At 71.2% G+C, this 57530-nt stretch carries 48 protein-coding genes, 1 tRNA gene and 2 riboswitches (1 of these 51 running past the window's edge); of the genes, 30 read left to right on the plus strand and 19 right to left on the minus strand.

The window, feature by feature from the left end:
- Window positions 1-971 carry the 3' portion of an NtaA/DmoA family FMN-dependent monooxygenase gene (locus ABD143_RS04145; protein WP_343971415.1) on the plus strand. Its footprint begins 418 nt before the window's first position, so the window shows 971 of its 1389 coding nt (coding positions 419-1389); its start codon lies beyond the left edge, outside the window; it ends in the stop codon at window positions 969-971.
- Window positions 972-991: 20 nt separating this feature from the next.
- Here the strand turns inward: ABD143_RS04145 and ABD143_RS04150 are convergent, their stop codons facing one another.
- From ABD143_RS04150 to ABD143_RS04165, 5 genes are all read right to left on the minus strand, one after another.
- Window positions 992-1276: a zinc-binding dehydrogenase gene (locus ABD143_RS04150; RefSeq protein ID WP_343971418.1), complete on the minus strand. Its 285-nt coding sequence runs from the start codon at window positions 1274-1276 to the stop codon at window positions 992-994.
- Window positions 1277-1347: 71 nt separating this feature from the next.
- The gene (locus tag ABD143_RS04155) at window positions 1348-2730 is read right to left on the minus strand and encodes an NtaA/DmoA family FMN-dependent monooxygenase (protein WP_343971420.1); all 1383 of its coding nucleotides are present in this window, start codon (window positions 2728-2730) and stop codon (window positions 1348-1350) included.
- The gene (locus ABD143_RS04160) at window positions 2727-3956 is read right to left on the minus strand and encodes an LLM class flavin-dependent oxidoreductase (RefSeq protein ID WP_343971423.1); all 1230 of its coding nucleotides are present in this window, start codon (window positions 3954-3956) and stop codon (window positions 2727-2729) included. The genes ABD143_RS04155 and ABD143_RS04160 overlap by 4 nt, the downstream gene beginning before the upstream one ends.
- Before the next feature lie 80 nt (window positions 3957-4036).
- A complete protein-coding gene (locus ABD143_RS38105) occupies window positions 4037-4129 on the minus strand; it encodes a putative leader peptide (RefSeq protein WP_379659798.1) in 93 nt (30 codons plus the stop codon).
- A 110-nt stretch (window positions 4130-4239) separates the two neighbouring features.
- A complete protein-coding gene (locus ABD143_RS04165) occupies window positions 4240-5871 on the minus strand; it encodes an ABC transporter substrate-binding protein (protein ID WP_343971426.1) in 1632 nt (543 codons plus the stop codon).
- 531 nt (window positions 5872-6402) lie between these two features.
- Window positions 6403-6496: riboswitch (SAM riboswitch) on the plus strand.
- Between the two features lie 302 nt (window positions 6497-6798).
- On the opposite strand from ABD143_RS04165, the gene ABD143_RS04170 reads away from it, so the two are divergent.
- From ABD143_RS04170 to ABD143_RS04200, 7 genes are all read left to right on the plus strand, one after another.
- On the plus strand, window positions 6799-7974 hold the full coding sequence (locus tag ABD143_RS04170; RefSeq protein ID WP_343971429.1) for an FAD-dependent oxidoreductase: 1176 nt from the start codon (window positions 6799-6801) through the stop codon (window positions 7972-7974).
- 70 nt (window positions 7975-8044) lie between these two features.
- Window positions 8045-8533 carry a GNAT family N-acetyltransferase gene (locus tag ABD143_RS04175; protein WP_343971432.1) on the plus strand — a complete coding sequence of 163 codons (489 nt, stop codon included), beginning with the start codon at window positions 8045-8047 and terminating at the stop codon, window positions 8531-8533.
- Window positions 8530-9504, plus strand: coding sequence for an amino acid ABC transporter permease (locus tag ABD143_RS04180; RefSeq protein ID WP_343971435.1), 975 nt, complete (start codon window positions 8530-8532; stop codon window positions 9502-9504). The genes ABD143_RS04175 and ABD143_RS04180 overlap by 4 nt, the downstream gene beginning before the upstream one ends.
- The gene (locus tag ABD143_RS04185; RefSeq protein WP_343971438.1) at window positions 9501-10292 is read left to right on the plus strand and encodes an amino acid ABC transporter ATP-binding protein; all 792 of its coding nucleotides are present in this window, start codon (window positions 9501-9503) and stop codon (window positions 10290-10292) included. Before ABD143_RS04180 ends, ABD143_RS04185 begins: the two co-directional genes overlap by 4 nt.
- Before the next feature lie 78 nt (window positions 10293-10370).
- Window positions 10371-11357 (plus strand): ABC transporter substrate-binding protein, encoded by a 987-nt coding sequence (locus ABD143_RS04190; protein WP_343971441.1) that lies wholly within the window; start codon window positions 10371-10373, stop codon window positions 11355-11357.
- A gap of 84 nt (window positions 11358-11441) precedes the next feature.
- Window positions 11442-12263: a DUF1684 domain-containing protein gene (locus tag ABD143_RS04195; RefSeq protein ID WP_343971443.1), complete on the plus strand. Its 822-nt coding sequence runs from the start codon at window positions 11442-11444 to the stop codon at window positions 12261-12263.
- Entirely contained in the window at window positions 12260-12802 is a 543-nt protein-coding gene (locus ABD143_RS04200) for a flavin reductase family protein (RefSeq protein WP_343971446.1), read from the plus strand. Before ABD143_RS04195 ends, ABD143_RS04200 begins: the two co-directional genes overlap by 4 nt.
- Window positions 12803-12913: 111 nt before the next feature.
- Here the strand turns inward: ABD143_RS04200 and ABD143_RS04205 are convergent, their stop codons facing one another.
- Both ABD143_RS04205 and glmU read right to left on the minus strand, forming a co-directional pair.
- Window positions 12914-13885: a ribose-phosphate diphosphokinase gene (locus tag ABD143_RS04205; RefSeq protein ID WP_343971449.1), complete on the minus strand. Its 972-nt coding sequence runs from the start codon at window positions 13883-13885 to the stop codon at window positions 12914-12916.
- Window positions 13886-13890: 5 nt separating this feature from the next.
- Window positions 13891-15399: a bifunctional UDP-N-acetylglucosamine diphosphorylase/glucosamine-1-phosphate N-acetyltransferase GlmU gene (glmU, locus tag ABD143_RS04210; protein ID WP_343971452.1), complete on the minus strand. Its 1509-nt coding sequence runs from the start codon at window positions 15397-15399 to the stop codon at window positions 13891-13893.
- Window positions 15400-15838: 439 nt separating this feature from the next.
- On the opposite strand from glmU, the gene ABD143_RS04215 reads away from it, so the two are divergent.
- Window positions 15839-16276, plus strand: a complete 438-nt coding sequence (locus tag ABD143_RS04215) for an OsmC family peroxiredoxin (protein WP_343971455.1) — start codon at window positions 15839-15841, stop codon at window positions 16274-16276.
- Between the two features lie 213 nt (window positions 16277-16489).
- Here the strand turns inward: ABD143_RS04215 and ABD143_RS04220 are convergent, their stop codons facing one another.
- Entirely contained in the window at window positions 16490-17299 is an 810-nt protein-coding gene (locus ABD143_RS04220) for an aminoglycoside 3'-phosphotransferase (RefSeq protein ID WP_343971458.1), read from the minus strand.
- A gap of 63 nt (window positions 17300-17362) precedes the next feature.
- Window positions 17363-17902, minus strand: a complete 540-nt coding sequence (locus ABD143_RS04225) for a DinB family protein (protein ID WP_343971461.1) — start codon at window positions 17900-17902, stop codon at window positions 17363-17365.
- Window positions 17903-18183: 281 nt separating this feature from the next.
- On the opposite strand from ABD143_RS04225, the gene ABD143_RS04230 reads away from it, so the two are divergent.
- Together ABD143_RS04230 and bla are read left to right on the plus strand one after the other, a co-directional pair.
- Window positions 18184-18780, plus strand: a complete 597-nt coding sequence (locus tag ABD143_RS04230) for a D-alanyl-D-alanine carboxypeptidase family protein (RefSeq protein ID WP_343971464.1) — start codon at window positions 18184-18186, stop codon at window positions 18778-18780.
- Window positions 18781-18811: 31 nt separating this feature from the next.
- Window positions 18812-19738 (plus strand): class A beta-lactamase, encoded by a 927-nt coding sequence (bla, locus tag ABD143_RS04235; RefSeq protein WP_379659799.1) that lies wholly within the window; start codon window positions 18812-18814, stop codon window positions 19736-19738.
- Window positions 19739-20633: 895 nt separating this feature from the next.
- Here bla and ABD143_RS04240 read toward each other — a convergent pair.
- Window positions 20634-20704 (minus strand) — tRNA-Gln (locus ABD143_RS04240).
- Between the two features lie 213 nt (window positions 20705-20917).
- Here ABD143_RS04240 and ABD143_RS04245 point away from each other — a divergent pair.
- The 5 genes from ABD143_RS04245 to ABD143_RS04265 all read left to right on the plus strand — a co-directional run bounded on the left by ABD143_RS04245 (window position 20918) and on the right by ABD143_RS04265 (window position 25437).
- The gene (locus tag ABD143_RS04245; protein WP_343971470.1) at window positions 20918-21868 is read left to right on the plus strand and encodes an acyl-CoA desaturase; all 951 of its coding nucleotides are present in this window, start codon (window positions 20918-20920) and stop codon (window positions 21866-21868) included.
- 169 nt (window positions 21869-22037) lie between these two features.
- Complete coding sequence (locus ABD143_RS04250; RefSeq protein WP_343971473.1) at window positions 22038-23315, plus strand: methyltransferase domain-containing protein; 1278 nt, start codon at window positions 22038-22040, stop codon at window positions 23313-23315.
- Between the two features lie 6 nt (window positions 23316-23321).
- Complete coding sequence (locus ABD143_RS04255) at window positions 23322-24002, plus strand: PIG-L deacetylase family protein (protein ID WP_343971476.1); 681 nt, start codon at window positions 23322-23324, stop codon at window positions 24000-24002.
- A gap of 57 nt (window positions 24003-24059) precedes the next feature.
- Complete coding sequence (locus ABD143_RS04260) at window positions 24060-25085, plus strand: NAD-dependent epimerase/dehydratase family protein (RefSeq protein WP_343971479.1); 1026 nt, start codon at window positions 24060-24062, stop codon at window positions 25083-25085.
- 79 nt (window positions 25086-25164) lie between these two features.
- Window positions 25165-25437 (plus strand): DUF2277 domain-containing protein, encoded by a 273-nt coding sequence (locus ABD143_RS04265; RefSeq protein ID WP_343971655.1) that lies wholly within the window; start codon window positions 25165-25167, stop codon window positions 25435-25437.
- Window positions 25438-25651: 214 nt separating this feature from the next.
- Here the strand turns inward: ABD143_RS04265 and ABD143_RS38110 are convergent, their stop codons facing one another.
- Window positions 25652-26407, minus strand: a complete 756-nt coding sequence (locus ABD143_RS38110; protein ID WP_379659800.1) for a helix-turn-helix domain-containing protein — start codon at window positions 26405-26407, stop codon at window positions 25652-25654.
- 239 nt (window positions 26408-26646) lie between these two features.
- Between ABD143_RS38110 and ABD143_RS04280 the strand changes: the two genes are divergently transcribed.
- A complete protein-coding gene (locus tag ABD143_RS04280) occupies window positions 26647-27312 on the plus strand; it encodes a DUF4097 family beta strand repeat-containing protein (RefSeq protein WP_343971482.1) in 666 nt (221 codons plus the stop codon).
- Between the two features lie 72 nt (window positions 27313-27384).
- Window positions 27385-28203 (plus strand): alpha/beta fold hydrolase, encoded by an 819-nt coding sequence (locus tag ABD143_RS04285; protein WP_343971485.1) that lies wholly within the window; start codon window positions 27385-27387, stop codon window positions 28201-28203.
- Window positions 28204-28381: 178 nt separating this feature from the next.
- Here ABD143_RS04285 and ABD143_RS04290 read toward each other — a convergent pair whose 3' ends face one another.
- Both ABD143_RS04290 and ABD143_RS04295 read right to left on the minus strand, forming a co-directional pair.
- Window positions 28382-29056: a GntR family transcriptional regulator gene (locus tag ABD143_RS04290; protein ID WP_343971487.1), complete on the minus strand. Its 675-nt coding sequence runs from the start codon at window positions 29054-29056 to the stop codon at window positions 28382-28384.
- A gap of 36 nt (window positions 29057-29092) precedes the next feature.
- Window positions 29093-30109, minus strand: coding sequence for an asparaginase (locus tag ABD143_RS04295; RefSeq protein ID WP_343971490.1), 1017 nt, complete (start codon window positions 30107-30109; stop codon window positions 29093-29095).
- Between the two features lie 84 nt (window positions 30110-30193).
- Between ABD143_RS04295 and ABD143_RS04300 the strand changes: the two genes are divergently transcribed.
- Genes ABD143_RS04300 through ABD143_RS04325 form a run of 6 tightly spaced genes read left to right on the plus strand, consistent with a single transcriptional unit; the run spans window position 30194 to window position 37237 of the window.
- Window positions 30194-31462 (plus strand): MFS transporter, encoded by a 1269-nt coding sequence (locus tag ABD143_RS04300; protein WP_343971493.1) that lies wholly within the window; start codon window positions 30194-30196, stop codon window positions 31460-31462.
- Window positions 31463-31485: 23 nt separating this feature from the next.
- Entirely contained in the window at window positions 31486-32727 is a 1242-nt protein-coding gene (locus ABD143_RS04305) for an alpha/beta hydrolase family protein (RefSeq protein WP_343971496.1), read from the plus strand.
- The gene (locus ABD143_RS04310) at window positions 32724-33341 is read left to right on the plus strand and encodes a cysteine hydrolase family protein (RefSeq protein WP_343971503.1); all 618 of its coding nucleotides are present in this window, start codon (window positions 32724-32726) and stop codon (window positions 33339-33341) included. Before ABD143_RS04305 ends, ABD143_RS04310 begins: the two co-directional genes overlap by 4 nt.
- A complete protein-coding gene (locus ABD143_RS04315; protein WP_343971506.1) occupies window positions 33338-34360 on the plus strand; it encodes an amidohydrolase family protein in 1023 nt (340 codons plus the stop codon). The genes ABD143_RS04310 and ABD143_RS04315 overlap by 4 nt, the downstream gene beginning before the upstream one ends.
- The gene (locus ABD143_RS04320) at window positions 34357-35853 is read left to right on the plus strand and encodes an aldehyde dehydrogenase family protein (protein ID WP_343971509.1); all 1497 of its coding nucleotides are present in this window, start codon (window positions 34357-34359) and stop codon (window positions 35851-35853) included. Before ABD143_RS04315 ends, ABD143_RS04320 begins: the two co-directional genes overlap by 4 nt.
- 28 nt (window positions 35854-35881) lie before the next feature.
- The gene (locus ABD143_RS04325; protein ID WP_343971512.1) at window positions 35882-37237 is read left to right on the plus strand and encodes a dihydroorotase; all 1356 of its coding nucleotides are present in this window, start codon (window positions 35882-35884) and stop codon (window positions 37235-37237) included.
- A gap of 113 nt (window positions 37238-37350) precedes the next feature.
- On the opposite strand, the gene ABD143_RS04330 is transcribed toward ABD143_RS04325, so the two are convergent.
- Window positions 37351-38610 carry a PQQ-dependent sugar dehydrogenase gene (locus tag ABD143_RS04330; RefSeq protein ID WP_343971515.1) on the minus strand — a complete coding sequence of 420 codons (1260 nt, stop codon included), beginning with the start codon at window positions 38608-38610 and terminating at the stop codon, window positions 37351-37353.
- Between the two features lie 132 nt (window positions 38611-38742).
- Here ABD143_RS04330 and ABD143_RS04335 point away from each other — a divergent pair, with 132 nt between their 5' ends.
- Window positions 38743-42156, plus strand: a complete 3414-nt coding sequence (locus ABD143_RS04335) for a S41 family peptidase (protein ID WP_343971518.1) — start codon at window positions 38743-38745, stop codon at window positions 42154-42156.
- A gap of 401 nt (window positions 42157-42557) precedes the next feature.
- Here ABD143_RS04335 and ABD143_RS04340 read toward each other — a convergent pair whose 3' ends face one another.
- From ABD143_RS04340 to ABD143_RS04350, 3 genes are all read right to left on the minus strand, one after another.
- Window positions 42558-44027, minus strand: coding sequence for a high affinity choline transporter 1 (locus tag ABD143_RS04340; RefSeq protein ID WP_343971521.1), 1470 nt, complete (start codon window positions 44025-44027; stop codon window positions 42558-42560).
- Window positions 44028-44111: 84 nt separating this feature from the next.
- Window positions 44112-45266: an agmatinase family protein gene (locus tag ABD143_RS04345; RefSeq protein ID WP_343971524.1), complete on the minus strand. Its 1155-nt coding sequence runs from the start codon at window positions 45264-45266 to the stop codon at window positions 44112-44114.
- 53 nt (window positions 45267-45319) lie between these two features.
- Window positions 45320-45431: riboswitch (guanidine-I (ykkC/yxkD leader) on the minus strand.
- Window positions 45432-45472: 41 nt separating this feature from the next.
- On the minus strand, window positions 45473-46327 hold the full coding sequence (locus ABD143_RS04350) for an SAM-dependent methyltransferase (protein ID WP_343971527.1): 855 nt from the start codon (window positions 46325-46327) through the stop codon (window positions 45473-45475).
- Window positions 46328-46485: 158 nt separating this feature from the next.
- Between ABD143_RS04350 and mfd the strand changes: the two genes are divergently transcribed.
- From mfd to ABD143_RS04375, 5 genes are all read left to right on the plus strand, one after another.
- Window positions 46486-50070 (plus strand): transcription-repair coupling factor, encoded by a 3585-nt coding sequence (gene mfd / locus ABD143_RS04355; RefSeq protein ID WP_343971530.1) that lies wholly within the window; start codon window positions 46486-46488, stop codon window positions 50068-50070.
- A 70-nt stretch (window positions 50071-50140) separates the two neighbouring features.
- Complete coding sequence (locus tag ABD143_RS04360; RefSeq protein WP_343971533.1) at window positions 50141-51058, plus strand: hypothetical protein; 918 nt, start codon at window positions 50141-50143, stop codon at window positions 51056-51058.
- The gene (locus ABD143_RS04365) at window positions 51055-51993 is read left to right on the plus strand and encodes a nucleoside triphosphate pyrophosphohydrolase (protein ID WP_343971661.1); all 939 of its coding nucleotides are present in this window, start codon (window positions 51055-51057) and stop codon (window positions 51991-51993) included. Before ABD143_RS04360 ends, ABD143_RS04365 begins: the two co-directional genes overlap by 4 nt.
- A gap of 28 nt (window positions 51994-52021) precedes the next feature.
- Window positions 52022-54079 carry a heavy metal translocating P-type ATPase gene (locus ABD143_RS04370; RefSeq protein ID WP_343971536.1) on the plus strand — a complete coding sequence of 686 codons (2058 nt, stop codon included), beginning with the start codon at window positions 52022-52024 and terminating at the stop codon, window positions 54077-54079.
- Between the two features lie 55 nt (window positions 54080-54134).
- The gene (locus tag ABD143_RS04375) at window positions 54135-54908 is read left to right on the plus strand and encodes a lytic murein transglycosylase (protein WP_343971539.1); all 774 of its coding nucleotides are present in this window, start codon (window positions 54135-54137) and stop codon (window positions 54906-54908) included.
- A 246-nt stretch (window positions 54909-55154) separates the two neighbouring features.
- On the opposite strand, the gene efeB is transcribed toward ABD143_RS04375, so the two are convergent.
- Both efeB and efeO read right to left on the minus strand, forming a co-directional pair.
- A complete protein-coding gene (gene efeB, locus ABD143_RS04380; RefSeq protein WP_343971542.1) occupies window positions 55155-56375 on the minus strand; it encodes an iron uptake transporter deferrochelatase/peroxidase subunit in 1221 nt (406 codons plus the stop codon).
- Window positions 56372-57520: an iron uptake system protein EfeO gene (gene efeO / locus ABD143_RS04385; RefSeq protein ID WP_343971545.1), complete on the minus strand. Its 1149-nt coding sequence runs from the start codon at window positions 57518-57520 to the stop codon at window positions 56372-56374. Before efeO ends, efeB begins: the two co-directional genes overlap by 4 nt.
- Window positions 57521-57530 lie beyond the last annotated feature (10 nt).

A 57530-nucleotide genomic window follows, 5' to 3' on the forward strand; every position in this document is an offset into this window, starting at 1 on the left:
ACAACGCGTGGACCGGCGCCAACTTCCGCCACGGCGGTTGGCTGGAGCACGAGCGGCGCTACGAGCGCGCCGGCCAGTTCGTCGAGGCGGCGAAGGCTCTCTGGGGATCGTGGGACGGCGGGATCGACGGGGTCGTCGCCGCGGCAGGTGACGCCAAGAGCTGGGCGCGGCCCGGGTCGATCACCCCGGTCGAGCGACACACCGACCTCGTCGAACTCCGCGCGACCGCAACGCTGCCGGCGAGCAGGCAGGGCCGTCCGGTGCTGTTCCAGGCCGGTGACTCCGACGGCGGCCGCGACCTCGCCGCCCGGCACGCCGACGTGGTGTTCTCGGCCAACACCGAGTACGACAAGGCCCTCGCCTACGCCCAGGATGTGCGCGCCCGGCTGGCCCGCTACGGCCGATCCCCGGATTCGCTGCGGATCCTTCCCGGCGCGGGCGTCGTGCTCGGTGACACCCCGGCCGAGGCGCAGGAGCGGGCGCGGTGGGTGCGGAGCGAGCAGATGTCGGGGCCGCGTGCTGTCGCGTTCTTCGAGCAGTACTGGGGAACGGACCTCTCTGCCTACGACCCGGACGGGCCGCTGCCCGACATCGAGCCGAGCGAGGCCGAGCTCGACCCCTCCAGGGGAACGCTCCGTATCGACCAGCGGAACGGCAAGCTGGCGACCATCGCGCGGTGGCGGGAGCTCGCCGAGCAGCGGAACCTGTCGATGCGCGAGCTCGCGCTGGAGGTGGCTCCGGGGCACCCGCCCTTCGTCGGCACACCGGCGCAGATCGCCGACGAATGGGCGCACTACGTCCGCACCCGCGCCGTGGACGGGTTCAACCTCCTCCCGCACCTGATCCCGTCCTCGCTCGAGGACATCGTCGAGAAGCTGGTGCCGGCGCTGCAGGAACGGGGCGTCTACCGCACCGAGTACACGGGCACCACGCTGCGGGAGCACCTCGCGCTGCCGCCTCTGGACGTCTGATCGCCTACCCGCTGTTCAGGTCAGGAGCACGACCTTTCCGCCTGCGTGCCCTTCCGCGACGCGACGCGACGGAGGCGGACCGCGGCCGCGGCGTCGGTGAGCGGGTAGGTCCGGGCCACGACGACCCGCAACGTGCCCGCTGCCGCCGCCGGGAGGAGCCGGCGCCAGGCGTTGCGGCGGATCTCGGTGCCGGGGTCGGCGCCCGGCGCCCCGCCGATGAGCGTGATCCCGGTGCCGGCCCGCCCGAACGCCGCGATCGAGACGATGCGGTTGCGGTCGGCCACGAGCTCCAGCGAGACATCCACCGCTTCTGAACGGTGACCCGGCGGGCCCGTGGGTCCACCGCCGCCCGTCCCCGTGCGCTCTGCGACCGACGTCAGACCACAGCCCCGGCGCCCTCCGTGCGCCGCTCGCAACGCCGAGGCAGCGGCGGGAGGCCGAGGTTGTCGCGCAGCGTGCTGCCGGTGTAGTCGGCGCGCAGCGAACCGCGCTCCTGCAGCAGGGGCACGACCTGGTCGACGAACTCGTCGAGCCCCCACGGCACCAGGTGGGATCCGATGATGAGCCCGTCGGAGCCGTCGTTCTGCACGAAGTCGTCGATCTTCTCGGCGACCTGGGCCGGCGTACCGACGAAGGGGCCGCGTTCGAACTGGTCGATCACGAGCTCGCGAAGGCTGAGCTTCTTCGCCTCGGCGATCTCGCGCCATCGCGCCACGGTGGCGAAACGGTCCTGGTGGACGAAGGCGCGGCCCTGGATGATCGGCGGTGCGTCGGGATCGGGGTCGACGTCGGGCAGTGGGCCGTCGGGGTCGTAGCCGGACAGGTCGCGGTTCCAGACCTGCTCGAGCAGGATCTGGGCCGTCTGCCCGGTGATCTGCTGCCCGCGCACCTCCTGGTAGCGCTCCTGCGCCTCGGCCTCTGTGTCGCCGAGCACGAAGCTCGCCGACGGGAGGATCTTGAGATCGTCCGGGTTGCGGCCCGCCCGTGCGGCGCGGGCCTTGACGTCCCGGTAGAACTCGGCGGCCGCCGGGAGCTTGCCGTAGGGGGAGAAGATCGCGTCAGCGCTGCGTGCGGCGAAGTCGCGACCCTCGGGCGACACCCCGGCCTGCAGGATCACCGGCCGCCCCTGCGGGCTGCGGGGCACGGTGAACCGTCCGTGGATGTCGAACTGGCCGCCGCGCACGCTGAACGAGCCGGCGTCGGCGCGGCCCAGGTAGCGCCCCGTGGCCTGGTCCACGACCAGGTCGTCGTCGTCCCACGAGTCCCAGAGGGTGCGCAGCGCGTCGATCATCTCGGCGGCCCGCTCGTAGCGCTTCGAGCGGTCGAGGAAGCCACCGCGGCGGAAGTTCTGGCCCGTGAAGGCGTCGAACGAGGTGACGACGTTCCACGCGGTGCGGCCGCCGGAGAGATGGTCGAGGGTCGCGAACTGCCGGGCCAGCTCGTAGGGCTCGTTGAAGGTGGCGTTGATCGTGCCGGCGAGTCCGAGATGAGTGGTGACCGCGGCGAGCGAAGCCAGCACCGGCAGCGTGTCGGGGCGGCCGACGATGTCCTGGTCGAAGACCTGCCCCGCCCGCTCACGCAGGGCGAGGCCCTCGGCGAGGAAGAAGAAGTCGAACTTGCCCCGTTCGGCTGTGCGCGCGGTGTGCTCGAACGTGGAGAAATCGATCTGGCTCCCGGCCTCGGGGTGCCACCACGCGGTGTGGTGGTTCACGCCGCCCAGGTAGGCGCCGAGGATGATCTGCTTACGCGGTGCGTTCATCGTGATCGTCCTTTCAGGCCGGTTGCGCCGACGGCGTAGCGGTTGGGAACGGGGGTCGGTAGACCGAGCAGGCCGCGTAGCGACGTGGCCTCGTACGCCGTGCGGAACAGGCCTCGGCGCTGCAGCTCGGGGACGACGTCGGCGACGATCCGGTCGAGGTCCTCGGGCAGCACCGCGGGCCGCAGCCGTACCCCGCGGTACCCGATGGCCTGCCATGCGGCGACGAGGTCGGCTAGCTCCGCGGCGGAACCGGTGAACACCGTCGTGTCGGACGTGTACGGCACGCCGGCAATGTCGTCGAGCCGACGCAGGCGTGCCGCGCCGGGCTCGGTTGCGGTGTCGAGCACGACCACGAGGTCGGCGTAGACATGCAGGGGCTCACCGGTGCGCCCGACGTCCGCGGCGGCCTGCTCCACGTCGGCGAGCAGGGCGGCCGCGTCCCGCTGCTCTGTGGGGGTGACGAAGACGAGGTCGGCGCCCCGGGCGGCGAGCTCGTACGGTTCCCGCCGGTGCGCGAGCGCGGCCACCACCGGCTGGCCCTGCGGGGGCCGCGGGGTGATCGACGGTCCCCGGACGCTGAAGAACCGGCCCTCGAAGTCGACGTGGTGGACCTTCGCGCGGTCGATGAACCGGCGTGTGACGACGTCGCGGATCTCGGCGTCGTCCTCCCAGCTGTCCCACAGCCGCCGGACCACCTGGACGACGTCGGCCGCCTCGTCGAAGAGCGCGGCGAGCGCCGAGGGCAGCCGCGCCGAGGTGAGCTCCTCGGCCGAGGCGCGGGTGATCTCCCGCCTGCCGACGTGCGCGGCCTCCTCGGCCCGGCCCGAGACCTTCACCTGCCAGCCCGCGCGGCCGTGCGAGTTGTGGTCGAGCGTGGCCACCGCCTTGGAGACGTGGAACGGCTCGGTATGGGTGGTGGTGACGGTCGGGACGAGCCCGACCCGGCTGGTCAGCGGCGCGAGGAAGGATGCGATGAGCAGCGCGTCGAGCCGGCCGCGGACTTCGTCGACGCGGTCGTCGGGTTGAAAGGGGCTGTGCGACTGCAGCCCGAGACTGTCCTCGATCGTCACGAGGTCCAGCAGCCCGGCTTCGGCGGTGCGGGCCAGCTCGGTCCAGTACCGGGGAGTCAGCAGTTCTCGGGGGCGGGAGCCGGGCTCGCGCCAGGCGGCAGGATGCCAGCCCGCGCCATCGAGCGCGACGGCCAGGTGCAGGGGTTCGGATGCCACGGGTGCCTCCGGGGATCAGGTGCCGACGGAAACGGGACCGCGACGTCGATGACGCGCGGCTGGGGCTGGTGGGCTACTGATCAGCGGGAACAGATCGCCGTGCTCGTACGGCACAGGTCGATGTGGTGCCGTCGGACGAGCGGGACGCGACGACGCTCCGGTGCTGCGTCCACGTGATCCCCCTCCTGGATGCCGGTCGTGCACCCGATCGGAATCGAGATCGACGCTATAGAGCCCGGCTCCGGCAATCAACGGGTCGCGCCTCACGCCGACGGGCGATGGGTTACGGGGTCTTCCAGGTGTCGTAGAGCTGGATGCGTGAGGAGGCGTCGAAACGGACGTCGTGGACGTTTGCGGCGATGCCCAGCACGGTGGTGAGTTCGACGACCGGCACGGTGTAGTAGTTCTGCAGGTGCGCCTGCTGGGCTTGGGCGACCAGGCCGGTGCGTTTCGCGGGGTCGGCTTCGGCGGCTTGGGCGGCGAGGAGCTGGTCGAGTGGGCCGGGTGCGAGGCGGTAGAAGTTGTTGCCGGTCGTTGCGTATTGGGAGCGCAGGATGTCGGGGTCGGCGCGGGTGAGGTTGCCCCAGGTCGCGACGAAGTTCCCGCTCTGCTGGATGGGCGTGGCGTCGGTGATCGGGCGTTCGGTGAGCTGAAGGTCGATGCCGACCGTCTTGAGCTGCTGCTGGATGAGTTCCAGCGCGGGCCGGTTGGTGCCGGCGTTGGCGAACCAGGTGAGCGGGATCGTCAGCGGTTGGCCGGCTTTGGTGCGGATGCCGTCGGGGCCGGGGGTCCAGCCGTCGGTGTCGAGGATGGTGGCGGCCTTGGCGGGGTCGAAGCCCAGCAGCGCGGATTGGTCCTGGTAGGAGGGTGTGCTGGAGGCGAGCACGCTGGTGGCCGGTTTGGTCTCGGACGTGTACACGGCGCTGACGAGCTCGGGCCGGTTGATCGCCAGCGAGATCGCCTGACGCACGGCGGGGTCGGAGACGATCGGCTTGCTCAGGTTGAAGCTGATCCCGAAGGGGATGCCGGGGTTGGCCCGGGCGGGTAGCTGGATGCCCGCGGCGGTCAGTGGGGCTTCGTCCTGTTGCCCGATGCTGCCGATGGCGTCGACCTCACCGGACTGCAGGCTTCCGGTTCGCACACCCGACTCGGGGACCACGCGGAACTCGATCCCGTCCAGGTATGCCTCGCCGGTGTGCGTCGACAGCGCCGAGCCCCAGTTGTATCCGGTGCGCTTGGTGAGGACGGTTGACTGGTTGAGGGTGTAGCTCTGGACGACGAAGGGGCCTGACCCGATCACGGCGGCGCAGCGTTCGTCGTCGGTCTTGGCCACGGTGGCGGGGGAGAGGATGCCGAGGCTGTGGGTGGAGCTGCCCTGCAGGAACTGCACGTTCGGCGCGCTGAAGGTCACCGTGAACCTGGTCGGGTTCTCGACGGTGGTGCCCTGGTAGTTCGCCAGGTAGCTCTTCGGGAGGGTGCCGCGGGCGCCGAGCTGGGGCACCTTGTCGAAGTTGGCCTTGACGGCGGTGGCGTCCAGCGGGGTGCCGTCGCTGAAGGTGACGCCGGGCCGCAGGTCGAAGGTGTAGGCGGTGGCGTCGGCGTTGGTCTGCCAGCCGGTGGCGAGCCAGGGCACGATCTCGCCGGTGTCGGGGTTCTGGTCGGTGAGCGAGTCGACGATCTGGCGCAGGGAGTAGATCGAGTCGTTGCTGCCGACCTGCTGCGGATCCAGGCACCCCTGGTCGCTGCCCACCGCGAAGGTGAGCGTGCCGCCGGCTTGCGGCGGCCCCGCATCGGCGTCCGGTGGCGCCGAGGTGCTCCCGGAGCCACAGGCGGCCACGGTCAGGGCCACGACGGTGGCGAGCACGGCGGCCGGCAGCCGCCGTGGCGGTACGGCGGGACGGGGGGTCGAACTCATCGGGATGTCCTTCATGGAGGCCAGGCGTGGTGCGCAGGGGATCACGTGCTGGGGCGAGCAGACCTCGACGGGCACGCCGGAGCGAGGATCAGGGGGAGCAGCTCGGCGCGGTGCGACGGCGCTGTACACACCGGGGGTGCCGGACGTCGGCAGGTCGTTCCGGCAGCGGGGTGGAGGCCCGCAGCGTCAGACGCGACAGCAGGCGCTGGCGATGCGCAGCAGGTCGACGTGCAGCCTGCGACAGCTGCCGGTGCTGCGGTAGAACCAGCGCACGTCAGCCTCCACCGTTCACGATGTGAGCACCGGTTCCGCGCGGGGCTCGCCGCGGCGTCGTCCGCCGCAGCGCTGACCATAGATACTCGAAACCGAACGATCAACACTCAATTGGACCGGCGAGCATGCCCTGCCGTCGCCCCACTCACCCGAGGCCCGTCGGATCCGGCCACGGGCCGCAGGTCGTGACGCGCCCGATACACCGTGTGTTCGTCACATCATTGACAGATCCATCGGGTGGTCGCCTACATTCGATGTCGTCCATCCAGAGCGGCCGAGAGATCTGGCTCGTCGAAGCCGCAGCAACCATGTGCCTCACGGCGCCGGGTGCTAACGCCAGGATCGATGGGAGACATCGTGCGTCGATCGCACGCCCGGCCGGCGGCCACGCGGTCGTCGACGTGGTTGACGTCCACCTGGTCGAAGCGTCGGCACGTCGATCTGTGCCGCACGCAGGCCGCTCTTTGTCGCTGACCCATCTCGGCCTTCTGGCCACCCCGCTTCCCGTGCGCTGACGCGTACGGGTGGGCTCTGACGCGCCTCGGTCAGGTCTCTGTAGGACGGTGATTCCGGCGGTGCCGGAGCCGTCTTTTGTCCACAGTGGATTCGCCCCGTGCCGGGGGTTCCTGCTGTCCGTGTCGTAGGAGGACAGTCATGCCAACGTTCCCGCACATCCCGGCGGCGCGCCGCCCGTCGCGGTCCGCGCGCGCCGGAGTCGTCGACGTCGTGGTCATCGGTGGCGGCGTGGTCGGTGCGGCGGCTGCATGGCAGCTCGCCGGCCGGGGCCGCGAGGTGGTACAGCTCGAGCAGTTCGAGGCCGGGCGTGCGCGCGGTTTCCCGTACGGATCGGCGGAGCTCTACCGGCCGTCCTACTCGGCGGCGCCGTACGTGCGCCTCGCCATGGAAGCTCTGCCGCTGTGGCGCGAGGTGGAGGCCCAGACGGGCGCAGCGCTGTTGCAGATCACCGGGGGCGTCGACCACGGTGATCCGCGCCGAACGAGCGCGCTCGCCGGATCCCTCGGCGAGCACGGCATCGCCCATGAGTGGCTCGATGCCGACGAGGCGTCGCACAGGTGGCCGGGGATGGTGTTCAGCGGCCCGGTGCTGCACCAGCCGGACCGGTCCGGCCGTCTTCACGCCGATCACGCCGTCGCCGCTCTGACCGCGGCCGCCGTGGCGCACGGGGCCGTGGTCCACCGTTCCACGCCGGCGACGGCGATCGCTGTGCGCGGAGACGATCTCGTCGAGGTAGAGACACCACGCGGCCCAGTCCGCGCCTGCCGGGCGGTGGTGGCGGTGGGAGCGCGCACCGCGGATCTGCTCGACGGGCTCGTCGAGCTGCCCAGGCTCCGGGTGACACAGGAGCAGCCCGCGACGTTCCCGCTGCAAGGCGGGGTCGCCCCGTTCTCCCCTCACCACGTCGCATGGCCGACGTTCGTCCACCACACCGGTCCGGAGCACGGCTGGCCCAGCAGCGTCCACGGCACGTCCACTGCGGACGGACGCGTGAAGCTCGGGTTCCACGGCGTGGGGACGCAGACCCACCCGCATCGGCACGCGTTCGCGCCGGAGCCTGTGCAGCTGCGCAGGCTGCAGGAGTACGTGACCGCCTTCCTCCCGGGGCTCGACCACAGGCTGCCCACACCGATCGGTTGTACCCGCACGTCGACCTCCGACGGGAGGTTCCTGCTGGATACGGCGGGTCCTCTGGTCGTGGGAGCGGGGTTCTCGGGTTACGGGCTCGCGTTCGCCCCAGCGCTGGGACGGGTGCTCGCGGACCTCGCGACCGGTGTGATCGACCGCGCGCCCGCGGCGGCGGCCGGGCGATGAGCGAGCTTGCGAGCGAATCAGTGTCACGGCGTCTCCGCGAAGCGCTGACCGAGCGCAGCGAGGGATTGCGATGAGTTCTCCCGCGCTCGAGGTTCGCCAGGTCGCCTACACCGACCCGCTGGTGGTGCCGATGCTCACCGAGCTGGACCACGAGTACACGACCCGCTACGGGCATTCGCTCGGCGACATCGGCGAAGAGATGCGTCGTCGACCTGAGGAGTTCGGCGCCCCGGACGGCGGGCTGATCCTCCTGCTCACCGACGGCGACCCGGTGGCAGGGGGCGCTTTTCGCCGCTTCGACGACCACACCGCAGAGCTCAAGCGCATCTGGACGCACTCCGCGCACCGCCGCCGGGGTCTGGCCCGCCGGGTGCTCACCGAGCTCGAGCGGGAGATCACCGCGCGCGGATACCGCCGGATCTACCTGACCACTGGACCGCGCCAGCCGGAGGCCAAGGGCCTCTACCTGGCCACTGGCTACACGCCGCTCTACGACCCGGAGTTGCCGGCCGAGGAGATCGGCAAGCACCCCTTCGAGAAGGAAGTGAGCTCTCGATGAGCGCAGCTCCCGATACCGCGGCAGTGACCGCGAACAGCCCACCGGCCGCCACCGAGGACGCCGGTGAACGGCTCGTCGTCGTTCCGTCCCGGCACCCGTGGCGGTGGGCGGCGACCGTGGTCGTCGCGGTGCTGCTCGCGATGGCGATCAACGCGCTCGTCACCAACCCGGCGTGGGACTGGCCCACGGTCGGGCAGTTCCTCTTCGCCCCGTCGATCCTGCGGGCGGTCGTGCTGACCCTGCAGCTGACGGTGCTCGGGATCGTCATCGGTTTCGTCCTCGGCACGGTTCTCGCGGTCATGCGGCTCTCGCCGAACCCCCTGCTGCGCTCCGTCAGCTGGACCTACATCTGGATCTTCCGGTCGGTGCCGCTGATCCTGCAGTTGCTGTTCTGGTACAACCTCGCGCTGCTCTACCGCGCGATCAGCTTCGGCATCCCGTTCGGTCCCGGCTTCTTCTCCGTGGGCACGATGGACCTCGTCAGCCCGGTGACGGCCGCGGTACTGGGACTCGCGCTGCACCAGGCCGCCTACGCCGCCGAGGTGGTGCGCTCAGGGTTTCTCTCGGTGGACCAGGGGCAGCTCGAGGCGGCCGCGGCACTGGGGATCCCGAAGCTGCGTCAGTTCCGCCGGATCCAGCTTCCGCAGGCGATGCGCACGATCCTGCCGACCGCGGGTAACGAGCTGATCGGGCTGGTCAAGGGCACGTCAGTGGTCTACATCATGGCGCTGTCGGAGCTCTTCTACCAGGTTCAGGTGATCTACACCCGCAACGGACGGGTCATCCCGCTCCTGCTCGTGGCGGCCATCTGGTACCTGGTGCTCACCACGGTGATGTCGATCGGGCAGTTCTACATCGAGCGTCACTACGCCCGTGGAGCGCTGCGGACCGTGCCGCCGACGCCCATCCAGCGGTTCCGGGCGTCGGTGCGCACCGGGTTCGCGCTCCTGCGCAAGCGGGTGCCGGCATGACGGCCCCGGCCGGCGTCACGGCTGCCCCTCCGATGGTCGATCTGCGCGGGGTGCACAAGAGCTTCGGCGCGCTCGAGGTGCTTCGCGGCATCGACCTGACCGTGCGCGCGGGGGAGGTGACCGTCCTGCTCGGGCCGTCCGGGTCCGGCAAGTCGACCCTGCTGCGGGCGATCAACCACCTGGAGAAGGTCGACCGCGGGTTCGTGCAGGTCGACGGGGAGCTGATGGGCTACCGGCGAGTGGGAAACCGCCTGCACGAGCTCTCGGAGCGCCACATTCTGCGCCAGCGCACCCACATCGGGTTCGTCTTCCAGAGTTTCAACCTCTTCGGCCACCTCACCGTGCTGGAGAACGTCGTCGAGGCGCCGATCTCCGCGCAGGGCCGGCCCCGGGCCGAGGTGGTGGGGGAGGCCGAAGAGTTGCTGGGACGGGTCGGGCTGAGGGACAAGGCGGGGGAGTACCCGCGGCGGTTGTCGGGGGGACAGCAGCAGCGCGTCGCGATCGCCCGCGCGCTCGCGCTGCGCCCCAAGCTCGTGCTGTTCGACGAACCGACGTCCGCGCTCGATCCCGAGCTCGTCGGCGAGGTCCTCGACGTGATGCGCGACCTCGCCCGCAGCGGCACCACCATGGTCGTCGTCACCCACGAGATCGGCTTCGCCCGGGAGGCCGCCGACACCGTCGTCTTCCTCGACGGCGGCCGGATCGTCGAGCAGGGCCCGCCGTCGCAGGTGCTCGACGCCCCGCGCGAGGAGCGCACCCGTGCCTTCCTGAGCAAGGTCCTGCACTGAACACGCTCCCGGCCGCGGAACCACGGCCGGGTCATCATCACGCCGGCTTCCGCCGCGTGCGTATCTGGAGGAACAACCGTGTCGAGGTCCCTGAGACGCCTACGGCTGGCCGCCGTTCTGCTCGCATTGCCGGTGCTGGCCACCATCGCATGTGCGGGCCCCGACCCCGACCAGGCGGCCGGCCCGGCACCGGCGTCCGCGGCAGGTGCCAAGGTCAACACGAGTCCTGAACAGAACCGGGTGCGCGCCGAGAAGGTGGAGGAGATCGCCGCGCAGGTGCCGCAGTCGATCCGCGACCGCGGCACGCTCGTGGTCGGCACGACCGGAAGCGGGAACCCGCCGCTGTCGTTCCGCGCCGACGACGACACCACCGTGATCGGCGTCGAACCGGACATCGCGCAGTTGGTGGCCGACGTGCTGGGACTGCGGCTCGAACTGCAGCCCACGTCGTGGGAGAACCTCTTCCTCGCGGTCGAGTCGGGACAGTACGACGTCGGATTCTCGAACATCACGGTGACCGAGGAGCGCAAGGACAAGTACGACTTCGCGACGTACCGGGTCGACACCGTCGCGTTCGAGGGCCGGGTCGGTGGCAAGGTGCAGAAGATCGAGAAGCCTTCGGACGTCGCCGGGCTGACCATCGGAGTGGGGCCCGGCACCAACCAGGAGCAGATCCTGGTGCGCTGGGACGAGCAGAACCGTGCGGCCGGCTTGCCGCCGGTGAACATCCAGTACTACCAGAACCAGGGTGACTTCTACCTCGCGTTGGAGTCCGGCCGGCTCGATCTCTACCTCGGGCCGAACCCCACAGCGTCCTACCACGTCGCGACCGGCGGGAAGACGACGATCGTCGGCACCGTCAACGGAGGCGGGGACGTGCAGGCCGACATCGCTGCGATGACGAAGAAGAACAACCAGTTCGTCGGTGCGCTGAGCGCCGCCCTCAACGAGGTGATCACGGACGGGAAGTACAAGGAGGTCCTCGACCGCTGGAATCTCGCCGCGGAAGCGGTCCCGACGTCCCAGATCAACCCTCCCGGCCTGCCGCGCCGGCCCGCCGGCTGACGACGCCGGGTCGGTTCGGCTGGCTGCGGTGATCCGACCCGATGACCTCCCTCCGACACGCACATCCGGAAACAAGGAGAGCGCATGAGCATCACCGATTCCCGACCGAGCGATCAGCACCTGCGGGACGAGTGGGCGAGCTGGCATGCCGAGCGTGAGGAGGACCTGCGCGCCCCGCACGGGTGGCTCAGCCTCACCGCCCTGCACTGGCTCGATGCCGAACCCCGGACGTTCGACGGGCTGCCCGGCTGGCGCGCCTCCGGCGACGGCGGCGTCGAGGTGGCCGCCGCCGAGGCCGCCGGGCTGGTGGTCGGTGGCGCTCCGGTGACGTCGACGGTGCGGCTCGAGCCGATCGACGGCCTGCCCGGCGTGCTCGTCGAGGTCGGACCGCGCACGGTGGAGGTTGCGCGCCGCACCGACTCCTACGCGTTGCGTGTGCGTGATCCCGAGGCCACCACCTTGGCGGAGTTCGTGGGTGTTCCCGCCTTCCCCGTCGACGCGCGGTGGGTCGTCGAGGGCACGTTCGAGGCCTACGAGCAGCCGCGGCGGATCACCGTCGGCGCCGTTGTCGACGGCTTGCAGCACTTCCCGACCGCCGTCGGGGTGGTGCGCTTCGCCGTGGACGGCAGCGAGCACGAGCTCGTCGCGTTGCAGGGAAAGGCCGAAGGGCTGGTGCTGCATTTCCGGGACGCCACGTCGGGGGAGAGCACCTACGGCGGTGGCCGCGTGCTGCAAATCCGGGGCGCGGATGATCACGGCACAGTGCGGATCGACTTCAACCGGACCCTCAACCTGCCGTGCGCGTTCACCGCATACGCGACCTGCCCGCTACCTCCCGCGGAGAACCGGCTCGCGGTTGCCGTCGAGGCCGGGGAGCGCAACCCCGCGCGGCCGGACCTCGGATGAGCGCCACGGTGGGGAGCGCAGACACCGTGGATGCCACGGACCCGGTGGTCGACGGGGCCGTGATGCGGGACGTACTCGGGCATTTCGCCTCCGGCGTGGTCGTGGTGACCGCGAACGGCCCGTCGGGCCCGATGGGGTTCACCTGCCAGTCCTTCACGTCACTGTCGCTGGATCCGCCGCTGGTGAGTTTCGCGCCGTCGCGTACGTCGTCGACGTGGCCCCGGATCCGCGATGCCGAAACGTTCTGCGTGAACATCCTGGCTGCCGACCAGGAGCACCACAGCGCCGGTTTCGCCCGGTCCGGTGTGGACAACTTCACCGGTGTGCGGTGGCGCCCAGGGCGCTCCGGCGCGCCGATCTTGGAGGGGGCGTGCGCGTGGGTGCACTGCAGGCTCCACAGCGAGCACGACGGTGGGGACCACACGATCGTCGTGGGCCGCGTGCTCGAGCTCGCCGCCGACCACTCCCGGCGTCCCCTGCTGTACCACCGCGGCAACTACGGGCTCGTACTTCCCCGACCCCGTGAGGAGGTCCGGTGACCCTCGTCGTGCTGCACGACCTGCGGAACGCGGGCCGGCGCGAATCGAGTCGCGACGGACCGGCGGTGGTGGCTGTGCGGAGAGGGTTTCCCCGGCTCGCGGGCGGCTGGGTCAGGCGTTGCCGTCGAAGAGGCTCGTGACCGAACCGTCGTCGAACACCTCGTGGATCGCGCGGGCCAGCAGCGGGGCGATCGACAGCACGGTCATCGTCGGGAACCGCTTCTCGTCCGGGATCGGCAGGGTGTCTGTGAAGATCACCTCGCGGGCGCCGCAGTTGGCGAGCCGCTCGGTGGCCGGGCCGGAGAGCACGCCGTGGGTGGCCGCCACCACCACGTCCTTCGCGCCCTCCTTGAGCAGAACCTCGACGGTCTTCGCGACCGTGCCACCGGTGTCGATCATGTCGTCGATCACGACGCAGAGCCGGCCCTCGACCTCACCGACCACGCGGTTGGCCACCGCCTCGTTGGGTTTGCGCGGGTCGCGGGTCTTGTGGATGAACGCCAGCGGCGTGCCGCCGAGCGTCTCGGCCCAGCGCTCGGCGAGGCGCACGCGTCCGGAGTCGGGGGAGACGACCGCCATCTCGTCCTCGCCATAGGTGCGCTTGATGTGCTCCGCGAGCAGCGGGAGCGCGAAGAGGTGGTCGACCGGGCCGTCGAAGAAGCCCTGGATCTGGGCGGTGTGCAGGTCGACCGTCATGATCCGGTCGGCGCCCGCCACCGTGAACAAGTCGGCGATGAGCCGCGCCGAGATCGGCTCGCGGCCGCGGTGCTTCTTGTCCTGGCGCGCGTAACCCCAGAACGGCATGACCACCGTGATCCGCTTCGCCGAAGCCCGCTTCAGAGCGTCGACCATGATCAGGTGCTCCATGATCTGGTCGTTGATCGGCGCCGAGTGGGACTGCAGCACGAACGCGTCGCAGCCGCGTACCGACTCCTCGAACCGCACGAAGATCTCGCCGTTCGCGAACGAGTAGGCCGACTGCGGGGTGATCGTGACGTCGAGGTGCTTCGCTACCTGCTCGGCCAGCTCGGGATGAGCCCGTCCCGAGAAGAGCATGAGGTTCTTCTTGGGTGTGGCCGACATCGCGCTCACCTTGTTGTGCCTCCGTGGACGTTGTCGGCCGGTTCGGTCGCCCTCGCGGCGGCCTCCGCGGCCGGGGTGTCGGGCCGCTTGCGTGCGACCCATCCTTCGATGGTGCGCTGTGACCCGGCCGACACCGCGAGCGCCCCCGGAGGGACGTCCTCGCGCAGCACCGTGCCCGCACCGGTGTATGCACCGTCGCCGACCTGCACCGGAGCGACGAACGTGTTGTCCGAGCCCGTGCGCACGTGAGATCCGACGACGGTGCGGTGCTTGTGTACGCCGTCGTAATTCACGAAAACCGACGATGCGCCGATATTGCTGTGCTCGCCGATCGTGGCGTCCCCGACGTAGGTGAGGTGGGGCACTTTGCTGCCCGCCCCGATCTCGGCGTTCTTGACCTCGACGAATGTGCCGATCTTGCCGCGCTCGCCGAGCCGCGTGCCGGGCCGCAGGTAGGCGAACGGCCCGACGGACGCTCCGGGCCCGATCAGCGCCCCGGTGCCGTGGGTGCGCACGACGACGGCGCCGGCGCCGATCTCGCAGGCGGTGAGGGTGGTGTCGGGCCCGATCTCGGCGCCGCCCGCGACGGACGTGGCGCCATGCAGCTGGGTGCCGGGATGCAGGACGACGTCGGGCTCCAGCCGGACTTGCACGTCCAGCCAGGTGCTGGCCGGGTCGACGACCGTGACGCCGGCGAGCATCCACTGCTGCAGGAGGCGTCGGTTCAGCTCCGCGTGAGTCTCGGCCAGCTGAACGCGGTCGTTCACCCCGCGCACCTGCCAGCCGTCGGGGCAGGGGACGGCGCGCACGTCGGTGTCGTCGTCGTGGGCGATCTGCACCAGATCGGTGAGGTACAGCTCGCCCTGGCTGTTGGCGCTGCGCAGCCTGCCGAGCGCGGTGGTGAGGAACTCGCCGTCGAACGCGTACACCCCCGAGTTGACCTCGCGCACCGTCCGCTGCTCCGGGGTGGCGTCGGCGTCCTCGACGATCCGCGTGACCGTGCCGTCGGACTCGCGCAGCACGCGCCCGTAACCCGATGGGTCGGGGAGCTCGGTGGTGAGCAGGGTGATGGCCGCGCCGGAGCCGGCATGCTCGCGCAGGAGTTCGGTGAGCGTGGCGGGCTCGAGCATCGGGACGTCCCCGTAGGTGACGAGGATGGGCCCGGTGACGCCGGCGGGCAACGCGTCGATCCCGCAGCGGACGGCGTGGCCGGTGCCGAGGCGCTTCTCCTGCTCGGCGGTGAGCACCGGCCGGGCCAGCTCCGCACTCAGACCCTCGACGGTGTCGCGGACCTGTTCGCGGCCGTGGCCGACGACCACCACGAGGTGCTCGGGTTCGAGTGCGGCTACGGCGTGCACCGCGTGGCCGAGGAGGCTGCGGCCCGCGATCGGGTGCAGGACCTTCGGGACGGAGGACCGCATCCGGGTGCCGTCTCCTGCTGCCAGCACGATCGCGGCGGCCGGGCGGACCGGCGCGACACGACCGGTCGGCGTCGGCCCGGGACTGTCGAGCATGAAGCCCACTCCCTGGTTCCTGCTGCTCACGGCAGCTCGGCGGCTGCCGCCGGTCGGGGACGCGGAAATCCTACGGGTGTCGTCGGGCCCTGTCCGAGCCCGGCTGGGACGCCGTACCGAGACGGGCGAGCCTCGTTGGTGGGTCGAGCACTTTCCGTGCGGGACTGCTCACGCGCGGCACGTATCCCGATGGCAGGCTCGATTCCCACTCCGCCGGATGCGTCCGTCTCGGCCACGAGGACGCCACGACGTTGTTCTACGACTTCCTCGAGGTGGACCCGGTGCAGGTCCGGTGAGCGGCGATCGTCCGGACGTCGACCGCTCGTCGTCGGGCGGCCACCGGTCGGCTCATCGGGGGCATCGAGGCGTTTGGTCCGGGCGTCTTCGGTGTTGTCAGAGAGTTGAAAGGGAAGCAACGCCGACAGCTGGAGGGGCCGGAATGCCCACGCGCACCGCACGAACCGCCTGGAACGGCACGCTGCAGGAGGGCGCCGGTCAGGTCGAGCTGACCAGCAGTGGCGTTGGTACGTACGACGTCAGTTTCCCGAAGCGAGCGGCCGAGAACGCCGACGGCACCACGAGCCCAGAGGAGCTCATCGCGGCGGCGCACTCCACGTGCTACGCGATGCAGCTGTCGGCGCTCATCGGTCAGGCGGGCGGCACTCCGCAGTCGCTGGACGTGACCGCCGACGTGACGCTCGGGCCGGATCCCGCGGGAGGGTTCCGGATCACGGGGATCGCACTCACCGTGCGCGGCGAGGTCGAGGGCCTCGACGCCACCGGTTTCGAGAAGGCCGCGCAGGCGGCCAAGGAGAGTTGTCCGGTCAGCAAGGCGCTGACCGGCACCACGATCACGCTCGACGCGGCGCTCGACTGAGCACATGCGTCGCGGCGGGGGAGAGCAGAGGGAATGGGCATGAGGTGCACGGGTAACGGGCGTCCGCCCGAGCCGCCACCGTCGCCGCCGAACGGCCGCTGAGCCGCACACGCGCGACGGGGGTCGCTGAGGAGCGGGAACCCAGCGGCCTCGACGAACCACCGGGGTGGTCCTGCCAGTCGGCGGGACCACCCCGGTGTTGTGCGCAAGCGCTCAGGCCATGTCCCACAGGAGCCGGTAGTAGGCGATGCGCTCCTGGTCCGGCGCGACCCCGTACGCGTCGTACACGGCACCGTCGTATCCCGGCCCGAAGTTCCACTCCATGCTCCACGCGGCCACGGCGAGGTCGGCCCACCGGTCGGCCACCCCAAGGGATCCGAGGTCGACGTGCGCAGCGAAGGTCCCGCCGTCGTGCAGCAGCGTGTTGGGCGCGCAGGCGTCCCCGTGGCAGACGACCAGGCGGTCGATCGGCGGCGGGTCGCCGATGCGCGCCCTGGCCTCGGCGAGGCTGAGGTCGCGGTGCTCCGGGAACCGGTCGGCGGGGCCCTCGCCGTCCGCGATGCGCTCGTCCGCGCGGCGGAGCCTGCGCTCGACGCTCCAGTCGAACGGGCACCCGTCCACCGGCAGGGCGTCGTGGAGCACGCGTAGCCCATGGCCGATGGCGGCCGCGGCGGTGGCTCCGTCGGCGAGCCACCTGGGGTCCACCGCCGAGCGACCGGGCACCGCCGCCGTGACCAGCCAGGCGCCTTCGGCGTCGCTGCCGTGCCCCACGACCCGTGGGACGGCCGCCCAGCGCCGGGCCCACTTCAGGCGCTCCGCCTCGGCGGGCAGGTCGATCTCCGGGGTGCCGGCCGCAACCCACTTCGCGTACCTCGTGGACTCCCGGCCGTCGAGGCGAAAGGTCAGCCCGCCCAGCTCGTTGCGCCAGACGGGCGTGATGGTGTCGGCGTCGGCGAGCCTCGCGACGGCCGGCGGGACGGGGACGGGGCCGGTCGGGATCTCGGAGACGACAGGGTGAGTCACGGCGGACATGCTGCCCGGGCAGGCCCCAGCCGACGCGTGAATTCGACGCCGGCGCGAGCCCGCCTACTCCCCGGTGCGCCCGTCCACCGACTCCCGGAGGAGGTCGGCGTGGCCGTTGTGCCGCGCGTACTCCTCGACAAGGTGAAATAGGATCCACCGCAGGCTGGGTGTGCGACCGTCGGGCCAGACCCGCTGTGCCGGCCGGTCCAGGCCGCCGTCAACCAGCGCCTCGGCGACGAGGGAGCGGGAGCGGGCCACGGCGTTCTCCCAGAGCGCGAGGAGTTGCTCGGGTGAGTCCGCTGCAGCCGAGTGCCAGTCCCAGTCGGGGTCAGCCGCCCAGTCCACCGTGTCCCACGGCGGCCGCCGGTCTTGGCCGTGCAGCGACCGCGAGCACCACAGGTCCTCGACGAACGCGAGGTGCTTGAGCATCCCGCCGAGCGTCATGGACGAGGCGCCGACGGTGGCCTTCAGGCCCGCGTCATCCAGCCCCGCGCACTTCCAGGCCAGGGTCGCGCGCTGGTAGTCGAGGAAACCCAGGAGGGTGGCGGTCTCGTCGCCGGCGTGGGGAGGTTCCGGACGGCCCTGCTCGTCCACGTGGATCATGGGGTGAGCATAGGAGGGTCCTGGACAACTCCGCCCGTAGCGGGCGTCGCGCAGTAGGTCGGAGTTGTTCAGGGCGCTCCTAGACTAGGTGCTGACCGACCAGGTGGCCCGTTGTCCTCGCCGACATGGGGCCACCGCCAGAACTCGAAATTGCGACCCATCAACGGATTCATGTTCGCCGTGAAATGATTCATCGGTCCGCCGAGGAAAGCGGATCCAGCCGCCTGCGATCAAGATCACAGCATTAGGCGCCCGTGCTGTCGGTGGGTAGTTTCGGACCAGTGCCCACCACGCTCGTCGGCAGAAAGAGTCGCACTGCGATCGGTGTAGTGCTGGCATTGGTGCTCGCCCTGGCTGTCGCGGCGGCGCTTGGCGCAACGGGCCGGCTGGCGCTCGCCTACGACAGGGTGGCCGGGGTGCCGGCGGCGATCCTCGAGGAGATACCGGGGCCGGAGACCGGGCCGGTCTGCTCCCTCGACGAACGGTATGTCGACGAGCAACCGAAGGGCCTGGCACCGGCCGTGCTGGTCGCATGGAATCGGCTGCGCGCCCTGGCAGGGGAGCAAGGGATCCGGCTGTGCGTGCAGGACGGCAAGCGGAGCGTGGGCCAGCAGCAACGGGAGTTCGCCGAGGCCGTGCGGCGATTCGGTACGCCGGAACTGGCGGGGAGATACGTGCTGCCACCTGAGAAGTCAATGCACGTCAAGGGGTTGGCGGTGGACGTGCAGCCGCTCGCCTCGGCGGGCTGGGTGGAGCGCAACGGGGGCGCGCTCGGGTGGTGTCGCCGTTACGAGAACGAGAGATGGCATTTCGAGTACGACCCGAACTACGCGGTAGCCGGATGTCCGGTGCTGCTGCCGAGTGCCACCGGATTCTGAGCGCGCGACCACGACAAACCGGCGGGGGACAATGAATTCAACGAAACTGAACATCAGTCGCCGCGCTCTCCTGGGCGTGGCAGCACTCTTGCCATTGGCCGGATGCGCGGATGGCCAGACTCCCACTCCCACTCCCACTCCCACTCCCGCTCCCACTTCTGCTGTGCCGAATGAGCAGCATGATCGCCTGATCGAGTTGGAACGAACGTTCGAGGCACGCCTCGGGGTGTACGCACTCGCCACCGGTACCGGCGCCACCATTGCCTACCGAGCGGATGAGCGATTCGCGTTCTGTTCGGCGTTCAAGGCGCTCGCGGCGGCAGCGGTCTTGCATCGCAACCCGTTGTCGCACCTCGATACGGTCATCAGGTACACCGAAGATGACCTCATGAAGAGTTCCGTCATCACGGGGAAGCATGTGGCCACCGGGATGACCATCCGTGAGTTGTGTGACGCCGCCGTGCGCTACAGCGACGGCACGGCCGGCAATCTCCTGCTCCGCGACCTTGGCGGGCCGGCTGAGTTGACGGCGTATGCCCGGAGCCTCGGCGACACGGTCACCCGGATGGATCGGATCGAGCCGGCCATCGTGGAAGCCACCCCGGGAGACCCCCGCGACACGTCCACCCCCCAAGCATTCGGCGCCAGCTACCACAAAATCGTGCTGGGGGACGTCCTGTCAGCCGACAAGCGCTTGTTTCTCCGGGACCTGCTGGAGCGCAACGCCACCGGCGCCGGACCCCAACGCATTAGGGCCGGCGTACCGCAGGGGTGGACCGTGGCCGACAAGACCGGAACCGGCGACTACGGCACAGTCAACGACATCGGCGTCGTGTGGCCGCCGAAATCCGAGCCGCTCGTCATCGCGATCATGTCCAGCAAAACCGCCAAGGACGCCGAATACAATCAGGCAATTGTGGCTGAGGCCGCCGCGTACGTAGTTGCCACGCTCGCCTGAGAACGGGCCCCGACGACCGTGGTCGGCCAGCGGGTAGTTCATCCATGCGGTTCTGCGTTGCGCGCTCCAACACGCCGTGCGCGAAGATATGATCGGCCGCAACGTCGTCTGTGCTCCGCCGTCATCACCGTCGCGGAGTAGTGGGTGGCTGAACGTCGGGAGGCTCCGAAGTGCATCTCGCTTGGGGTAACGGCCGTATCCCGCTGCCAGGCGGCTGCTCTCTTCGGCCTGATGACACGAGTTTGAGACTGATCTTGGGTGACATCGACATGAGATAACGACGAACACCCGGGTCGGACAAAGTCAATATGTCGTCGGCGGCGAGACCCTCACGACCGACCAGGGGGCGGGACCCAACCAGGCTCTGCACACACATACGAGTCCAGCCTTTCGCCCGCGGGCAGTGAGATGAGCAGGAGAGCTGTTTGATCTTCGCTGGATCGCTCTGATGTTCATCTCACGGCGGCACCCGGTGCGTATATGTGTGCAGAGCCTGTGGTGCGCGGGCACCGAGAACGGCAGCACCGCGAACGTGTGCAGGGCAGAGTGGCCAGTTCGGCCAGGTGGATGGGCTGGCCGTGAAGGGTGGCGGCCGTCATCGCCCCGATCAGGAGTCGTCGACGAGCTCGGCATTCGGAAGGTCCCGCTGCACGCGCTACGCCACACGTGCGTGAGTCTGCTGCTCGCGCTCGGGTCCACCCTCGGGTAGTGATGGAGATCGTGGGGCACAGCGCGATCGAGATGACCATGAACGTCTACGGCCACGTCAACCTCGACACGCAACGGGTTGCCCTCGACCGGCTCGACGATGAGCTGTCCGGGTAGAAGCGCGTTGCTGTCACCCATCGCTGTCAGCCGGTGTGTCATGATCACCGACACCCCGGCTGACCTGCTGCTCCGCCGCCAGGATTCGAACCTGGACCATCGGAACCAAAATCCGAGGTGCTGCCGTTACACCACGGCGGACAGACCTTCATCCTGGCACGCTGGGGAAACGGGGTAGAACGCGACCGTCGTGGGTACGACCGACGTGACGGTCGCGACCGCGTGGTTCGCCGGATGTTCCCGATGTGGGGGGGTGTGCGGCAAGTGTCCGTCACCTAACCTCGCCCACGGACAGTGATCAGCTTCCGCCCAGTGGTGACCAGCCAGCCGGTCCCGAGCCCTCCAAGGAGCCCCATGACCGCAACCGCCCAGGACGCGGCGAACCCGATGATGTCCGGTCCCAACCCGGTGATCTCGGGACGGCGCACCGCGCTCCAGCATGTGCTGATCTACGTGTTCGTCGCGGTTCCCATGGTCGCGCTCGTGGCGGCCGTGCCGCTGGCGTGGGGTTGGGGAGTCGACTGGCACGACCTCGTGCTGTTCGGCGTCTTCTACGTGATCGCAGTGCTCGGCGTGACCGTCGGCTTCCACCGCCACTTCACGCACAAGTCGTTCAAGGCGAAGCCGTGGCTGCGCGTCGCCATGGTCATATCGGGTTCGCTCGCGGTGCAGGGCAACGTGCTGAACTGGGTGGCCGACCACCGCCGCCACCACGCGTACTCCGACCGCGAAGGCGACCCGCACTCGCCGTGGCTCTTCGGCACCTCGCCCCTCGCGGTTGCCAAGGGCTTCCTGCACGCGCACATGATGTGGTTCTTCGACCGGGACGAGACCAACCACCGGCGCTTCATCCCGGACCTGCTGGCCGACCGGCTCATCGTCCGCACGAGCAAGGCGTTCGGGCTGTGGGTGGCGGTGAGCCTGCTGCTGCCGGCCGCGCTGGGCGGCCTGCTCTCATGGTCGTGGAGCGGGGTGCTGACCGGCTTCTTCTGGGGCGGGCTCGTGCGCCTCGCGGTCTCCAACCACGTCACGTGGTCGATCAACTCGATCTGCCACATGGTGGGTGAGCGCCCGTTCCGGTCCCGGGACCGGTCGCGCAACTTCTGGCCGCTCGCGATCCTGTCCATGGGCGAGTCGTGGCACAACCTGCACCACGCCGACCCCACCTGCGCGCGCCACGGCGTGCTGCGCGGGCAGATCGACATCTCGGCGCGGGTTATTTGGATGTTCGAGCGTTTCGGCTGGGCCTACGACGTCCGGTGGCCGACGCCACGACGGCTCGCCCGGCTCAGCGGAGCCGCCTGATATCCGCCCGGTCCGCCAAGGAGGAGGGCTGACCAGCTAGAACCGGACGAACCCCGCGAAGACGCGCACACCCACCCCGGGCGGAAGATCACGTCGCCCGTGGAACACTGACGCCCGTGCGCAATGGGGAACACCGGCACCGGTGCTTTGCGAGCGAGGGGTTGCGGGGGTGCTGACCGACACTGCTGTCCAGTCGACTGATGAGCGGCTCGCCATTCCGGCGATCACCTGCCGGCTCTGCGGTTCCGCCGAGCTGAGGAGTTTTCTCGATCTCGGGGCCACGCCCCCGTGCGAGCTGTTCCTCCACGCGGAGGCCGCCGAGGCGCCCGAGGTCACCTACCCGCTGCACGTCCGGGTGTGCGACCGGTGCCTGCTCGCGCAGCTGCCGCAGCTGATCACGCCCGAGGAGACGTTCACCGAGTACGCGTATTTCTCCTCCTTCTCCACGTCGTGGGTGGAGCACGCGCGCCGGTTCGTCGGCGGGGCCGTCGAGCGGCTCGGCCTGGGGCCCGACTCGTTCGTCGTCGAGGTGGCGAGCAACGACGGCTACCTGCTGCAGCACGTCGTCGAGCGCGGGATCCGGTGCCTGGGCATCGAGCCGTCGGTCAACGTCGGGGAGGCTGCGCGGGAGAAGGGCGTGCCGACGCTCACGGCGTTTCTCACGCCCGAAACGGGTGCGGCCGTCCGCGCCGAGCACGGCGGCGCCGACCTCGTCTGCCTGAACAACGTCTACGCCCACATGCCGGACGTCGTCGGCTTCACCGAGGGTCTGCGCTCGCTGGTCGCGGACGACGGCTGGGTGTCGATCGAGGTTCAGCACCTGCTGACGCTCGTGGAGCGCACCCAATTCGACACGATCTACCACGAGCACTTCCAGTACTACACGCTGCTCACCGGGCAGCGGGCGCTCGCGGCCGGCGGGCTGACGCTCGTAGACGTCGAGCTGCTCGACACCCACGGCGGCTCGATTCGCATGTGGGCGCGGCCGAGTGAGGTGGCGGGCGAGCCGTCCGAGCGGGTCCGTGAGGTGCTCGCGGCCGAAGAGGCCGCCTGGCTGCACACGCCGGAGGGGCACGACGGGTTCGCACACACCGTCTCGCGAGTGCGTGACGACCTCGTGGCGTTCCTGATCGAGGCGAGGCGCGCAGGCAAGCGCGTGGTCGGCTACGGCGCCCCCGGCAAAGGCAACAGTTCCGAGATCTTCGACTACCTGCCGGTGAACGGGGACCTCATCGCGGACGCGTGTCAGCCCTTGGCCAAGGAAGGCCGGATGCAGGCGTTCCGGCACCGGGGTTTCTGGCAGCCGGCCGACACGGTCAAGGAACGCACGGCGCTGGAGGCCGCCTACCAGGGCGGCACCCGGCCGTGGATGCTCTGGGAGGAGCCCGAGCGCGACCCGCTGCAGGCCGCCATCGCTGCCTTGAACGACGCAGCAATCGAGCGCTGATCCCCGATGCTCAGCCTGCTGCCCGAACGGCTCGACCGGATGCTGCTACTCGGTGCCCATTGCGACGACATCGCGATCGGTGCGGGTGGCTCGCTCCTCGAGCTGTGCCGGGCGCACCCGGGCGTCACCGTGTCGGCGCTCGTGCTCACGGGCGGCGGCTCGCTTCGTGAGGAGGAGGAGCGCGCCGCGCTGACCGCGTTCTGCCCCGGCGCGAAGCTCGAGGTCACGGTGCTGGACCTGCCGGACGGGCGGGTGCCGACGCGCTGGGAGCGGGCCAAGCTCGCGCTGGAGGAACTGCGTACGCACGGCGAGCCCGACCTGATTTTCACCTCGTCACCGCACGACGCCCACCAGGACCACCGGACACTTGCGAAGCTCGTCCCCACCGCGTTCCGCGATAACCTGACCCTGGGTTACGAGATCCTCAAGTGGGACGGCGACCTCGCCCAGCCCACGGCATACCTGCCGCTCGCCGAGCCGGTGCTCCGCGAGAAGATCGCCAAGCTGCACGAGCACTACGGGTCGCAACGGGACCGCACGTGGTTCGACGCCGAGACGTTCGCAGGGCTGGCGCGCATCCGCGGCGTGCAGTGCCACGCGCGGTACGCCGAGGCGTTCCACGTCGGGAAGCTGATGCTCGGCGTGGCGCCGCTCACGGGGACCGACCCGGGGGACGGCATCCGGTAACGACCACCGAGCAGTGCTCGACGGACCACTGACGACCGATCGAAGGGAACTCCACTCGTGCGCATCCTCCTGACCGGGCACCAGGGCTACCTGGGCACCGTGATGGCCCCGATCCTCACCGCGGCAGGCCACGAGGTCACCGGCCTGGACAGCGGGCTCTTCGCCGAATGCGTGCTCGGTTCGCTCGACACCCCGGACGTACCGGGCGTGTCCACCGACCTGCGCGACGTCACCGTCGAGCAGCTCCAGGGCATCGACGCCGTCGTGCACATGGCAGCGCTCTCCAACGACCCGCTGGGCTCGCTCGCCCCCGAGATCACCTACGACATCAACCACCACGCGTCCACGCGCCTGGCCCGGCTGTCGAAGGAGGCGGGCGTCTCGCGCTTCGTCTACGCCTCCACCTGCTCTGTCTACGGCGCCCAGTCCGGCGACGACCTCGTGGACGAGGACGCTCCCCTCAAGCCCGTGACGCCGTACGCCATCTCGAAGGTGCGTGTGGAGGACGACCTGGCCGAGCTCGCCGACGCCGACTTCGTGCCGGTCTCGATGCGCAACGCCACCGCGTTCGGCTTCTCGCCGCGGCTGCGCGCCGACATCGTGCTGAACAACCTGGTCGGGCGGGCGATCCTCACCGGCAAGGTCACCGTGCTCTCCGACGGCACCCCGTGGCGTCCACTCGCCCACGCCGAGGACATCGCCGGTGCCGTGGTGGCCGCGCTCAAGGCGCCCGCTGACGTCGTGCGGGCCCGCGCGTTCAACGTCGGCACCGAGAAGAACAACCGCACCGTCGCCGAGATCGCCAAGGCGGTCGTCGACGCGGTGCCGGGATCCGAGCTGGAGATCACCGGCGAGGCCGGCAACGATCCGCGGTCCTACCGCGTGGACTTCGCCCGCGCCCGCAAGGAACTCGACTTCGAGGCCCAGTGGTCCATTGCGGACGGCGCCGAGCAGCTCGCCAAGGAGTACAAGGAGCGCGGCCTGACCCAGGAGGCGTTCGACAAGAAGTTCACCCGCCTCGCCGTCCTGAACTCCCGCCAGCAGGCGGGCGAGCTCGACGGCAACATGCGCGTGATCGGCTGACGCACCCTCGGAATTCGAACGGCACTCACGTCCGGGTAAGTTCGGACGGGAGTGCCGTTCGTCCATGAGGGGGGCGCCTGTGTGCCGCAACATCCGCACGCTGCACAACTTCGAGCCGCCGGCCACCACCGACGAGGTGCACGGCGCGGCCCTGCAGTACGTGCGCAAGATCAGTGGGTCGGCGCAGCCGTCGCAGGCCAACGCGGAGGCGTTCGCGCGGGCCGTCGACGCGGTCACCGATGCCACGCGCCGGTTGCTCGACGAGTTGGTGACCACGGCCCCGGCCAAGAACCGCGAGGTCGAGGCCGCGAAGGCGCGGGAGCGGGCCGCGGTGCGCTACGGCACCGCCTGAGCCGCGCCGGTCTCGACGTCGGGCAGGGCCCCCGCCCCGGGCCCGGCAAGGTCCTCGGGCCGCGCGACGTCTGCCCCGGACACCCATCTCGCTCGGCTCTCCTACGGCCAGGCCCGCGCCCTGCTGGACAGGCACACGGATGCCTGCGGGGTGGCGGGGTGGCGGGCGCGGGCTGGGACCTGCACGAGTGGCGGCACTCCGGGCTGACCCACCTCTATCCGTGGTCTGGAATTGGTTGGGCGGTGTCGTTTGAGGTTGTTTCGGGTTTGGTGTGGAGGACTTCGCGGGCCTGTTCGGCGGCGCGGGTGATGCTTTCGCTGATGAAGTCGAGGAAGCGGGCGATCTTCTCCAGGCGGGTGGCGGCAGGGGTGTGGGGGCCGAGGATGGCGACGCCTTGGCGTGCGGTTTCAACGAGCTGGTCGTTGGATCGGGCAGTGGCGATCGTCGCCTGGTAGAAGAGTTCGTCGTCGACGAGGTAGCGGTCGCGGCGGCGTTCGTCGCGTTCTCGGCGGACGAGGCTCTGGCTCTCCAGGAAGGCGATCGCTTTGGAGATGGACGCCGGGCTGACCTGGAGGCGCTGGGCGAGTTGGGACGCGGTGAGGCTGCCCGCGTCGGTGGTGAACAGGCAGGTCAGCACCCGGGCCGTCATCTTGGGCAGGCCCGAAGCCATGAGCACGGTGGTGAGCGTCTCCTCGTAGTCGGCCACGGCCTCGGCGTCGCGTCCGTGTGGCTGGGGGACTGACCCCGCCCCTCGGGAGGGGGCGGGCCTGCGCCGGTGGGCGCGGCGTTCGGTGGCGCGGTGGGCCAGGTCGGCGCGGTAGGCGGTGGGGCCGCCGTTGCGCATCACCTCACGCGTGATCGTCGAGGTCGGACGGTCGAGGCGTCGGGCGATCTCGGCGTAGGGGAGGCTGTCGGCCAGCCCCAGCGCGATCTGCTGGCGTTCCTGCTGGGTGAGCCTGCCTCCCGGCATCGCGATCTCCTTGGTGATCTTTCGTGGTGGTCCCTGATCCCCCCCACCATAGCGTTCACCTCTCATCCATTGCAATGATCGGCGCGGTCGTCGTTGCGTTGATCTCAAGCCCGTTGCAACAGTTCTCTGGCTTCTACCTGCATAGATACCGATTCTGTGCAACGAGTGTGTTGCGGGGTTCTGGAAAGCAACATAGCGTTTCCGGTGTCAGAAACAACGAGCGAGCATGGGAGAGCACGATGCAGAAGTTCGACACCCCCGCCCCGATCTCCGCCGTCCTGGACATCCCCGCCGGACGAATCCAGTTCATCGCCGCCGACCGCGCCGACACCACCGTCGAGGTCCTGCCCGCCAACCCCGCCAAGAGCCGCGACGTCCAGACCGCCGAGCAGACCACCGTCGCCTACGCCGACGGCGTCCTGCGGATCCACACCCCCGAGTCCAAGAACCAGTTCTTCGGCCCCTCCGGATCCCTGGAGGTCACCGTCCAGCTGCCCGCCGGCTCCCGCATCGAGGCCAAGGCCGCCAGCTCCGAGCTCCGCGGCGTCGGCCGCCTCGGAGACGTCGCATTCGAAGGCGCGTACCGCCAGATCAAGATCGATGAGGCCGCGAGCGTCCGCCTCACTGCGATCGACGGAGACGTCGAGGTCGGCCGGCTGGGCGGCCCCGCGGACATCAGCACCGCAAGGGGCGACATCCGGATCACCGAGGCCGTGCGCGGCACGGTCGTGCTCCGCACCCAGTCCGGCGACATTTCGGTCGCCGCCGCCGCCGGCGTCTCGGCCGCCCTGGACGCCGGCAACGACTACGGCCGCGTCAGCAACGCCCTCAAGAACGATGGCACCGCCGAACTCGACATCCGCGCCACCACCTCCCACGGCGACATCACCGCCCGCAGCCTCTGAAGAAGCAGAACCAGGACTGTCCGGCCGGGCCCACCGCGTACAAGACGCCTAACGCGACCAGGAGTGGAACACATGACGAAGAACAGCACTTACTCGACCAGTTCGAAGTGGACCGGCATGGTGCCGGTTGACGATACGGCCCTGGCCGTCACGGACACCGGCGGTCCCGGGATCCCGGTGGTCTACCTCAACGGCCAGTTCGCCACCCAGGGGTACTGGCGGCGGGTAATCGCCGAGCTCGGTCCCGGGTGGCGGCACATCACCTACGACGAGCGGGCTCGCGGCAGGAAATCGAAGCGTTCGGCGGACTATTCCTTCGAGGCGTGTGTCCGTGATGTCGATGCCGTTCTCGCGGCCAGGGGTGTGGATCGGGCGCTGGTGGTGGGCTGGTCATACGGGGCGTTCGTCGGGGCGCACTGGGCCAGCCGGAATCCGGAGCGTGCCGTGGGCGCGATCCTGGTTGACGGCGCGCAACCGTACGACTGGCTGGACGAGGCCATGGAGCAGCGGATCCGGAAGCTGTTCCGGCGGATGGGCTGGTTCATGCCGCTGCTGCGCCCCACGGGCCTGACCCCGCGGATGAACGCCGAACAGATGGCGAACAGCAACATCGAACTCGGCAAGCTCGCCCGAGAGCGCGAGTTGACCCCCGTGCTCGACCGCATCACCGTCCCGGCGCGGTACGTGGTCGCCTCGGGCACGTCGCTCGGCAGCAAGGGCGATGAGCAGGAACGCATCCGCACCAGCCTCAACATGGTGGTCGAGCGCAACCCGAACATCAAGATCAGCGCCAAGGTCCCCAGCAACCACGGCGCCATCCTGAAGAAGGACGCCCCGGCCATCGCCGAGGCCGTGCGAGAGATCGCCGCCCTCGACCGCGCGGGGCACTGAAGACACGACCAGCGGACTGACGACAACTACACGTCCTCGCCACCCTCGTCATCATCGTCCAGCTCAACCGCGTCCGTCCCGCGCAAGGGCCGCAGTCCTTCGCGCGGGACGGACGCGGTGAAGTTGTAGCGGCCGAGCACGTTGAGGTTGCGGTGCTTGAGTTCGATCTATTCGAGCCTCAGCGGAGGCCGCCCCGCTCGTGTGCCATCTCGATCGCCGCGAGCGTCGAGCGCAGGTGGCGCAGGGTCAGCTCGACCGCGCCGTCCGCGTCGCGGCGGCGGTAGAGCCGCACGAGCTCGTCGTGCTCGTCGTTGGCGTCCGGCACCTGCTCCGGGCGGGCCTGCAGCGACAGGCTGACGTACGCGGACGCGCTGTCACGCAGGCTCGCGAGCATCCCGGCCAATCGGCTCCCCTGATCGACCTCGGCGAACACGGTATGGAAGCCGCGATTGAGGTCCACCCACACCGAGAGGTTCTCTTCGGTCTGCATGCGTCGGGCCAGCTCCTCGGCGCGGTCGAGCTGCCCGTCGGTGATGCGATCGATGACGCGCCGGACCATCAGCGGCTCGAGCGCGATGCGCAGCTCGTAGATCTCCTGGACCTCCGCAATGTCGAGAGGTCGCACGATCGCGCCGCGGTGCGGGTCGAAGACGACGAGACCCTCGCTGGCCATGTCCCGCAAGGCCTCGCGCACCGGGGTGGTGCTCACGCCCAGCTGGCTGGCCAGCTCGGCCTGCACGAGCCGGGTGCCGCCGGCGAGGGTGCCGTCGAGAATCGCGGAACGCAGCGTCCCGAGCACGTACTCGTGCGCGGTACGGGACCGTCCGGCCGGCCTCAGGTTACTGAGAGTCATCGATGCCTCCACCTGTGCGGCCGATCGCGGTGGAGTCTAGTTCTGATCCGGGCCGCCGGGGTGACCGCCGTGCGCATCCACCACCTCACGGATCTGGTCGACCGGGCTCCCCGCCGCGAGTAGCGACCATAGGAGGATGCGGGCCTTGCGCGCGTCGAGCCACCCGGCGGACAGCGCACCGCGGGCCAGGAGGTCCTCCTCAGAGCCGGGGAACCCGTACGTGCGGGAGAGCACCGGGCCGCTTCCGGTGCGGCTGGCGAAGATCACCGGTCCGTGCTTGACGGCCGCGGACACGACCTCGGCCGTGGCGGCGGATACGTGGCCGGCGCCGAAAGCGGAGAGGACCACGCCGTCGTACCCGGCGTCGCACACCGTCTGGAGCAGGGCGCCGTCGTCGCCGAGACCGGTCTCGAGCAGCGCTACCTGCGGGACCTGTCCCGGGGCGGGCCGGCGGAGTGTTGCCCAGCGCCCCGGCCGGTTCGCGTACGTGACCTTGCTCTCGTGTACGCGGCCCAGCGGGCCGAACGGTGCCGACGTGAACGCGTCCTGCGCGACGGAGTCGGACTTGCGGACGCGGCGGGCCGCGTGGATCTCGTCGTTGATCGTGACCAGGACGCCGAGGCCGCGTGACGACGGCGAGGTCGCCACGGTTGCCGCGGCGAGGATGTTCGCAGGCCCGTCGGCGCCCGCCTGACGCGGAGAGCGCATGGCCCCGGTGAGGACAAGCGGCTGCTCGCGGTCCCAGTGCAGGTCCAGCAGGTAGGACGTTTCTTCCAGCGTGTCGGTGCCTTGCACGAGCACGGCGCCGTCGGCGCCGTCGTCGATGACGCCGCGGGCCCAGTCCATGGCTGCGAACACGTCGGAGAATGAGAGCGAGGCCCCCGGCACCGTCGCCAGGGTGCGGGTCTGCAGGTCGGCCGCGTCCGCCAGTTCGGGCAGCACGGCCAGCAGATCGTCGACCGTGAGCGAGGGAGCCACCCCTTGCCCGTCCGCGTCCCGGGTCATCGTGATCGTGCCTCCCAGCGAGCCCACTGCCAGACACGGCTTCGTCATCACGTCTCCCTCGTCTTGACGGTCTGCACGATGCATTTTATAGGATGCAAACGTTGCCTCCGCCTGAAGAGAGGGGCCTGCCCCGTGGCGCAACCCGAAGTCGGAGACCCGATCGTCAGTCCTCCGGTCGGCTCCCCCCGCCTGCCCATGGCGGTCGCCCTGATCTCGCTGGTCCTGCTGGCGGGCTCGTACGTCGTCAATGCGATGGACCGCCAGGTTTTCCCCGTGCTGCTGACGCCGATCAGTGCGGAGTACGGGTTCTCGCTCGGGCAGGCCGGGCTGCTGTCGACGATCTTCACGCTCGGCATCGGCCTGTCGGGAGTGCCCGCGGGCTACCTGCTCGACCGGCTGTCCCGCAAGTCGGTGGTGATCGTCGGCATCCTGGTCTTCTCCGGGTTCACGCTGCTCACCGCAGTCGCCACCGGCTTCTGGGACATGCTGGTGTTCCGGGCTCTGTCCGGGGTCGGCGAGGCGCTGCAGAACGCCGCGCTGTTCTCGGCGGTCGGGGCGTACTTCTTCGCCCGGCGCTCGATGGCGCTCGGCAGCCTCAACTTCGCCTACGGGCTCGGCGGTTTCGTCGGCCCCGTGGTGGGCGCCCAGTTGGCCGGGACGAACCAGTGGCGGATCCCGTTGGTGATCTACGGCCTCGTCGGCGTGGCCTTCTGCGTCGTCATCGGGCTGGGCATCCGAAAGACCTTCACCGAGCGGCAGGAAGTCGCCGGTGACCTTGGCGGGCGCGTCGAAGACGGGCACATGCCGGCAAGGCTCTACAACCGCAACATCCTGCTGCTGGCGACGGCCGCCGTGGTGGTGGGGATGTCGATGTACGGCTACATCGGGCTCTATCCCACGTTCCTGGTCACCCAGCTGCACTGGCCCACCGGGCAGGCCGCGCTGGCCGCGAGCATGTTCGGGCTCGGCGCGCTCCTGGGGATCCCGGCAGGCTGGCTGGGCGACCGCGTCAACCAGCGCACCCTCATGATCGTGTCGCTCCTGGTCGGCGCGGTCGTGGGCTACCTGCTGTTCAACGGGCCCACCAGCGCCGTCGTCCAGTACGTGCTGTCCTTCGCCGAAGGGGCCATCGCCAGCGGTTTCCTGTTCGTCAACATCTACTCGGCGATGCAGCGCTCCGTCCGCCCGCATCTGATCGGCCGGGCCTCCGGCGTGTACGTCAGCGCGTTCTACATCCCGGCCGCGTTCGCGGGCTACCTGTTCTCCGCGCTGGTCGCGCGCAGCGGCTGGGGCGGGGCTGCGATCTGGCAGTTGACCGTGCTGCCGCTGATCGGGGTGGCCGCCCTCCTGTTCGTCGACGTCCGCCGGTTCGCGAACGCACGGGTCGAGGCTCGCGCGTGACGCTGGAAGGAGTGTTCTCAACAATGGATCACGCGATCGGGCCGCGCCGGTGGCGCGAGCAACGCTGGGTCATCGACTCGGTGCTGCGCACCGACGGGCTCGAATGGGACCAGCCGCGGGTGGCCTACACGCTGCGCCCGATGGGAGTCGACGCCACGCCGGATTTCCGGCTTGCGCAGTCACGCATCCACAAGTTCGCCGACATGGTCCCGGTCTTCACGGAGCTGGCCGAGCGCCGGGAGCGGCTGGCCCGCGCGGCCACGAACCCGGTCACCGCACGCGAGAACTTCTTTCACGCCGCCCTGCTCTACGTCACTGCGGAATGGCCGATCTGGCGGGACGGCCCGGACCTCGTCGCGCTGGACGACCGCAAGAACGCCTGTTACCAGGCCTATGCGGAGCTGGCCGACCACCACGTCGAGCGGGTGGAGATCCCGTTCGACGGTGGAGTGATCCCGGCCTGGTTCCACCTCCCTCCCGGGTACGCAGGCGGCCCGCTCCCCACGGTCCTGTCCTGCGGGGGGATGGACGCCCCGAAGGAGCTCAACGTCAACCTCTACGGCGACAAGTTCCTCGAGCGCGGGTTCGCCGTCCTGGCATTCGACGGGCCCGGGCAGGGCGAAGCCCCGGTGCGCGGGGTCAAGTTCACCCCGACCGCCTGGATCGAGGCCGGGGAGAAGATCGTCGCCTGGTGCCGGCAGCGCGCCGAGGTCGACAGCGCCCGCATCGTCGGATTCGGCCTGTCCTTCGGCTCGTACTGGATGTCTCAGATCGCGGCCACGCAGCCGGCGCTGCAAGGCTCGGCGGTCGGGCTGGTCTGCCACGAGCCGGGCTGCCACATGATCTTCGAGATGGCCTCGCCGTCCTTCAAGGCCCGCTACATGTGGATGTCCGGCCTCGAGCACGACGAGGGCGCGTTCGACAAGATGGCCCAGCAGATCGACCTGCGCCCGTTGATCGTGCAGATGTCGGCTCCGTGGCTGGTGATCGCGGGGGACGAGGACGAGCTCTCGCCCGTGGAACACAGCTACGACCTGGCCCGCCAGTGCCCCGCTCCCGCCCCGATGCTGGTCTACCAGCAGGGCCGGCACGCCTTGTCGCTCCCCACGCCCTCTGTCGCCCTCGGCCCGAACTGGGTGACCTACGCCGCGGACTGGCTCCTCGACCGTGTCCAGGACCAGCCCGCCGAGGACGTCGTGGACTACGTCCTGCCCTCGGGGCAGATCGAACGCCGCCCCCACCCGAAGGAGATCGACGCGGCATGACCCTCCCGCTGACCGGCCGGCGCACCGCCGTCGTGACCATCGACTTGCACCGCGGCCATCTCGATCCCGACGTGGCGACCATGCCGCTGCCCGCCGATGCGGCCGCGCGCGTCACCAAGGCCAACGCCGAGTTCCTGCGCGAGGTGCGGCGCCTCGGGGTGCCGGTGGTGCACGTCGTCACCTCCTACCACTCGGCCGAGGAGATCGCGTCGAACCCGTGGTGGGCGGCGGTGGCGGACTCCGGCGCGAGCCGCGCGAACGTGCTGCGCCACCAGCTGCCCGGAAGCCCCGGCCTGGAGCTCATGCCGGAGGTCTACGAGGAGGATCACGACATCGTGGTCACCGGCAAGAAGCGCTATGACTGCTTCGCGGCCACCGACCTCGACCACGTCCTGCGCTCCCGCTCCCTCGACACGTTGCTGCTCACCGGGGTGAACACCAACAGCTGTGTTCTGGCCACCACCGTCGCCGCGAACACGCGCGACTACGCCGCGGTGGTAGTGGAGGACTGCGTCGACACGATGGACCGCCAGGTGCACGAGCCCGCGCTGGCCGTGATCCGCCAGGCGTTCGGCTGGGTGGCGTCTGCGCGCGACGTGCTCGAGGCGCTATGAAGACCGTCGACGTCCACGCGCACGTCATCCCGCCCGCCCTCGTCGACGCGATGTACGCCGGGCGGGCCCCGGACGGCATCACGATCGCCGACGACGCGGGCTCGCCCTGGGTCGTCCACCGGCAGGGCTACCGGTACCCGCTGCTCGCCGAGTTCCACGACGTGCAGGTGCGGCTTCAGACCATGGACGCCGCGGGGATCGACACCGCCGTTCTGTCCGTGGCGCCGCCGATGTTCCTGTACTGGATCGAGGCCGCCGCTGCGGTGGACGCCGCGCGCACCGTGAACAACGCCATCGCGGCGATGGTGGCCCGGGCGCCGGATCGGTTCACCGGGCTCGCCACCCTGCCGCTGCAGGACCCCGCCGCGTCGGTGGCAGAGCTGCGCCGGTGCGTGTCGGAGCACGGGTTCCGCGGCGCCGAGGTCGGACCACACGCCGAGGGCGTGCCGCTCGACGACGAGAGCCTGCGCCCGGTGCTCGCCGCGGCCGAGGAGCTGTCGGTGCCGCTGCTCGTCCACCCGTACTACGTCGGCGCGACGACCGGCCCGCTGAGCGACTACTACCTCACCAACCTCCAGGGCAACCCGTGGCAGACGGCGGTCTGCGTGTCACGGCTGATCTTCTCCGGCGCCCTGGACGCCCTGCCCGGTCTCGACCTGGTGCTGGTGCACGGTGGCGGGCACCTCCCGTACCAGATCGGACGGCTCGACCACGGGCACCGGGTGCGCCCAGAGGCGGGGGGCTGCACCCACCTGCCGAGCGAGTACCTGCGCCGCTTCCATTTCGACACGATCACCCACAGCCCTGCGGCGCTGCGCTTCCTCATCGACCAGGTCGGCGCGGACCGCGTGGTGGTGGGCACCGACATGCCGTTCGACATGGGCGCGGGCGGGCTCGACGAACAGCTGGCCGGGCTGCAGCTGTCCGCCGATGAGCTCGAGGCGATCGGGCACCGCAACGCCGAGCGCCTCTTTCGCATGGGCGACGGGTCCGGCCGTGGACTAGGGAGAGCACGATGATCGACCCACTCTTGCTGCACATCGATGGGAAGCAAGTCCCTGCCGCCGACGGCGAGACGGTCGCCGTGGAGAACCCGGCCACGGGCGAGCACCTGTACGACGTGGCCCATGCCGGTGCCGCCGACGTCGACGCCGCCGTCGCGGCAGCGCGGGCCGCGTTCGAGGACCGGCGATGGAGCGGGATGCGTCCCCGCGACCGCGCGCGCATCCTCAACCGGGCCGCTGCGCTGCTCGCCGAGCGCATCGACGAGTTCGCCCGGCTGGAGACGCTGCAGATCGGGCGCCCCCTGCGGGAGATGCGCGCCCAGATGCGCCGGCTGCCGGAGTGGCTGGAGTACTTCGGCGCGGTCGCGCAGTCCGCCGAGGGCACGGTGCCCGAGTTCGGCGGTGACCACCTCAACGTGGTGCGCCGCGTCCCGCTGGGCGTCGCAGGCCTCATCACGCCGTGGAACCACCCGCTGTTGATCACCATGAAGAAGCTGTCGGCCGCCCTCGCCGCCGGAAACTCGGTCGTGGTTAAGCCCAGCGAACTCGGGCCCGCGGTGCCGGCCGCGCTCGTCCTTCTGCTGGAGGAAGCGGGCGTGCCGGCCGGGGTGGTCAACCTGCTCACCGGCCTCGGTGCCACGACGGGACGCCTTCTGTCCGAGCACCGCGGCCTCGACAAGCTCGACATCACCGGGGGCACCGAGACCGGCCGGACGGTGGCGGCGAGCGCCGGCCGTTCGCTGATCCCGGTGACGGCGGAGCTCGGCGGCAAGGCACCGGTGATCGTCTTCGACGACGTGGACGTGGCCGACGCCGTCGCGGGCGCGCTCTTCGCCGCCTTCATCGCCACGGGTCAGACTTGCGTGCAGGGTGCGCGCGTCCTGGTGGCAGAGGATGTCTACGACGAGGTCGTCGATCGGCTCGTCAACCGCACCCGGCGGCTGCGGATCGGCGATCCCCTCGACCCCGAGACGCAGATCGGGCCGCTGGTCTCAGGGCCACAGCGGGACCGGGTCGCGGCGGCCGTCGACCGCGCCCGCGAGCAGGGTGCGTCGGTGCTGTGCGGCGGTCGCGTCCCGGACGGCGTCCGGTTCGCCGACGGCTTCTTCTACGAGCCGACGGTCGTCGCGGGAGTCACGCCGGCCCACGACCTCTGGTACGACGAGGTGTTCGGGCCGGTCACGCTGGTCCGTCCGTTCCGGGACGAGGCCGACGCGGTCGCACAGGCGAACGACTGCCCGTTCGGGCTCGCCGGATCGGTCTGGACCCGCGACGTGGGCCGCGCCCTGCGGGTCGCCGACCGGCTCGACATCGGCATCGTCTGGGTCAACGACCACCACCGCATCGACCCCGCGTCCCCCTGGGGCGGCTCGAAGGACAGCGGCATCGGCTCGGAGAACGGCTGGGACGCCTACCGCGGCTACACCCGGACGCAGAGCCTGATCGTCAACACCGGGGCCGGTTCCCCGGACTGGTTCGGCAGTAGCGCGGACCTGCGCTACTCGTAACGGATTCGGCAGAAGAGAGGACGACGGGATGCCCGACATGGACCTCGTCATCGCCGGCGGGACGGTGGTCACCGGCCACGGACGCAGCCGGGTGAACGTCGCCGTGAGCGACGGTCGGATCGCCTACGTCGGGCCCGATCGACCCTCGGGGCGGGAGATCGTCGACGCCGCCGGGCTGCTGGTGTTTCCCGGCGGCGTCGACACCCACGTCCACCTGATGGATCCGGGCAGCACGGACCGCGAAGACTTCCCGACCGGCACCGCTGCCGCCGCGGCGTCCGGGGTCACCACGATCATCGAGCACAGCCACGGCCAGCCGGTGGTGGGTGTGGACGACCTGATGGCCAAGCGGGAGTACCTGCACGACCGGTCCAACGTCGACTACGGGCTCGCAGCGCATGCCTGGCCGGGGCGCGCCGCCGCGGTCCCCGAGCTGGCCGCTGCCGGCGTCGCCTTCTTCAAGGTCTTCACGTGCACCACTCACGGCGTGCCCGGACATGACGCGGCCGCGCTGAAGGAGCACCTCACGCAGACCGCGCTCGTCGACGCCGTCAGCCTGATGCACTGCGAGGACGAGTCGCTGACCGGCGCGGCCGAGAAGCTCCTGCGGGAGGCCGGCCGTCTCGACGGGGGCCTGCTGCCGGAGTGGCGCAACCGGGACGCCGAGGTGGTGGCGGCCGCGGTCGCGGCGCTGCTGGTTCGGCGCACCGGGGCCACGGCCACGATCGCGCACGTCAGCCACCCGGAAGTCGCCGAGTACGTCGCCCAGGAGCGCAGCCGGGGCGCGCGGCTGGCGGCGGAGTCCTGTCCTCAGTACTTCCTCCTGCGCGAGCAGGAAGTGATCGAGCAGGGCGCGCTGCGCAAGTTCACACCGCCGGCCCGGGCCCGCACCGACGACGACGAGACGCAGATGTGGCAGCTCCTGCGGCGAGGCACCCTCACTCACATGTCCACCGACCACGCCCCGTCCACTCTGGAGCAGAAGCGGGCCGGGGACGTCTGGAACGTCCACTTCGGACTTCCCGGCCTGGACAGCACCATGGCGCTGCTGCTCGACGCCGCGTCGCGGGGGCACCTGTCCTACGAGGACGTCGCCCGGGTCTACGCGGAGAGCCCGGCCCGCACCTACGGGCTGTCGCCGCGCAAGGGCCGGGTCGCGCCGGGAGCCGACGCCGATCTCGTCCTGGTCGACCCTGAGCGCGAGCGCACGCTGCGCAACCAGGACGTGCTGTCCAAGGCCGGGTGGACCCCGTTCGACGGCAGGCGGGTACGGGGGCAGGTGGTGCGGACCTACCTGCGCGGCGTCCTGATCGCGGAGGAGGGCAAGCCCGTGGGTGCGCGTGGCGGCCGCTTCCTGCCCGGGCGGAGCGCTGCACGCACCTGATATCGAGGCGGGTCTGTCAAGTGGGCAGGGTGGAGCGGTGCCCATGACCGTCGCCGTGGACACCGCTCCGGTTGTCTGGATGAGCGCGTTGGACCGCCGACCATGGACGCCGGTCAGACCGGGTCGATCCGGAGCACCTTGTCGTCGGTGCCGTTCGACGTGGAGACGAACAGGGCTCCGTCCGGGCCACTGCGCACCGCCCTGATCCGGCCGTACGCGCCGTCGAGCGGGACAGGCACGCTCACCGCGGCCACGGCGCCGCCCTGGTCGAGCCGCATGAGCAGCAGCTTCTCGCCGCGCAGCGCGCCCACCGCGAGCACCCCGTGGAGCTCACCCCACTGCGGGCCGGACAGGAACGCCGCCCCCGACACCGCCTCCACGGGCGATCCGGAGCTCCAGGCGGCGGGCACGGCGTCGGAAAAGCGGCTGAGGTCGGTCATGGGCACGGACTCGTCGTAGCCGGCGACCGTGCCGCCCTGCGCCGGGTCCCAGCCGTAGTTGCCGCCCGCGCGCAGGAGGTTCACCTCGTCGTCGGTGGTGGGCCCGTGCTCCGCGGTGTAGACGGCGCCGGTGTCGGGGTGCACGGCGACGCCCTGCACGTTGCGGTGCCCGCGGCTCCACACCAGACGCTGCGCGGGGTTCGGCGCGTCGGCGTAGGGGTTGCCGGGTGCCGCGCCGCCGGTCGCGAGGTCCACCCGGAGCACCTTCCCGCCCAGCGAAGTGAGGTCCTGGGAGATCGCTCCGCGGGCGCTGTCGCCGGTGCCGACCAGTAGCGAGCCGTCGGTGTCGATCGTCGGCCGGCAGCCGGAGTGGCGGCCGGACGGGTTGATCGGCAGCCCGCCGACCAGCGGGTCCGCCACCCGCGTGGCCGTCGTGCCGTCCGCGGAGAGCTGCCAGGTGATCAGCCGGACGTCGGTGGGCGCGCCCGCCTGCATGTGCGTCTGGCAGGTGGTGAACCGGCGCGACCGCTCGAAGTCGGGGTGCACGGCCATCCCCATCAGGCCGCCCTCGCCGCGCACGTAGACGTCGGACAGGTCGGCCGCGACCGGCGTGACGGTGGCGCCCGGCGAGGTGCCCGACAGCAGCGCGAAACGACCAGCGCGCTCGGTGACGAGCACCCGGCCGTCCGGCAGGAAACCGAGGTCCCACACGTGCGAGAGGCCGGTGGCGACCACGCGCACGCTCAGGTCGGGGGTGCCGACGCGGACGGGCGCGACGGTCGAGGCCGGGCCACTGGACGGGGCGGCCGCCGCGGGTGCGGCACCGGCGCCGCCGCCCTCGACGGAGGAGGCCTCCGACGCCGAGCAGCCGGTGACTCCGAGCAGCACCGCCAGTCCGGCGGCGGCAGCGACCCGGGCCGTGGAAGCGGACACGCGCCGCGAATCGCACCTCAGCATGCGGGTCATAGTGCCGGGACGGCAGAGACGGCGGAACCTTCGGTCCCCGCGTGTGGGGAACCTGGCTTTCCTGAAACCCGGCGTCCCCCGGTCGATACCGTTCGGGGTATGCCCCCCAGCTACCTCCGCTTCCCCCATCTGCACGGCGACACCCTCGTCTTCGCGGCCGAGAACGACGTGTGGACGGCGCCGCTGTCCGGCGGCAGGGCCTACCGGCTCACCGCAGACGACGTCCCGGTGGCCCGCCCCCGCCTGTCCCCGGACAGCACGCAGGTCTCGTGGACGTCCTGGCGCGACGGCGCGCCGGAGACCTACGTCAGCGATGTCGACGGCGGCGGCGTCCGGCGGCTCACGTTCTGGGGCGACCTGCGGGGCTATTCCCTGGGCTGGACCCCGCAGGGTGACGTGCTCGCGGTGACCGCGTCCGGGCAGGCGTCCCCGCGCCGCACCTGGGCGTACGCGATCCCGCCTGCCGGCGGCACCCCCCGCCGGCTCGACCTCGGCCCGGTGTCCGACGTCGCGCTGGCCGAGGGTGGGCCGACGGTGCTGGTCACCAACCTCGTCACACGTGACATGGCCTGGTGGAAGCGCTACCGGGGCGGCACCATGGGCAAGCTCTGGTGGGACCGCGCGGGGACGGGGGAGTTCGAGCGGCTCGCGGCCGACATCGACGGTCAGATTGCCGCGCCGCTGCTCGTGGGCTCGGGCGACGGGATGCGGGTCGCGTTCATCTCCGACCACGAGGGCTGGGGCAACCTCTACTCGCTCGGCCTCGACGGAGCGGGCCTGCGCCGCCACACCGACCACGGCGACGGCGACGCGCCCGCCTTCTACGTGCGGCACGCGAGCACCGACGGTGAGCGGGTCGTCTACGAGTCGGCGGGGGAGCTGTGGATCCTCGACTCCCTCGACGCGGAGCCGCGGCGGCTCGACGTGCGGCTGGGCGGGCCGCGCACCGCCCGCGACCCGTTCCGCGTCTCCACGTCCAGCGAGCTCAGCTGGGCCGCGCCAGACCGCACCGGGCGCACGAGCATCGCGCTGGTGCGGGGCACCGTCCACCGACTGACCCACCGGGACGGTCCGGCCCGCACGCTGCTCGCCCAACCGGGTGCGCGGGCCCGGCTGGCCCGGCCGCTGGGTGACGACCGCGCGGTGTGGGTGGACGACGTCGAGGGTGAGGACGCCGTCTGCGTCGCGCCGCTCGACGAGCGGGCCGACGGCGCCGAGCCGCTGCGCCGCTACGGCGCCGGCGAGGTGGGCCGCGTGCTGGAGCTGGCGCCCGCCCCCGACGCGTCGGCGGTGGCGCTGGCCGCGCACGACGGCCGCCTGCTGGTGCTCGACGTCGCCAGCGGGGAGCTGCGCGAGCTCGCGAGGGGCGCCGACGGGGAGATCTCCGATCTCTGCTGGTCGCCGGACAGCAAGTGGCTCGCCTACTGCGACCCGGTGGAGTCGGGCCTCACGCGGATCATGATGGCGCGACTCGCCGACGACACGCTGGTGGCCGTCACCGAACCCCGCTTCGCCGACACCGACCCCGCGTTCACCTCGGACGGGCGCTACCTCGCGTTCCTGTCCCGGCGCAGCTTCGACCCGATCTACGACCAGCACTCGTTCGACCTGACGTTCCCGGCGTCGTGGCGGCCGTTCCTGGTGCCGCTGGCCGCCCGCACACCGTCGCCGTTCGGCGCGAGCCCGGACGGGCGGCCGGTCTCGCCCGAGGAGGAGGGCCCCGAGGACCTGCGCGCCCCCGACCCCGCCGACCCGTCCGCCGAGCACGAGGACTCCGACAGCGCGACCCCGGACAAGGACGAGAAGGACGGCGGGAAGAAGGACAAGGACGCCCCGCCGGAGGTCGTGGTCGACGTCGAGGGCCTGTCCGCCCGGGTCGTCCCGGTTCCGGTGGTGGCGGCCCGCTACAGCGGCATGCGGGCGGGCAAGGACTGCCTGCTCTGGTACCGCATCCCGGTCTCCGGCGTGCTCGGCGACGCGCGTGCCGACACCGAGGAGAAGGCCGAGCGCCCGGTGCTGGAGCGCTTCGACCTCGTCCGCCGCAAGCTCGACGTGATCGCGGACCCGGTCAGCTCTTTCGCCGTGAGCGGGGACGGCACGCGGCTCGTCGTCCGCGACGGCGGCACCCTGCGGATGCTGCGCACCGACCGGTCCGGCGCGGGCACCCCGTCCGACGGCGACGGTGACGAGTTCGAGATCGACACCCGGCGGATCGTCGTGACGATCGACCCGACGGCCGAGTGGCGCCAGATGTTCGACGAGGCCGGCAGGCTCATGCGCGACCACTTCTGGGTGGAGGACATGGCCGGCGTCGACTGGGCCGCGGAGATGGACCGCTACCGCCCGCTCGTCGACGCCGTCGGCAGCCATGACGACCTCGTCGACCTGATCTGGGAGCTGCACGGCGAGCTCGGCACCTCCCACGCGTACGTTACGGCGGGCGGGGCAGGCGACCACACGGGGAAGCCCGGGCTGCTCGGCGCCGACCTCGAGCCCGCACCCGACGGCATCGGCTGGCGGGTGGCGCGCGTCCTGCCGCCCGAGACCTCGGCGCCCGCGGCCCGCAGCCCGCTCTCCGGCCCTGGCGTGGACGTCCGGGCGGGCGACGTGGTGCTCGAGGTCGGCGGGAAGACCGTGGACCCGGGTCTCGGCCCGGCCCCGCTCCTCGTCTCCGGCGCCGACGAGCTGGTGGAGCTGACCGTGCGCTCGGGCCCCGACCGGGCCGACGCAGGCGAGATCCGCCGGGTGGTCGTCCGGCCACTGGCGTCGGAGGCGGCGCTGCGCTACCAGGACTGGGTGGCCGGGCGCCGCGCGTTCGTCGCCGACCGATCCGAGGGCCGGCTCGGCTACCTGCACGTTCCGGACATGATGGCGCTCGGCTGGGCGCAGCTGCACCGCGACCTCAGCCGCGAGACCTCCCGCGAGGGCCTCATCCTCGACGTCCGCGGCAACGGCGGGGGCCACACCTCGCAGCTCGTGGTGGAGAAGCTCGCGCGGAGGGTGATCGGCTGGGACGTGCCACGGCACCGCCAGCCGACCACCTACCCGGAAGACGCCCCGCGCGGCCCCGTTGTCGCGCTGGCCGACGAACTGGCGGGATCCGACGGCGACATCGTCACCGCGGCGATCAAGCGCCTCGGCATCGGGCCGGTCGTGGGCGTGCGGACGTGGGGCGGGGTCATCGGCATCGACAGCCGGTACCGCCTCGTCGACGGCACGGGCGTCACGCAGCCGCGGTACGCGAGCTGGTTCGACCACACGGGATGGGACGTGGAGAACTACGGCGTCGACCCCGACGTCGAGGTGGTGATCAGCCCGCAGGACTGGATGGCGGGCCGGGACCCGCAGCTGGAGCGGGCCGTGGACATGGCCCTGGAGGCACTCGCGGAGCGCCCGGCCGCGCAGCCCCCGGACCTGGCGACCCGCCCCAGCCGCGAACGCCCGACCCTCCCGCCGCGCCCCGTAATGCCTGGAGGCCACATTCACGACCCATCGCGTGAGGTTACCGAGTAGGCGCAGGTCAGCGCCCCGCCAGGGATCTTTGTAGGGCGCATGGGACGATTCCGTCCCACGCCGCGCCGCCTCGGTAACCTCCCGGGCTCCCGCCGCGCGTGCGCCGGTGCCGTCCATGACTGCGCTGAATGGCACCGTTAATGCTCACCTGAATGGACGACCGGCGGCGCGGTGAGCGGCGGAGGAGGTGGCAGGCTCTGCACACAGATACGCACCGCGTAGGCCCGTGAGATGAACACCAGCGCACTCGGCGCAAGATCCAACTGCCCTGGTGCGAATCTCACGACCCACCCGCACCCGACGTGGACGCGTATGTGTGTGCAGAGCCTGTGCGGCGCTGCTGCTCAGGCCTCCGGCAGGGCGGCCAGCCGTCCGCCCGATTGCGGTAAACCGCAAGCCGTTCAGGCCACCGCGGGGGCCGCCGGGACCGTCGCACCTTCCCTCCTCGGCGCCAGCAACGCCACCGCCACGAAGGCGAGCAGCGACAGGACCGGGGCGATGAACGTCGGCCAGCCGTCGAAGGCGGGGCCGATCAGGTCGTTCGGCACGTACAGCAGGCTGTTCTCGACGCCGTAGAACACCGGCGTCATGGCGAACAGCACCATCCGCACGACCACCCCGACCGCGATCGCCGCGACGGCCGCCGCCGTCGTGATGCGGCTGGGCCACCAATGGCCGAGCACGAACGGCACCACGAGCCCGGCGAGCATGAGGTCGAACGCCAGGGTGAGCAGAATGCCGGTCTCGGGCACGCGGAGCGCGAAGAAGACCGCGATGCCCACCACCAGCGGCATCGTGACGCGCACACGCCGCAGGAGCGGGTCCCGCCCGCCCGCGGGGGCGGCCTGCTGCTCCAGCCCGGCGATGTTCCGGACCGCCACGCACGCGGTGCCGAGGATGACCCCGTTGGCCGTGGAGCAGGACGCGGCGACGATCGCGGAGAGCACGAGGATCGTCAGGAACGCGGGCGCGTAGCCCTCCAACAGCGCGAACAGCACCGGTCCGTCGGTCGGCGTGTCGCCGAAGATCGCCCCGGTGGACAGCGCCACGAGCGCGTAGGGGATGCCGACGATGGCGGTGCCGGCCGCGCCGACGAAGCACGCGCGCCGGGCCGTCTCCGGGGAGCGCGCCGAGAAGATCCGTTGCATGAAGTCGATGGCGACGATGTCGCCGATGCCGAGCGCCACCAGCGTCGCCCAGTTGATCGTGGCGCCCTGCGCCGGGTCGGTCAGCTGCCCGAGGTCGAACGGTCCCATGCCCTCGGGCACCGTGATCCCGAAGCGCACGCCGACCCAGATCAGCAGCGCCGCCGAGCCGATCACGGTGATGACCATCTGGATGAACGCGGTGTAGGCGTCGCTGAACATCCCGCCGGTGATCGTGTACGCGAGCACGACGCCGACTATCAGCAGCACACCGACGGTGTAGCTCGTGCCGAGGAAGCGCTCGAAGAGGAACCCGCCGGCCACGAGGTTGCCGGCGAGGAGGATGCAGAAGCTGAAGATCATGAGGATCGAGGCGGCGAGCTCGACCCCGCGCCCGTACTTGATCCGGTAGAAGTCGGGCAGGCTGAGCAGGCCCATCCGGTTCATCGGCTTCGCGAAGAAGATGCCGGTGAGCAGCAGGCAGATGCCCAGGCCCAGCGGCAGGGACGCCCCGGCCCAGAACCCGAGGCTCGCCGACAGGTCGGTGTTGCCGAGTGTGGCGTTGGAGTCGACGGCCTGGCCCATCAGGCCTGCCGCGCTGAGCGGCAGGGCCAGCGAGCGGCCCGCGACGAGGAAGTTGGTGCTGTCGCCGTCGACCTTGCGGGCGACGGCGAGGCCGACGAAGAGGACGACGAGCACGCCGATCGTGACGCCGAGGATGATCATGGCTGGTTGCTCCCGGAGTGGGACGTGCCGGAGGGGCGCGACGCTGGGCCCGCGGTGGACTGGTCGTGCAGGAACTGCTCGGACTCAGGACCGGCGGGGCAGGTGACCGGATCGCACCAGGCAGCCGAGGGTGTCGCAGATGACGCGTGTGGCGATCAGCGACGTGATCTCGGCGTTGTCGTAGGGCGGGGAGCACTCGACGACCTCGATCCCGGCGAGCGGGCGGGCGTCGGCGATGATCTGGATGAACTTGAGCACCTCGCGGGGCAGGAACCCGCCGGGCTCGGGCCAGCCGGTGCCGGGCACGAATGCGGCGTCGAGGCAGTCGACGTCGAAGGAGAGCCAGACGGCGTCGGCCCCGTCCCAGGCCACGTCGAGCGCGCGCTGCGCGGCCTCCTCGATGCCCATCTCCACGCAGTCGGTGACGGTCATGATCGTCGTGCCGCGCTCGCGCCCGACCTTGACGCCGGGCCGGGGTGCCTGCCAGCCACCGATGCCGATCTGCACGAGGTTCTTCGCCGGGACGTTCGGGATGTCGGTGGCGTGGAACCAGGGGGTGGTGTGCATCCGCTCGTCGAGGTCGGTCTCCTGGGTGTCGACGTGGCGGTCGAAATGGATGATCCCGAGGTTGCCGCCGCCCAGGTGCGGGGCGACGCCGCGCACGGTCGGGTAGCCGATGGAGTGGTCGCCGCCCAGCACCACGGGGAAGGCGCCGCTCGCGTAGACGTGCGAGACGGCCTTCGTGATCTGGTCGAAGGTCTTCTCGATGTTGCCGGGGATGGTGAAAATGTCACCGAGGTCGGCGATCGTGATGGACTCCCGCAGGTCGACGCCCAGCTCGAACGAGTACGGGCCGTAGAGGGCGGAGATCTTGCGGATGCCCTGTGGCCCGAAGCGCGTGCCGGAGCGGTAGGTCGTACCGCCGTCGAACGGGGCGCCGAGCACAGCCACGTCGTACTCGCCGCAGCGGCGCACGTCCTCGACGTAGGGGGCCTTGAGGAACGTGTTGATGCCCGCGAAGTGCGGCAGCTCGCCGCGGGAGAAGGTCGGGATCCGCTTGTCGACGATCGAGTCGGCGCCCGGCAGGCCCAGCTCGAGGCCGCGCGCGACCTCCTCCTCCCACTTGGTGGACGGCAGCCCTGCCTCGGCCCGCACCGCGAACGCCGCCTCCGGGCCGTAGTTCTCGTGCAGTTCGGGCCCGTCGGGGGTCTGGTCGGGTCGGCTGGGGTGGTAGTGCACGCAGTGCTCCTCACGGTCGGGGCGCCGACGGCAGAGCAGCCGGCACACCAGCTGTCTCCCGGGCTTTTGTCCCGCCGTGGGGCGGCTTCGTGCTTCAGCCGCCTGCGTCTCTCGGACCAGACCCCCCGCTCGCTGAGCGGGGACGGAACCCTAGACGCGCCTCACCTGTGTGAGTCGCGCACAAGTAGAGGGTCGTGTTGTTGCCGCTACGCACCGCTGCCGTTACCCGTTGGTGAACCACCGATCCGGGCCACCCCCGCCCAGCTGCCCGTGTGCTCCGGTCCCACCGTGTCGTCCGGGTGCCACCGCGTGGCGTCCACCAGCCCCGGCTCCACCAGCGGCAGGCCGCCGAACATCTGAGCCACCTGGTCCCAGGTGCGGATGTTGATCGGGTTCGCGGTGGTCTTGAACGTGGCTACCCCCGCCGCGGCGCGCTCCGGGTCATGGTCCCCGGTGGCGTGCGAGAGCGCGTGGAAGCTGCCGGGGGCGAGCCGGCCGCGGTACTCGGCCATGAGCCCGGCGGGGTCGTCCTCGTCGGGCACGAAATGCAGCACGGCGACGGTGAGCAGCGCGACCGGGCGGGAGAAGTCGAGTAGGTCGCGCACGCCCGGGGCGGCGAACACGGCGTCCGGGTCGCGGATGTCCATTGCGGTGATCGTCGCCAGCGGGTCGCCCGCGAGCAGCGCCACACAGGCGGCGACCGTCACCGGCTCGTTGTCGACGTAGGACACGCGGGCGTCCGAGTTGCCCGCGCGGGCCACCTCATGGACGTTGCCGACGGTCGGGATGCCCGATCCGAGGTCGAGGAACTGGTCGATGCCCTGCTGCCGGCAGAAGCGGACGGCCCGGCGCAGGAAGTTGCGGTTCGCCCTCGCGGCGTGCGACACCCAGGGCATGGCGGCCTTCGTCCGCTCGGCCGCGGCACGGTCGGCGGCGAAGTTGTGCAAGCCACCGAGGTAGTAGTCGTACATGCGGGCGGCATTCGGGATCTCGGGGTTGACGCTGGGAGCTTCTAGAGATCCGGGAGCTTCTAGAGATCGCAGCTCCGAGAGATCGGTCATTTCGCCGATGCTGCCCGGCCCCGGCGGTCAGGGCCGGCGGTCAGGGCCAGACCGCCTACCGGCGGGCGTAGGCTGGAGGTCGAGGCCCCACCGGGGATCGTCCCGGGTAGGGGTCTGTCCTGCGTGCGCTCCTGCCTTCGAGGGGTCGAAACCCAGTCATGAGCAAGCTCTCCGGTCTGCTCCGCTCCGCTCTGTCCGATCCCGGTCTCCGCGCGGTGGCCCACGCCGCTGGCGGCCTGCGCGACGGCGCCCTCGCCGATGACACAGACGTCGCTGCTCTCCGCGTGGAGGGCCCCTCGGCGCTGCGCCCGTTCGTTGCCGCCGGGTTCGCCACCCACCCCGACACGGGCGGCGCCGGGCGCACCGTGCTCGCCGTCACCGCCACCGACCGCGAGGCCGAGGACCTCGGCGCGGCCGCGGCCGACCTGCTCGGCCAGGACGCCGTCGCGGTTCTGCCGTCGTGGGAGACGCTCCCGCACGAGCGGCTCTCGCCCCGCCCGGACACCGTCGGCCGCCGGCTGTCGATCTTCCGCAGGCTCGCGAGCCCCGAGACGTCCCCCCAGGTCGTCGTGGCCGCCGCGCGAAGCCTGATCCAGCCGATCGCGCCGGGGCTGGGTCGTCTCGATCCCGTCCAGCTGCGCGTCGGCGACACCCACGACTTCGAGGCGCTGCTCGTGCGGCTCGTCGAGCTGGCCTACACGCGCGTGGAGATGGTGACCGCCCGCGGGGAGTTCGCCGTGCGCGGCGGGATCGTCGACATCTTCCCGCCCACCGCCGAGCACCCGGTGCGCGTGGAGTTCTGGGGTGACGAGGTGAGCGAGCTGCGCTCCTTCGGCGTCGCCGACCAGCGTTCGGTGGCGCCGGTGGAGGAGCTGCTCGCCCCGGGCTGCCGCGAGCTGCTGCTCACCGAGCCGGTACGCGAGCGGGCGGCCGCGCTGGCCCGCGCCCACGAGAACAATCCGCAGCTACGGGAGCTCCTCGAGCACCTCGCCCAGGGCATCCCGGCCGAGGGCATGGAGTCGCTCGTGCCCGTACTCGTCGGCTCGGAGCTGGAGCTGCTCACCGACCTGCTGCCGGCGGGGGCGCTGGTGCTGATCGCCGACCCGGAACGCATCCGCACCCGCAGCGCCGACCTCGTGCGCACCGGCCAGGAGTTCCTGGAGGCCAGCTGGTTCGCAGCGGGCACCGGCGGCGACGCACCGATCGACGTCGGCGCCTCCGCCTACCGCGACCTCGGCGAGGTGCTCGGCCACGCCGCGTCCACGGGGCGCCCGGTCGTGACGCTGAGCCCGTTGCTCTCGGGCCGGGACGACGTGCTCGTCCCGGACGTCCACGAGGTGGAGAGCTACCGGGGCGACACCGATCGCGCGCTGGTGGACCTGCGTGCCCACGTCATCACCGGCGGCACCGCCGTGCTCGTCGTCGCCGGACAGGGCACCGCGCAGCGTTCGCTGGAACAGATGCGGGAGGCCGACGTCCCGGCGAAGCTCGTGGAGCAGTTGGAGGGCTCCCCGGAGCCGGGCCTGGTCACCGTCACCTGCGGGCGCCTCACCGAGGGCTTCACCGCGCCGGGGCTCGTGCTCCTCACCGAGGCCGACCTCACCGGTAACCGGGCCACCGGAACCGAGCCGCGCAAGCTGGCTTCGCGGCGGCGCAACGCCGTCGACCTTGTCACGCTCCAGCCCGGCGACTACGTCGTCCACTCCCAGCACGGGATCGGCCGGTTCGTCGAGATGCGCGAGCGCACGGTCGGCGACGCCACCCGCGAGTACCTGGTGCTGGAGTACGCCTCCAGCAAGCGCGGCCAGCCCGCCGACCGGCTGTTCGTCCCGACCGACTCGCTCGACGAGATCAGCCGGTACGTCGGCGGCGAGGTGCCCACGCTCAACAAGCTGGGGGGCGCCGACTGGGCCAAGACGAAGGGGCGGGCCCGCAAGGCCGTGCGCCAGATCGCGGCGCAGCTCGTGCAGCTCTACGCGGCGCGGCAGTCCTCGCCCGGGCACGCGTTCGCCAAGGACACCCCGTGGCAGCGCGAGCTGGAGGACGCGTTCCCGTTCACCGAGACGCCCGACCAGCTCGCCGCCATCGAGGAGGTCAAGCGCGACATGGAGCGCCCGGTCCCGATGGACCGCGTGATCTCCGGGGACGTCGGGTTCGGCAAGACCGAGATCGCGGTGCGGGCGGCGTTCAAGGCCGTGCAGGACGGCAAGCAGGTGGCGGTGCTCGTGCCCACCACGCTGCTCGCCACCCAGCACCTCCAGACGTTCTCCGACCGGATGCGGGCCTTCCCGGTCACGGTCAAGGGACTCTCCCGCTTCACCGACGCCGCGGAGGCGAAGCAGACGGTCGAGGGCCTCGCCGCAGGAACGGTGGACGTCGTCGTAGGCACGCACCGGCTCCTGCAGAGCGGCATCCGGTGGAAGGACCTCGGCCTCGTCATCGTCGACGAGGAGCAGCGCTTCGGTGTGGAGCACAAGGAGCACATCACCGCGCTGCGCACCCACGTCGACGTGCTCACCCTCTCGGCCACGCCGATCCCGCGCACGCTGGAGATGAGCCTCGCGGGCATCCGCGAGATGTCGACGATCGCCACACCGCCCGAGGACCGCCACCCCACGCTCACGTACGTCGGCGCCTACGCCGAGAAACAGGTGACCGCGGCGATCCGGCGCGAGCTGCTGCGCGACGGCCAGGTGTTCTACGTGCACAACCGCGTCTCGACGATCGACCGGGCAGCCCGCAGGATCCGGGAGCTCATCCCCGAGGCGCGGGTCGCGATCGCGCACGGCCAGATGAACGAGGACCTGCTGGAGCGCACGGTCAACGGGTTCTGGCACAAGGAGTTCGACGTCCTCGTCTGCACGACGATCGTGGAGAACGGCCTCGACATCTCCAACGCCAACACCCTGATCGTCGAGCGCTCCGACACGCTCGGGCTCTCCCAGCTGCACCAGCTACGCGGCCGGGTCGGTCGCGGCCGCGAACGCGGCTACGCCTACTTCCTGTTCCCGCCGGAGCACCCGCTCACCGAGACCGCCCACGACCGGCTCGCGACGATCGCGCAGCACTCCGAGCTGGGCTCGGGCGCCGCTGTCGCGATGAAGGACCTGGAGATCCGCGGCGCGGGCAACATCCTCGGCGCCGAGCAGTCCGGCCACATCGCAGGTGTCGGCTTCGACCTCTACATCCGGCTCGTCGGGGAGGCCGTCGCGGCGTTCCGCAAGCAGGCCGGGGCGGGCGAGGGCGACGAGGAGGAGCAGCTCGCCGACGTCCGCGTCGACCTTCCGATCGACGCCCACGTGCCCCACGAGTACGTCACGGGCGAGCGGCTGCGTCTGGAGGTCTACCGCAAGATCGCCGAAGCGGCCGACGGCACGACGCTCGACGCGATCGTCGAGGAGCTGATCGACCGCTACGGCGAGCCGCCCACACCGGTTCGCAACCTGCTCGCGGTCGCGGCGTTCCGCCAGACCTGCCGCACGCTCGGCGTCGGAGAGGTGACGGTGGCGGGCAACGGCATCCGGATCGGCCCGGTCGAGCTGCCCGACTCCGCGCAGCTGCGCCTGCGGCGGCTGCACCCGAAGGCGCAGTACCGGCCGGCCGCGAAGGCCGTGACGGTGCCGCGGCCGGCCGAGGGCGGGCGGATCGGTGGGGCGCCGCTGCGTGACCTGGAGCTGCTGGACTGGTGCACGAAGCTGCTCACCGACCTGGTCACGCCGGTGCGCCAGCCGGCACAGGTGTGAGGCGCCGGCGCGGTCGGCAGCTAGGAGGGCCGAGTCCGATCACCCACTCCGGCGTGAGAGGGTGACTGCCGTGCGAATGCAGGTTGGACGCGTCGCCGCCACCGTTGCGGTGATCGCGGCGGTCGTCAGCGGATGCGGTGGTCCGGATCAGGCAGGCTCGGCGGTGATCATCGGCCAGGATGCGGTGTCGCTGGAGCGCGTGCAGTCCCAGCTCACCACCGCGCTCTCGAGAACCGACCAGTTCGCGCAGTACACGGCGCAGGGCGGCTCGGCGGCCACCCTCTCTCGCGACGCCGTTACGAGCGAGGTGCTGCACGACCTGCTCACGCGCCGCGCGGCGCAGGACGGCATCGTGATCACCGACGCTCAGGTGGACGCCGAGCTCGCCGGCAACGGTGGGGCCGAGGCGACCCTCGCCCGCACGTATTACGACATGCCCACGCTCCGTGAGCGGGTGCGCGACAGCCTCATCGCCACGCAGATCGGGCAGCGCGTGGTGCCCGGGCTCGCCGTCACGGTCGACCTCGTCGGAGCGGCGTCCCGCGCCGACGCCGAGCAGGCCGCCCGCACGCTCGCCAAGGGCGGGCCCGAGGCCGACGCGCTGTTCACCAACCCGCAGACCGCGGTGCGTAACGCGACCTACCAGGCCGCGTCCGCCCCGTCCGCGGCCGGAACCGTCGTGTTCGGCGTGCCGGCGGGCACCGTGGGCGTCTTCAAGCCCGACCCCCAGGGGAGCACCTGGGCCGCCTTCCGGGTGGTCGACCGCCGCACCGACATGCCGTCGGACCCGGCGGCGGTGAGCAACATCAGCCAGGCGGAGCTGCTCGCGATCGGCCAGCGCGCGGTGCAGCCGGCCGCTGAGCAGCTCTCGATCCGGGTCAACCCGCGCTACGGCGAATGGGACCCTGTGCAGTTCCGCGTCGTGCCGGCGGGCCAGCAAGAGGGCATGATCATCCTTCCGCCCGAGCCGGCGCCCGCGGTGGGCTGACGGTGCCGCGCACCGTCGTCGTCCTCTCCCCGCGCACGCCGAACGTTCTCCCGGTGGCCGCGCTCCCTGCGCTGCGCTCGGCGTCCAGCGTCGTCGCCGACCCGGCGCTGGGGGACGACGTCATCGCCGCGGCCGGTGCGACCTCCGGCACGGAGGTGCCCGAGGACGGTGTGCTGATCACCGCCGACCCCGCGCACCCGGCCATCGCGTCGGCCGACGAGGTCGTCGGCACCCTGGAGCCGCCAGGAGCCGCGCTGCTCGACGCCGTCGCCGTGATGGACCGGTTGCGCTCGCCCGGCGGCTGCCCGTGGGACGCCGAGCAGACGCACGAGTCGCTGCTGCAGTACCTCGTCGAGGAGACCTACGAGCTGTACCAGGCCGTCGAGGACGACGACCGGACAGCAGTGCGGGAGGAACTCGGCGACGTGCTGCTGCAGGTGCTGTTCCACGCTCGGATCGCGGCCGAGAGCGCCGACGGCACCCCCTTCGACATCGACGACGTCGCCGCCGACCTGGTGGCGAAGCTCGTCGGACGGCATCCGCACGTCTTCGCGGGGTCGGAGCGGATCGATACGGCCGAGCGCCAGGAGCACCGCTGGGAGGAGCTCAAGCGGGCGGAGAAGCAGCGGGAGTCGAGTGTCGACGGGGTGCCGCTCGGGCAGCCCGCGGTGGCGCTCGCCGCGAAGCTGACCAGCCGCACCGCCAGGGCGGGGCTCCCCGCCGACCTGCTGCCTGCCGGCACGGGTGTCGGGGAGCAGCTCTTCGCGCTCGCGGCTCGGGCGAAGCTCGCGGGGGTGGATCCGGAGGCGGAGCTGCGCACGGTGGCGCGGCGCTTCGCCGACGCGGTGCGTGCCGCCGAGCGCGCGGCGGCCGCTGACGGACTCGACCCGCACGCTCTCGACGCCGAGGCGTGGAAGCGGCACTGGGTGGAATAGAAGTACCCCACAGGGGTATTGGGGGGATATGAGCTCTCCTCAGCACCCCGGGCCGGTCGACGAGGCCGCCATGAGCGCGCACGAGCACGTCGACCACGGCGGCCACACGGGGCATGGGAACCACGCCGAGCAGTTCCGGAAGCTGTTCTGGGTCATGCTCGGGCTCGCGATCCCGGTCGTGCTGCTCAGCCCGATGTTCGCCATGGTCCTCGGCTACGAGCTGCCGGACGTGCCTTGGCTGACCTGGGTCTCCCCACTGCTCGGCACGGTCGTCTACCTCTGGGGCGGCAAGCCGTTCCTCACCGGTGCGGTCGCTGAGGTCCGCAGTCGCAGGCCGGGCATGATGCTGCTGATCGGCCTCGCCATCACGGTCGCGTTCGTGTCGTCCTGGGGCGCCACCCTCGGCCTGCTGCCCCACGATCTGGACTTCTGGTGGGAGCTGGCGCTGCTCGTCGTGATCATGTTGCTGGGCCACTGGCTCGAGATGCGCTCGCTCGCGCGCACGTCGTCGGCGCTCGACTCGCTCGCCGCCCTCCTGCCGGACGAGGCCGAGAAGGTTGTCGACGGCGAGATCGTGCGGGTGGCTCCTTCGGACCTGCGGGTCGGCGACCTGGTCGTCGTCCGCCCGGGTGGTGCCGTGCCTGCGGACGGCCGGGTCGTCGAGGGCTCGGCGAGCATGGACGAGTCGATGGTCACCGGCGAGTCCCGCCCCGTGCCCCGCGGTCCCGGTGACGACGTGGTGGCGGGCACCGTCGCCACCGACTCCGGCCTGCGGGCCGAGGTCACCGCCGTCGGCGACGACACCGCGCTCGCCGGCATCCAGCGCCTGGTCACCGACGCGCAGAACTCGACGTCCCGCGCGCAGCGCCTCGCCGACACCGCCGCCGGGTGGCTGTTCTGGTTCGCCCTGGGCTCCGCGGTGGTCACCGCGATCGCGTGGGCGATCGCCGGGATACCCGACGAGGGCATCGTCCGCACGATCACCGTGCTCGTCATCGCCTGCCCGCACGCGCTGGGGCTCGCGATCCCGCTCGTGGTCTCCATCGCCACCGAACGCGCCGCCCGCGCCGGGGTCCTCGTGAAGGACCGGCTCGCGCTGGAGAGCATGCGCACGGTCGACACCGTGCTGTTCGACAAGACCGGCACCCTCACCAAGGGCCGCCCCATCGTCACCGCCGTCGAAGCCGCCGAGGGCCACGACGAGGACGAGGTGCTCGCCCTGGCCGCGGCCGCCGAGACCGACAGCGAGCACCCACTCGCCCGCGCGATCGTCGAGGCCGCGAAGGCCCGCGGGCTGACGGTTCCGCAGGCGACCGGCTTCGAGTCGTCCCCCGCCGTCGGGGTGACCGCCACGGTCGGCGGTCGGCGGATCAGGGTCGGGGGGCCTGCGCTGCTCGCCGAGGAGGGCCGGTCCGAGCTCGACGTGGCGGACCAGTGGCGGCGTGAAGGCATGATCATCCTGCACGTGCTCGCCGACGGTGAGGGCGTTGGGGCGCTCGGCCTGGCCGACGAGGTCCGGGAGGAGTCGCGGCAGGCGGTCGCGGCCCTGCACGACCGCGGGATCGAGGTCGTGATGATCACCGGCGACGCCGAGGCCGTCGCCCGGTCGGTGGCCACCGAGCTGAAGATCGACCGGTTCTTCGCCGGCGTGCGGCCGGAGGACAAGGCGGCGAAGGTCGTGGAGCTGCAGGGTGAGGGTCGCAAGGTCGCGATGGTCGGCGACGGGGTCAACGACGCGCCCGCGCTGGCGCAGGCCGACGTCGGGATCGCGATCGGGGCGGGCACCGACGTCGCCATCGCGTCGGCCGGGGTGATCCTGGCCGGCGACGACCCGCGCGCGGTGGTCTCGGTGATCGAGCTGTCGAAGGCCGCCTACCGGAAGATGAAGCAGAACCTCTGGTGGGCCGCCGGGTACAACCTCATCTCGGTGCCGCTGGCTGCGGGCGTCCTCGCGCCCGTCGGTTTCGTCCTGCCGATGTCGGTCGGAGCGCTACTGATGTCGCTGTCCACGATCGTCGTGGCGCTGAACGCCCAGCTCCTGCGCCGGCTGGACCTGCGGCCCGAGGCGCTGCTGAGCGGACGCTGAGCGTGCACGATCATCCGCGCGCAGGGGGGCGGGCGTCCGTGGCTAACCTGATCGGGTGGCCGTCCGGTACCCGCCCCCTCGTCGGCGTCGCGGCCTACGGGTGGCGCTGTTCGTGCTCGCGGTCGTCGGGGTCTTCGTCACCGTGGTGGTCGTCGGGCTCTCGCGGGTCGACGACCAACCCCAGCGCGTGCCGCGGGGCGACGGTCTCACCCCGGCCGACGTCGGACGCGACACCCCGGTGCCGCAGCCTGCCCCGCTCGCCGTCGGGACCGACCTCGTGACCTGGGCGGGAGAGGTGTCCGAGCGGAGCGGGGTGCCTGCGAGGGCGGTGCAGGCATACGGGGCAGCCGAGCTCGCACAGCGCGCCGCCACCCCCGACTGCCGCCTGTCCTGGGTGACGCTCGCCGGGATCGGCCGCGTGGAGTCCGACCACGCTCGGTTCGGCGGCGCTGCCCTCGACGCCGACGGCGTCGCCCTCCCGCCGATCGTGGGGATTCCGCTCGACGGATCGGCCGGCGTGCGCGAAATCCGCGACTCCGACGGCGGGCGTCTCGACGGCGACCCCGTTTACGACCGCGCCGTCGGGCCGATGCAGTTCCTGCCCACCACGTGGGCCCGCTACGGCGCCGACGGCAACGGCGACGGCGTGAACGACCCACAGCAGATCGACGACGCCGCCCGCGCCGCCGCGCGCTACCTGTGCGACGGTGGCCGCGACACCGCGAGCGGCCAGGGCTGGTGGGACGGGGTGTTGACCTACAACCGCTCGGTCGAGTACGCCCAGCTGGTCTGGGCCGCCGCAGACCGCTACACCACAGCAGCCCAATAACCCGCGAGTCGCCGCAAAAGTGCGCGCGAGTCGGGGTGGATTGCACGCGAGTCGCAGCGAAAGCCTCCGCGAGTCGGGGTGTGGGTGCACGCGAGTCGGGGTGTGGGTGCACGCGAGTTGCGGCGAACACCGCGACTCGCGCACCCTCAGAGCCCGACTCGCGCGCTCCCAGGCCCCGACTCGCGCGCATTTTTCGCGCGACTCGCTCGCACTTCTGCAGCGACTCGCGGGTCCGGGGGCTGGGCCTCAGGCTTCCAGGAGGCGTTGGGCCCAGTAGTCGCCGTCGGACAGGCCCTTCGGGCACGCGAAGACCGCTGAACCTGTGTGCTCCACGTACTCCATCAGCTTGTCCGAGTTGGCCAGGGCGCGCTGCATCGGCACGAACTGGGTCTGTGGGTTGCGCATGAACGCCACGAAGAACAGCCCCGCGTTGAGGTGTCCCTGCCCGTCGCTGCCGTCCACGAAGTTGTAGCCGCGCCGCAGGATCCGCACGCCGCCGAGCGCGTCCGCCGATGCGAGGCGAATGTGGGCGTTCGCCGGTACCGGGCTGCCGGGGGAGAGGTCGGCGGGGTCGAACTCCGCGGCCGCCCCGAGCGGAGCACCCTCGCCCTTCGTCCGGCCGATGATCGTCTCCTGCTCCGAGAGCGACGTGCGGTCCCAGATCTCGATGTGCATGCGGATGCGCCGCGCCACGAGGTAGCTCCCGCCCTCCAGCCACGCGGGCCCGTCGCCCGGCTGCACCCAGACGTGCTGGTCGAGCTGGGTGCCGTCCTCGGCCTTGAGGTTGTTGGAGCCGTCCTTGAAGCCGAAGAGGTTGCGCGGCGTCGCCTGGGCCGTCGACGTCGACGACGTGCGCCCGAACCCGAGCTGCGACCACCGGACGGTCGTGGTGCCGAAGCCCATCCGCACGAGGTTGCGCACGGCGTGCACCGCTACCTGCGGGTCGTCCGCGCAGGCCTGGATGCACAGGTCGCCGCCGGAGAGCGCCGGGTCGAGCTGGTCGCCGGTGAACTGCGGCAGCTCGGCCAGCCCGGCCGGGCGCAGCGCCGGATCGAGCCCGAGCCGGTCGAACAGGCCTGCGCCGACGCCGAACGTGAGCGTCAGCGACGAAGCGGGCAGCCCGAGCGCCTCTCCCGTGTCGGCGGGCGGGGCGACCGGATTGCCGCCCGTGGCCCCGCCGGGGGCCGTCTCGGCGCCCGCCGTCATGCGTTCGGCTGCGGCCGTCCACTTCTGCAATAGAGAGCGCACCCGCGCCCGGTCGGTCGTCGTGACGTCGAGCGCGGCGAAGTGCAGCCGGTCCTGCGCCGGCGTGACGATCCCGGCCTGGCGGGGCCCGCGGAACGGCACCACCCCGTCGGTTGTGGCCGGCGCTTCCGCTGCGCACCCGGCGGCTGCCGTGACCCCGGCCAGAGCCACCCCGGCCCCGGCGTAGCCGAACAGCCGCCGCCGCGAGATCCCGCCCGTCACGACGTGATGACCCCCGCCACCTGGCTCACCGGCTCACCCAGCGCGTCGACGGCCTCCGCCATCCGCCGGACGTCGTCCGGGCTGAGCTCGGTGTAGAGCTTGTACCCGTCTCCGACGCGGTACTGCCCGAGGAGTGTGTCGACGGCGGCAAAGCGCTCGTCGAGTGTCGGGCCCAACGTCGGGTCGTTGTCGTCGATCACCGGCCGCAGCGCGGCGACGGCGGCCTGCGAGCCCTCGAGGTTGCCCTTGAAGTCCCAGAGGTCGGTGTGCGAGTAGCGGTCCTCCTCGCCGGTGATCTTGCCCGTGGCCACCTCGTCGAGCAGCTCCTTCGCGCCGTTCGCGAGCTGCACGGGTGTCAGCTGGAGGGTCGCGACCCGGGTCTGCAGGTCGCGGATGTCCACCATGAGCTGGTCGGCGACGGCCGCGGAGTCGGGCTGCAGCCCGTCGGCCCACAGGTCCTTCTCCAGCCGGTGGTAGCCGGTGAACTGGACGCCGGGCTCGCGCTCGTCGTCCGCGCGGCCGTCGATCTTCGGATCGATGTCGCCGAACGACTCGGCCACCGGCTCGATTCGCTCCCAGTAGGTCCGGGAGACCGGGTAGAGCGCCTTCGCCCCTTCGACGTCGCCGTTCTTCACCGCGTCGACGAACTCCTGGGTCTTCGGCACGAGCGCGTCGATCTGCGAGGTGACGTAGCGGGTGTAGCCCGTGGTGGCCTCGTTCAGCTTCGTGTTCTGGTCCACCGAGCGCACCGCGGCGCCCGTCACCGTGAACGGGGTGCGGATGCCGTCGCCGACCATGCCCGGCTTGCACGTCGCGGAGTAGCTGCCGCCATCGTGCACCTCGACGATGAGCTGGCGCGTGAGTCCGGGGCCGATGTTCTCGACCTCGCCCATGATCCGGTCGCCTGCGCCGTAGAGGTAGAACTCGTTGACCTTCGTGCCCGCGTTGCGGATGGCGAAGGTGATCGTGCCCGCGGGGGCTTCGGTCGTGCCCAGCTCGCACGCGGTGTCGCTCGCCGTCACCGAGATCGGGCCACCTCCCGCGGCGGAGTCGTTGGCGGTCGGAGCGGTGCTCGTGCAGGCGGCCAGGGCGGCAGCCGCGCTCACGGCGGCAGCGGCTAGCCCGGCACGGGACGTGCGGGACATGCGGGTCTCC

The sequence above is a fragment of the Pseudonocardia aurantiaca genome (assembly GCF_039526725.1).
GTDB lineage: Bacteria > Actinomycetota > Actinomycetes > Mycobacteriales > Pseudonocardiaceae > Pseudonocardia > Pseudonocardia aurantiaca.

Excerpts from the sequence above, each read along its gene's own strand:
- ABD143_RS04225 (WP_343971461.1), bottom strand. The coding sequence starts at position 17,902 with ATGATCCACGTGGACGAGCAGGGCCGTCCGGAACCTCCCCACGCCGGC.
- ABD143_RS04350 (WP_343971527.1), bottom strand. The coding sequence starts at position 46,327 with ATGACCGATCTCTCGGAGCTGCGATCTCTAGAAGCTCCCGGATCTCTA.
- ABD143_RS04335 (WP_343971518.1), top strand. The coding sequence starts at position 38,743 with ATGCCCCCCAGCTACCTCCGCTTCCCCCATCTGCACGGCGACACCCTC.
- ABD143_RS04285 (WP_343971485.1), top strand. The coding sequence starts at position 27,385 with ATGACGAAGAACAGCACTTACTCGACCAGTTCGAAGTGGACCGGCATG.
- ABD143_RS04255 (WP_343971476.1), top strand. The coding sequence starts at position 23,322 with ATGCTCAGCCTGCTGCCCGAACGGCTCGACCGGATGCTGCTACTCGGT.
- ABD143_RS04280 (WP_343971482.1), top strand. The coding sequence starts at position 26,647 with ATGCAGAAGTTCGACACCCCCGCCCCGATCTCCGCCGTCCTGGACATC.
- ABD143_RS04200 (WP_343971446.1), top strand. The coding sequence starts at position 12,260 with ATGAGCGCCACGGTGGGGAGCGCAGACACCGTGGATGCCACGGACCCG.
- ABD143_RS04175 (WP_343971432.1), top strand. The coding sequence starts at position 8,045 with ATGAGTTCTCCCGCGCTCGAGGTTCGCCAGGTCGCCTACACCGACCCG.
- ABD143_RS04180 (WP_343971435.1), top strand. The coding sequence starts at position 8,530 with ATGAGCGCAGCTCCCGATACCGCGGCAGTGACCGCGAACAGCCCACCG.
- ABD143_RS04320 (WP_343971509.1), top strand. The coding sequence starts at position 34,357 with ATGATCGACCCACTCTTGCTGCACATCGATGGGAAGCAAGTCCCTGCC.
- ABD143_RS04205 (WP_343971449.1), bottom strand. The coding sequence starts at position 13,885 with ATGTCGGCCACACCCAAGAAGAACCTCATGCTCTTCTCGGGACGGGCT.
- ABD143_RS04195 (WP_343971443.1), top strand. The coding sequence starts at position 11,442 with ATGAGCATCACCGATTCCCGACCGAGCGATCAGCACCTGCGGGACGAG.
- ABD143_RS04185 (WP_343971438.1), top strand. The coding sequence starts at position 9,501 with ATGACGGCCCCGGCCGGCGTCACGGCTGCCCCTCCGATGGTCGATCTG.
- ABD143_RS04305 (WP_343971496.1), top strand. The coding sequence starts at position 31,486 with ATGGATCACGCGATCGGGCCGCGCCGGTGGCGCGAGCAACGCTGGGTC.
- ABD143_RS04155 (WP_343971420.1), bottom strand. The coding sequence starts at position 2,730 with ATGAACGCACCGCGTAAGCAGATCATCCTCGGCGCCTACCTGGGCGGC.
- ABD143_RS04295 (WP_343971490.1), bottom strand. The coding sequence starts at position 30,109 with ATGACGAAGCCGTGTCTGGCAGTGGGCTCGCTGGGAGGCACGATCACG.
- ABD143_RS04165 (WP_343971426.1), bottom strand. The coding sequence starts at position 5,871 with ATGAGTTCGACCCCCCGTCCCGCCGTACCGCCACGGCGGCTGCCGGCC.
- ABD143_RS04290 (WP_343971487.1), bottom strand. The coding sequence starts at position 29,056 with ATGACTCTCAGTAACCTGAGGCCGGCCGGACGGTCCCGTACCGCGCAC.
- ABD143_RS38110 (WP_379659800.1), bottom strand. The coding sequence starts at position 26,407 with ATGCCGGGAGGCAGGCTCACCCAGCAGGAACGCCAGCAGATCGCGCTG.
- ABD143_RS04370 (WP_343971536.1), top strand. The coding sequence starts at position 52,022 with ATGAGCTCTCCTCAGCACCCCGGGCCGGTCGACGAGGCCGCCATGAGC.
- ABD143_RS04170 (WP_343971429.1), top strand. The coding sequence starts at position 6,799 with ATGCCAACGTTCCCGCACATCCCGGCGGCGCGCCGCCCGTCGCGGTCC.
- ABD143_RS04215 (WP_343971455.1), top strand. The coding sequence starts at position 15,839 with ATGCCCACGCGCACCGCACGAACCGCCTGGAACGGCACGCTGCAGGAG.
- efeO (WP_343971545.1), bottom strand. The coding sequence starts at position 57,520 with ATGTCCCGCACGTCCCGTGCCGGGCTAGCCGCTGCCGCCGTGAGCGCG.
- bla (WP_379659799.1), top strand. The coding sequence starts at position 18,812 with ATGAATTCAACGAAACTGAACATCAGTCGCCGCGCTCTCCTGGGCGTG.
- ABD143_RS04310 (WP_343971503.1), top strand. The coding sequence starts at position 32,724 with ATGACCCTCCCGCTGACCGGCCGGCGCACCGCCGTCGTGACCATCGAC.
- ABD143_RS04315 (WP_343971506.1), top strand. The coding sequence starts at position 33,338 with ATGAAGACCGTCGACGTCCACGCGCACGTCATCCCGCCCGCCCTCGTC.
- mfd (WP_343971530.1), top strand. The coding sequence starts at position 46,486 with ATGAGCAAGCTCTCCGGTCTGCTCCGCTCCGCTCTGTCCGATCCCGGT.
- ABD143_RS04325 (WP_343971512.1), top strand. The coding sequence starts at position 35,882 with ATGCCCGACATGGACCTCGTCATCGCCGGCGGGACGGTGGTCACCGGC.
- ABD143_RS04245 (WP_343971470.1), top strand. The coding sequence starts at position 20,918 with ATGACCGCAACCGCCCAGGACGCGGCGAACCCGATGATGTCCGGTCCC.
- glmU (WP_343971452.1), bottom strand. The coding sequence starts at position 15,399 with ATGCTCGACAGTCCCGGGCCGACGCCGACCGGTCGTGTCGCGCCGGTC.
- ABD143_RS04340 (WP_343971521.1), bottom strand. The coding sequence starts at position 44,027 with ATGATCATCCTCGGCGTCACGATCGGCGTGCTCGTCGTCCTCTTCGTC.